The 56,730-nt window shown below is 41.4% G+C and carries 70 protein-coding genes, 2 rRNA genes and 2 other annotated features; of the genes, 68 read left to right on the plus strand and 4 right to left on the minus strand.

The window, feature by feature from the left end; translation table 11 throughout:
* The 68 genes from G6554_RS16135 to rpsI all read left to right on the plus strand — a co-directional run.
* Positions 1 to 128, plus strand: a 23S ribosomal RNA gene (locus G6554_RS16135); the annotation flags it as partial.
* Between the two features lie 71 nt (positions 129 to 199).
* Positions 200 to 316 (plus strand): 5S ribosomal RNA (gene rrf / locus G6554_RS16140).
* A 203-nt stretch (positions 317 to 519) separates the two neighbouring features.
* A complete protein-coding gene (locus tag G6554_RS16145; protein WP_166243692.1) occupies positions 520 to 981 on the plus strand; it encodes a CtsR family transcriptional regulator in 462 nt (153 codons plus the stop codon).
* Positions 982 to 1,006: 25 nt separating this feature from the next.
* Entirely contained in the window at positions 1,007 to 1,555 is a 549-nt protein-coding gene (mcsA, locus tag G6554_RS16150; protein ID WP_166243694.1) for a protein-arginine kinase activator protein McsA, read from the plus strand.
* A 1-nt stretch (position 1,556) separates the two neighbouring features.
* Complete coding sequence (mcsB, locus tag G6554_RS16155; RefSeq protein WP_166243696.1) at positions 1,557 to 2,627, plus strand: protein-arginine kinase McsB; 1,071 nt, start codon at positions 1,557 to 1,559, stop codon at positions 2,625 to 2,627.
* Positions 2,628 to 2,644: 17 nt separating this feature from the next.
* Complete coding sequence (gene clpC, locus G6554_RS16160; RefSeq protein ID WP_166243698.1) at positions 2,645 to 5,086, plus strand: ATP-dependent protease ATP-binding subunit ClpC; 2,442 nt, start codon at positions 2,645 to 2,647, stop codon at positions 5,084 to 5,086.
* A 116-nt stretch (positions 5,087 to 5,202) separates the two neighbouring features.
* On the plus strand, positions 5,203 to 6,582 hold the full coding sequence (gene radA, locus G6554_RS16165) for a DNA repair protein RadA (RefSeq protein WP_166243700.1): 1,380 nt from the start codon (positions 5,203 to 5,205) through the stop codon (positions 6,580 to 6,582).
* Between the two features lie 90 nt (positions 6,583 to 6,672).
* Positions 6,673 to 7,746, plus strand: a complete 1,074-nt coding sequence (gene disA, locus G6554_RS16170; RefSeq protein WP_166243702.1) for a DNA integrity scanning diadenylate cyclase DisA — start codon at positions 6,673 to 6,675, stop codon at positions 7,744 to 7,746.
* A gap of 204 nt (positions 7,747 to 7,950) precedes the next feature.
* The gene (locus G6554_RS16175) at positions 7,951 to 9,042 is read left to right on the plus strand and encodes a PIN/TRAM domain-containing protein (RefSeq protein ID WP_166243704.1); all 1,092 of its coding nucleotides are present in this window, start codon (positions 7,951 to 7,953) and stop codon (positions 9,040 to 9,042) included.
* A gap of 32 nt (positions 9,043 to 9,074) precedes the next feature.
* Positions 9,075 to 9,767, plus strand: a complete 693-nt coding sequence (gene ispD / locus G6554_RS16180; protein ID WP_166243706.1) for a 2-C-methyl-D-erythritol 4-phosphate cytidylyltransferase — start codon at positions 9,075 to 9,077, stop codon at positions 9,765 to 9,767.
* Positions 9,767 to 10,243, plus strand: coding sequence for a 2-C-methyl-D-erythritol 2,4-cyclodiphosphate synthase (ispF, locus tag G6554_RS16185; protein ID WP_166243708.1), 477 nt, complete (start codon positions 9,767 to 9,769; stop codon positions 10,241 to 10,243). The genes ispD and ispF overlap by 1 nt, the downstream gene beginning before the upstream one ends.
* Positions 10,244 to 10,395: 152 nt before the next feature.
* Positions 10,396 to 11,853, plus strand: a complete 1,458-nt coding sequence (gene gltX, locus G6554_RS16190) for a glutamate--tRNA ligase (RefSeq protein WP_166243710.1) — start codon at positions 10,396 to 10,398, stop codon at positions 11,851 to 11,853.
* A gap of 45 nt (positions 11,854 to 11,898) precedes the next feature.
* Positions 11,899 to 12,166: a binding site (T-box leader), on the plus strand.
* A gap of 53 nt (positions 12,167 to 12,219) precedes the next feature.
* Entirely contained in the window at positions 12,220 to 12,888 is a 669-nt protein-coding gene (gene cysE, locus G6554_RS16195) for a serine O-acetyltransferase (protein ID WP_166243712.1), read from the plus strand.
* Entirely contained in the window at positions 12,869 to 14,266 is a 1,398-nt protein-coding gene (gene cysS, locus G6554_RS16200; RefSeq protein ID WP_166243714.1) for a cysteine--tRNA ligase, read from the plus strand. The genes cysE and cysS overlap by 20 nt, the downstream gene beginning before the upstream one ends.
* A 3-nt stretch (positions 14,267 to 14,269) precedes the next feature.
* Entirely contained in the window at positions 14,270 to 14,695 is a 426-nt protein-coding gene (locus tag G6554_RS16205; protein WP_166243716.1) for a Mini-ribonuclease 3, read from the plus strand.
* Positions 14,692 to 15,435, plus strand: coding sequence for a 23S rRNA (guanosine(2251)-2'-O)-methyltransferase RlmB (gene rlmB, locus G6554_RS16210; RefSeq protein ID WP_166243718.1), 744 nt, complete (start codon positions 14,692 to 14,694; stop codon positions 15,433 to 15,435). Before G6554_RS16205 ends, rlmB begins: the two co-directional genes overlap by 4 nt.
* A 5-nt stretch (positions 15,436 to 15,440) precedes the next feature.
* A complete protein-coding gene (locus tag G6554_RS16215; protein WP_166243720.1) occupies positions 15,441 to 15,950 on the plus strand; it encodes an NYN domain-containing protein in 510 nt (169 codons plus the stop codon).
* Between the two features lie 114 nt (positions 15,951 to 16,064).
* A complete protein-coding gene (sigH, locus tag G6554_RS16220) occupies positions 16,065 to 16,670 on the plus strand; it encodes an RNA polymerase sporulation sigma factor SigH (RefSeq protein WP_242692152.1) in 606 nt (201 codons plus the stop codon).
* Positions 16,671 to 16,770: 100 nt separating this feature from the next.
* Positions 16,771 to 16,917, plus strand: a complete 147-nt coding sequence (rpmG, locus tag G6554_RS16225) for a 50S ribosomal protein L33 (protein WP_166243724.1) — start codon at positions 16,771 to 16,773, stop codon at positions 16,915 to 16,917.
* 51 nt (positions 16,918 to 16,968) lie between these two features.
* The gene (gene secE, locus G6554_RS16230; RefSeq protein WP_166243726.1) at positions 16,969 to 17,151 is read left to right on the plus strand and encodes a preprotein translocase subunit SecE; all 183 of its coding nucleotides are present in this window, start codon (positions 16,969 to 16,971) and stop codon (positions 17,149 to 17,151) included.
* A gap of 137 nt (positions 17,152 to 17,288) precedes the next feature.
* Complete coding sequence (nusG, locus tag G6554_RS16235; protein WP_166243728.1) at positions 17,289 to 17,822, plus strand: transcription termination/antitermination protein NusG; 534 nt, start codon at positions 17,289 to 17,291, stop codon at positions 17,820 to 17,822.
* Positions 17,823 to 18,059: 237 nt separating this feature from the next.
* Positions 18,060 to 18,485, plus strand: coding sequence for a 50S ribosomal protein L11 (rplK, locus tag G6554_RS16240; protein ID WP_007085303.1), 426 nt, complete (start codon positions 18,060 to 18,062; stop codon positions 18,483 to 18,485).
* A 100-nt stretch (positions 18,486 to 18,585) separates the two neighbouring features.
* Positions 18,586 to 19,284 (plus strand): 50S ribosomal protein L1, encoded by a 699-nt coding sequence (rplA, locus tag G6554_RS16245; protein ID WP_166243730.1) that lies wholly within the window; start codon positions 18,586 to 18,588, stop codon positions 19,282 to 19,284.
* 53 nt (positions 19,285 to 19,337) lie between these two features.
* Positions 19,338 to 19,482, plus strand: a sequence feature (ribosomal protein L10 leader region).
* Between the two features lie 33 nt (positions 19,483 to 19,515).
* Positions 19,516 to 20,016 (plus strand): 50S ribosomal protein L10, encoded by a 501-nt coding sequence (rplJ, locus tag G6554_RS16250; RefSeq protein ID WP_166243732.1) that lies wholly within the window; start codon positions 19,516 to 19,518, stop codon positions 20,014 to 20,016.
* Positions 20,017 to 20,096: 80 nt separating this feature from the next.
* Complete coding sequence (rplL, locus tag G6554_RS16255) at positions 20,097 to 20,459, plus strand: 50S ribosomal protein L7/L12 (protein ID WP_166243734.1); 363 nt, start codon at positions 20,097 to 20,099, stop codon at positions 20,457 to 20,459.
* Positions 20,460 to 20,568: 109 nt separating this feature from the next.
* Positions 20,569 to 21,168, plus strand: coding sequence for a class I SAM-dependent methyltransferase (locus tag G6554_RS16260; protein ID WP_166243736.1), 600 nt, complete (start codon positions 20,569 to 20,571; stop codon positions 21,166 to 21,168).
* Between the two features lie 256 nt (positions 21,169 to 21,424).
* Positions 21,425 to 24,985: a DNA-directed RNA polymerase subunit beta gene (rpoB, locus tag G6554_RS16265; RefSeq protein WP_166243738.1), complete on the plus strand. Its 3,561-nt coding sequence runs from the start codon at positions 21,425 to 21,427 to the stop codon at positions 24,983 to 24,985.
* Positions 24,986 to 25,082: 97 nt separating this feature from the next.
* Positions 25,083 to 28,682 (plus strand): DNA-directed RNA polymerase subunit beta', encoded by a 3,600-nt coding sequence (gene rpoC / locus G6554_RS16270; RefSeq protein WP_166243740.1) that lies wholly within the window; start codon positions 25,083 to 25,085, stop codon positions 28,680 to 28,682.
* Positions 28,683 to 28,852: 170 nt separating this feature from the next.
* Complete coding sequence (locus tag G6554_RS16275) at positions 28,853 to 29,101, plus strand: 50S ribosomal protein L7ae-like protein (RefSeq protein ID WP_166243742.1); 249 nt, start codon at positions 28,853 to 28,855, stop codon at positions 29,099 to 29,101.
* A 105-nt stretch (positions 29,102 to 29,206) separates the two neighbouring features.
* Complete coding sequence (rpsL, locus tag G6554_RS16280) at positions 29,207 to 29,629, plus strand: 30S ribosomal protein S12 (RefSeq protein ID WP_166243744.1); 423 nt, start codon at positions 29,207 to 29,209, stop codon at positions 29,627 to 29,629.
* 39 nt (positions 29,630 to 29,668) lie between these two features.
* Complete coding sequence (gene rpsG, locus G6554_RS16285; RefSeq protein WP_166243746.1) at positions 29,669 to 30,139, plus strand: 30S ribosomal protein S7; 471 nt, start codon at positions 29,669 to 29,671, stop codon at positions 30,137 to 30,139.
* A 50-nt stretch (positions 30,140 to 30,189) separates the two neighbouring features.
* A complete protein-coding gene (gene fusA, locus G6554_RS16290; protein ID WP_166243748.1) occupies positions 30,190 to 32,271 on the plus strand; it encodes an elongation factor G in 2,082 nt (693 codons plus the stop codon).
* Between the two features lie 128 nt (positions 32,272 to 32,399).
* Positions 32,400 to 33,587, plus strand: a complete 1,188-nt coding sequence (gene tuf / locus G6554_RS16295) for an elongation factor Tu (RefSeq protein ID WP_166243750.1) — start codon at positions 32,400 to 32,402, stop codon at positions 33,585 to 33,587.
* A gap of 371 nt (positions 33,588 to 33,958) precedes the next feature.
* Positions 33,959 to 34,267 carry a 30S ribosomal protein S10 gene (rpsJ, locus tag G6554_RS16300; RefSeq protein WP_007085291.1) on the plus strand — a complete coding sequence of 103 codons (309 nt, stop codon included), beginning with the start codon at positions 33,959 to 33,961 and terminating at the stop codon, positions 34,265 to 34,267.
* Positions 34,268 to 34,306: 39 nt separating this feature from the next.
* Entirely contained in the window at positions 34,307 to 34,933 is a 627-nt protein-coding gene (gene rplC, locus G6554_RS16305) for a 50S ribosomal protein L3 (protein WP_166243752.1), read from the plus strand.
* Between the two features lie 29 nt (positions 34,934 to 34,962).
* Entirely contained in the window at positions 34,963 to 35,586 is a 624-nt protein-coding gene (rplD, locus tag G6554_RS16310; protein ID WP_166243754.1) for a 50S ribosomal protein L4, read from the plus strand.
* On the plus strand, positions 35,583 to 35,870 hold the full coding sequence (gene rplW, locus G6554_RS16315) for a 50S ribosomal protein L23 (protein WP_179301675.1): 288 nt from the start codon (positions 35,583 to 35,585) through the stop codon (positions 35,868 to 35,870). The genes rplD and rplW overlap by 4 nt, the downstream gene beginning before the upstream one ends.
* 29 nt (positions 35,871 to 35,899) lie before the next feature.
* Complete coding sequence (gene rplB, locus G6554_RS16320; RefSeq protein WP_166243756.1) at positions 35,900 to 36,730, plus strand: 50S ribosomal protein L2; 831 nt, start codon at positions 35,900 to 35,902, stop codon at positions 36,728 to 36,730.
* 60 nt (positions 36,731 to 36,790) lie between these two features.
* Positions 36,791 to 37,069 carry a 30S ribosomal protein S19 gene (rpsS, locus tag G6554_RS16325; protein ID WP_026565526.1) on the plus strand — a complete coding sequence of 93 codons (279 nt, stop codon included), beginning with the start codon at positions 36,791 to 36,793 and terminating at the stop codon, positions 37,067 to 37,069.
* Positions 37,070 to 37,086: 17 nt separating this feature from the next.
* Complete coding sequence (rplV, locus tag G6554_RS16330) at positions 37,087 to 37,428, plus strand: 50S ribosomal protein L22 (protein ID WP_166243758.1); 342 nt, start codon at positions 37,087 to 37,089, stop codon at positions 37,426 to 37,428.
* A 3-nt stretch (positions 37,429 to 37,431) separates the two neighbouring features.
* Complete coding sequence (gene rpsC / locus G6554_RS16335; protein WP_166243760.1) at positions 37,432 to 38,088, plus strand: 30S ribosomal protein S3; 657 nt, start codon at positions 37,432 to 37,434, stop codon at positions 38,086 to 38,088.
* 2 nt (positions 38,089 to 38,090) lie between these two features.
* A complete protein-coding gene (gene rplP / locus G6554_RS16340; protein ID WP_166243762.1) occupies positions 38,091 to 38,525 on the plus strand; it encodes a 50S ribosomal protein L16 in 435 nt (144 codons plus the stop codon).
* Positions 38,515 to 38,715, plus strand: coding sequence for a 50S ribosomal protein L29 (rpmC, locus tag G6554_RS16345; protein ID WP_007085282.1), 201 nt, complete (start codon positions 38,515 to 38,517; stop codon positions 38,713 to 38,715). The genes rplP and rpmC overlap by 11 nt, the downstream gene beginning before the upstream one ends.
* A 23-nt stretch (positions 38,716 to 38,738) precedes the next feature.
* Entirely contained in the window at positions 38,739 to 39,002 is a 264-nt protein-coding gene (gene rpsQ, locus G6554_RS16350; protein ID WP_040203248.1) for a 30S ribosomal protein S17, read from the plus strand.
* 41 nt (positions 39,003 to 39,043) lie between these two features.
* Entirely contained in the window at positions 39,044 to 39,412 is a 369-nt protein-coding gene (rplN, locus tag G6554_RS16355; RefSeq protein ID WP_007085280.1) for a 50S ribosomal protein L14, read from the plus strand.
* A gap of 36 nt (positions 39,413 to 39,448) precedes the next feature.
* Positions 39,449 to 39,757 carry a 50S ribosomal protein L24 gene (rplX, locus tag G6554_RS16360; RefSeq protein ID WP_166243764.1) on the plus strand — a complete coding sequence of 103 codons (309 nt, stop codon included), beginning with the start codon at positions 39,449 to 39,451 and terminating at the stop codon, positions 39,755 to 39,757.
* Positions 39,758 to 39,785: 28 nt separating this feature from the next.
* Positions 39,786 to 40,325 (plus strand): 50S ribosomal protein L5, encoded by a 540-nt coding sequence (rplE, locus tag G6554_RS16365; RefSeq protein ID WP_007085278.1) that lies wholly within the window; start codon positions 39,786 to 39,788, stop codon positions 40,323 to 40,325.
* Between the two features lie 24 nt (positions 40,326 to 40,349).
* Entirely contained in the window at positions 40,350 to 40,535 is a 186-nt protein-coding gene (rpsN, locus tag G6554_RS16370) for a 30S ribosomal protein S14 (RefSeq protein WP_007085277.1), read from the plus strand.
* Positions 40,536 to 40,564: 29 nt separating this feature from the next.
* On the plus strand, positions 40,565 to 40,963 hold the full coding sequence (gene rpsH, locus G6554_RS16375) for a 30S ribosomal protein S8 (RefSeq protein WP_007085276.1): 399 nt from the start codon (positions 40,565 to 40,567) through the stop codon (positions 40,961 to 40,963).
* A gap of 31 nt (positions 40,964 to 40,994) precedes the next feature.
* Complete coding sequence (gene rplF / locus G6554_RS16380) at positions 40,995 to 41,531, plus strand: 50S ribosomal protein L6 (protein WP_166243766.1); 537 nt, start codon at positions 40,995 to 40,997, stop codon at positions 41,529 to 41,531.
* 33 nt (positions 41,532 to 41,564) lie between these two features.
* Positions 41,565 to 41,927 carry a 50S ribosomal protein L18 gene (rplR, locus tag G6554_RS16385; RefSeq protein ID WP_166243768.1) on the plus strand — a complete coding sequence of 121 codons (363 nt, stop codon included), beginning with the start codon at positions 41,565 to 41,567 and terminating at the stop codon, positions 41,925 to 41,927.
* A 24-nt stretch (positions 41,928 to 41,951) separates the two neighbouring features.
* Positions 41,952 to 42,452, plus strand: coding sequence for a 30S ribosomal protein S5 (rpsE, locus tag G6554_RS16390; RefSeq protein WP_007085273.1), 501 nt, complete (start codon positions 41,952 to 41,954; stop codon positions 42,450 to 42,452).
* Between the two features lie 13 nt (positions 42,453 to 42,465).
* A complete protein-coding gene (gene rpmD / locus G6554_RS16395) occupies positions 42,466 to 42,645 on the plus strand; it encodes a 50S ribosomal protein L30 (RefSeq protein WP_007085272.1) in 180 nt (59 codons plus the stop codon).
* 32 nt (positions 42,646 to 42,677) lie between these two features.
* Positions 42,678 to 43,118 carry a 50S ribosomal protein L15 gene (rplO, locus tag G6554_RS16400; RefSeq protein ID WP_166243770.1) on the plus strand — a complete coding sequence of 147 codons (441 nt, stop codon included), beginning with the start codon at positions 42,678 to 42,680 and terminating at the stop codon, positions 43,116 to 43,118.
* A complete protein-coding gene (gene secY, locus G6554_RS16405; protein WP_166243772.1) occupies positions 43,118 to 44,413 on the plus strand; it encodes a preprotein translocase subunit SecY in 1,296 nt (431 codons plus the stop codon). Before rplO ends, secY begins: the two co-directional genes overlap by 1 nt.
* Positions 44,414 to 44,475: 62 nt before the next feature.
* The gene (locus G6554_RS16410) at positions 44,476 to 45,126 is read left to right on the plus strand and encodes an adenylate kinase (RefSeq protein ID WP_166243774.1); all 651 of its coding nucleotides are present in this window, start codon (positions 44,476 to 44,478) and stop codon (positions 45,124 to 45,126) included.
* Between the two features lie 289 nt (positions 45,127 to 45,415).
* Positions 45,416 to 45,634, plus strand: coding sequence for a translation initiation factor IF-1 (infA, locus tag G6554_RS16415; RefSeq protein WP_007085268.1), 219 nt, complete (start codon positions 45,416 to 45,418; stop codon positions 45,632 to 45,634).
* Between the two features lie 36 nt (positions 45,635 to 45,670).
* On the plus strand, positions 45,671 to 45,784 hold the full coding sequence (rpmJ, locus tag G6554_RS16420) for a 50S ribosomal protein L36 (RefSeq protein ID WP_000868344.1): 114 nt from the start codon (positions 45,671 to 45,673) through the stop codon (positions 45,782 to 45,784).
* A 23-nt stretch (positions 45,785 to 45,807) separates the two neighbouring features.
* Positions 45,808 to 46,173, plus strand: coding sequence for a 30S ribosomal protein S13 (gene rpsM / locus G6554_RS16425; protein ID WP_166243776.1), 366 nt, complete (start codon positions 45,808 to 45,810; stop codon positions 46,171 to 46,173).
* Positions 46,174 to 46,195: 22 nt separating this feature from the next.
* Positions 46,196 to 46,585, plus strand: coding sequence for a 30S ribosomal protein S11 (gene rpsK / locus G6554_RS16430; RefSeq protein WP_024027886.1), 390 nt, complete (start codon positions 46,196 to 46,198; stop codon positions 46,583 to 46,585).
* Between the two features lie 177 nt (positions 46,586 to 46,762).
* Positions 46,763 to 47,707 carry a DNA-directed RNA polymerase subunit alpha gene (locus tag G6554_RS16435; RefSeq protein ID WP_166243812.1) on the plus strand — a complete coding sequence of 315 codons (945 nt, stop codon included), beginning with the start codon at positions 46,763 to 46,765 and terminating at the stop codon, positions 47,705 to 47,707.
* Positions 47,708 to 47,762: 55 nt separating this feature from the next.
* Positions 47,763 to 48,125, plus strand: coding sequence for a 50S ribosomal protein L17 (rplQ, locus tag G6554_RS16440; protein WP_166243778.1), 363 nt, complete (start codon positions 47,763 to 47,765; stop codon positions 48,123 to 48,125).
* A gap of 429 nt (positions 48,126 to 48,554) precedes the next feature.
* Positions 48,555 to 49,394, plus strand: coding sequence for an energy-coupling factor ABC transporter ATP-binding protein (locus G6554_RS16445; protein ID WP_166243780.1), 840 nt, complete (start codon positions 48,555 to 48,557; stop codon positions 49,392 to 49,394).
* Positions 49,370 to 50,239, plus strand: a complete 870-nt coding sequence (locus tag G6554_RS16450) for an energy-coupling factor ABC transporter ATP-binding protein (RefSeq protein WP_166243782.1) — start codon at positions 49,370 to 49,372, stop codon at positions 50,237 to 50,239. The genes G6554_RS16445 and G6554_RS16450 overlap by 25 nt, the downstream gene beginning before the upstream one ends.
* On the plus strand, positions 50,236 to 51,033 hold the full coding sequence (locus tag G6554_RS16455) for an energy-coupling factor transporter transmembrane component T family protein (RefSeq protein WP_166243784.1): 798 nt from the start codon (positions 50,236 to 50,238) through the stop codon (positions 51,031 to 51,033). The genes G6554_RS16450 and G6554_RS16455 overlap by 4 nt, the downstream gene beginning before the upstream one ends.
* A 14-nt stretch (positions 51,034 to 51,047) precedes the next feature.
* Positions 51,048 to 51,785 (plus strand): tRNA pseudouridine(38-40) synthase TruA, encoded by a 738-nt coding sequence (gene truA / locus G6554_RS16460; protein ID WP_166243786.1) that lies wholly within the window; start codon positions 51,048 to 51,050, stop codon positions 51,783 to 51,785.
* A gap of 275 nt (positions 51,786 to 52,060) precedes the next feature.
* On the plus strand, positions 52,061 to 52,498 hold the full coding sequence (gene rplM / locus G6554_RS16465; RefSeq protein ID WP_166243788.1) for a 50S ribosomal protein L13: 438 nt from the start codon (positions 52,061 to 52,063) through the stop codon (positions 52,496 to 52,498).
* A gap of 20 nt (positions 52,499 to 52,518) precedes the next feature.
* The gene (rpsI, locus tag G6554_RS16470) at positions 52,519 to 52,911 is read left to right on the plus strand and encodes a 30S ribosomal protein S9 (protein WP_007085258.1); all 393 of its coding nucleotides are present in this window, start codon (positions 52,519 to 52,521) and stop codon (positions 52,909 to 52,911) included.
* Between the two features lie 87 nt (positions 52,912 to 52,998).
* Here rpsI and G6554_RS16475 read toward each other — a convergent pair whose 3' ends face one another.
* The 4 genes from G6554_RS16475 to G6554_RS16490 form a co-directional block, all read right to left on the minus strand.
* A complete protein-coding gene (locus G6554_RS16475) occupies positions 52,999 to 53,634 on the minus strand; it encodes a response regulator (protein WP_166243790.1) in 636 nt (211 codons plus the stop codon).
* A gap of 11 nt (positions 53,635 to 53,645) precedes the next feature.
* Entirely contained in the window at positions 53,646 to 54,764 is a 1,119-nt protein-coding gene (locus G6554_RS16480; RefSeq protein ID WP_166243792.1) for a GAF domain-containing sensor histidine kinase, read from the minus strand.
* Between the two features lie 106 nt (positions 54,765 to 54,870).
* A complete protein-coding gene (locus G6554_RS16485) occupies positions 54,871 to 55,902 on the minus strand; it encodes an S-adenosylmethionine:tRNA ribosyltransferase-isomerase (RefSeq protein ID WP_166243794.1) in 1,032 nt (343 codons plus the stop codon).
* 3 nt (positions 55,903 to 55,905) lie between these two features.
* Positions 55,906 to 56,619 (minus strand): SDR family NAD(P)-dependent oxidoreductase, encoded by a 714-nt coding sequence (locus G6554_RS16490; RefSeq protein WP_166243796.1) that lies wholly within the window; start codon positions 56,617 to 56,619, stop codon positions 55,906 to 55,908.
* Positions 56,620 to 56,730: the final 111 nt, after the last annotated feature.

The following is a 56,730-nucleotide window of genomic DNA, read 5'->3' on the forward strand; positions in this document are numbered from 1 at the left end:
CTCAAGATGAGATTTCCCATAGCGCAAGCTAGTAAGAACCCTGAAAGATGATCAGGTTGATAGGTCAGAGGTGGAAGCGTGGCGACATGTGGAGCTGACTGATACTAATCGTTCGAGGACTTAACCAATTGATTATTCGTTTTTACAAACTTCTTCTGCATTATCTAGTTTTGAGGGAATGATTCCTCAGATAATATAGTCTGGTAACAATGGCGAGAAGGTCACACCCGTTCCCATACCGAACACGGAAGTTAAGCTTCTCAGCGCCGATGGTAGTTGGGGCATGCGCCCCTGTGAGAGTAGGACGTTGCCAGGCAAATGAAGGACAATCCAATTGGGTTGTCCTTTTTGACGTTTTATTAGCCCTCATCTTATACAACTTTTGATTTTAAATGAATATAGGTTTCACAACCGTGAAATTTGGAGAAAATCATTAGTAGTGATTCGTTGCATCTACATAAAATTTTCAGTATAATTAAAGTCAAATATAGTCAAAGTCAGATGATGGGAGGTGGGAAGATGAGAAACATCTCCGATATTATTGAAAAATACCTAAAGCAGGTTCTAGAACTAAGTGAGGAGGATCTGGTTGAAATTAAGCGGAGTGAAATCGCAGATAAATTTCAATGTGTGCCTTCACAAATTAATTATGTAATCAATACGCGTTTTACGATTGAAAGAGGATATATAGTTGAGAGTAAACGGGGCGGTGGTGGATATATTCGGATTATAAAGGTTCAATCCCACGATTTGGCCCATTTAATCGATCATTTGATGTCACTCGTTCAAAATCGGATTAGTCAATCAAGTGCCGAGGATGTCATTGTTAGACTTGTTCAAGAAGAGATTATTACAAAGCGTGAGGCGAAGATTATGTTAAGTGTCATTGATCGTTCTGTATTATATATTGATCTTCCATTCCGAGATGAACTAAGAGCAAGAATGCTAAAAGCCATGTTAACTTCTTTAAAATATAAATAATTATCGCAGCCGGAGAGGTGAAAGTATGATTTGCCAAGAATGCAATCAAAGGCCTGCAGCACTTCATTTTACAAAAATCATTAATGGTGAAAAAACAGAAGTGCATCTTTGTGAGAAATGTGCGCAGGAAAAAGGTGAAATGTTTATTTTGAACGGAGAGTCGGGTTTTGCGTTTAATAATTTATTAGCAGGTCTATTGAACATCGACCCCACTTTTCAAAAACCAAGCCAAAGCCCGTTTCATCAGGAGGAAATCCTTCAGTGCACGCAATGTGCTATGACATTTCCACAGTTTTTAGAGGTTGGCCGCTTTGGATGTTCACATTGTTACGAAACCTTTAAGGATCAGTTAAAGCCTGTGTTAAGGCGCCTTCATAGTGGGAACTGGACCCACAATGGGAAAATCCCTAAAAGAATTGGCGGTGGGATTCATCTTCGGAAACAAATTGATGAGCTAAAAGGTGATTTAAAAGAGTCCATCACCCATGAAGAGTTTGAAAAAGCAGCGGAGATACGCGATGAAATACGTACATTAGAGAAAAAATTAGCCGAAAGCGTTGAGGGAGGGGAATAACGTGTCGCTTGAACGTTTTCTAAATCAAGCCGTCAGTTCCTGGATGAGCGAGGAAGGACCTGATTCGGACATTGTCCTTAGTTCCCGCATCCGTTTAGCGCGAAACTTTGAGGACTATAAATTTCCAACTGTTTTTTCACATGAAGAAGCAAAGATGATTATTGTAAATATGGAAGAAATATTAAAAAAAACCCCAGTTCAAAAGTTTGGCCAGATGGAATTGTTAAAAATTGATGAAATGCAGCCTCTTCAGAAAAGGGTATTGGTAGAGAAGCATTTGATTAGCCCAAAGTTGGCTGAGGATTCGCCATACGGTGCCGTTCTATTAACCGAAAACGAAGAAGTTAGTATTATGATTAATGAAGAGGATCATATTCGGATTCAATGCTTATTTCCGGGATTACAATTATCCGAGGCATTGGATGCCGCAAATGTAATCGATGATTGGCTTGAAAGTAATATTCAATTTGCGTTTGATGAAAAGCATGGTTATTTAACAAGTTGTCCGACGAATGTGGGCACAGGTCTTCGTGCATCCGTTATGATGCATTTGCCCGGATTAATCTTAACGCAGAAAATTAATCGAATCATACCTGCTATACACCAATTAGGACTTGTGGTAAGAGGGATTTACGGCGAGGGCAGTGAGGCATTGGGTAATATTTTTCAAATTTCCAATCAAATTACCCTTGGTAAATCAGAAGAGGACATCAGCCGTGATCTGAAGGGTGTCGTCAGCCAGTTAATTTCGCAAGAAAGGTCTGCACGTGAAGCATTACGGAAAACTTCGAACATACAATTAGAAGACAGGGTGTACCGATCATTAGGGGTCTTATCTAATAGCCGGATTATTGAAACAAAAGAAGCGGCAAGATGTTTATCAGATGTAAGGATTGGCATAGATATGGGGTATATAGAAAATATGCCGAAGTCAATTTTAAATGAATTAATGATTTTGACCCAGCCGGGTTTTCTTCAACAATATGCCGGTGGTCCGTTACGGCCATACGAAAGGGATATAAGAAGAGCAACATTAATTAGAGAACGACTAAATATGGAACTTCAAAAATAGGTGAGGAGGAAGAGAATATGATGTTTGGACGTTTTACCGAAAGGGCACAGAAGGTATTGGCATTGGCACAAGAGGAAGCGATTCGACTTGGACATAACAACATTGGGACTGAGCATATTTTGTTAGGGTTAGTTCGCGAGGGTGAAGGAATTGCTGCGAAAGCACTGTATGGGCTTGGATTGGGTTCTGATAAGATCCAAAAAGAAGTAGAAAATTTAATTGGCAAAGGACAAGAAACTTCCCAAACGATTCACTATACTCCTAGAGCGAAAAAGGTTATTGAATTATCAATGGATGAGGCGCGGAAATTAGGCCATTCCTATGTTGGTACGGAGCATATCTTGTTAGGTTTAATCCGTGAAGGTGAAGGGGTTGCCGCCCGGGTACTTAATAATCTTGGTGTCAGCTTGAATAAAGCGCGCCAGCAGGTACTGCAATTATTAGGCAGCAATGAATCCGGTGGTCATCAGGGCGGGGCGTCGGCGAGTGCTAACACACCAACACTTGATGGTCTTGCGAGGGATTTAACGTCTATTGCGCGAGAGGGAAGCTTGGACCCAGTGATCGGACGTAGTAAGGAGATTCAGCGTGTTATTGAGGTGTTAAGCCGTCGAACCAAAAATAATCCTGTATTAATCGGTGAACCGGGGGTAGGGAAAACAGCAATTGCAGAGGGGCTTGCACAGCAAATTGTCAATAATGAAGTCCCGGAGATCCTTCGTGATAAGCGAGTGATGACCCTTGATATGGGAACAGTTGTTGCAGGAACAAAATATCGGGGTGAATTTGAGGATCGCTTGAAAAAGGTCATGGATGAAATCCGCCAAGCGGGAAATATTATTTTATTCATTGATGAGCTGCATACATTAATTGGTGCAGGTGGAGCGGAGGGTGCCATTGATGCCTCCAACATCTTAAAACCGTCCCTTGCCCGCGGTGAGCTGCAATGTATTGGGGCAACAACACTTGATGAATATCGGAAATATATTGAAAAAGACGCCGCGCTAGAACGACGCTTCCAGCCAATTCGCGTCGATGAACCAACAGCTGAGGAATCCATTCAAATTTTAGAAGGCTTGCGTGACCGTTATGAGGCTCACCACCGCGTTTCGATTACCGATGAAGCTATTCAAGCAGCAGTTAAACTTTCAGACCGTTATATTTCCGACAGGTTCCTGCCGGATAAAGCGATTGACTTGATCGATGAAGCGGGATCAAAGGTAAGGCTCCGCTCCTATACAACACCGCCTAATTTAAAGGAATTAGAAGTGAAGCTTGATGAAGTAAGAAAAGAAAAGGATTCAGCTGTTCAAAGTCAGGAGTTTGAAAAAGCAGCTTCATTACGAGATACAGAGCAGCGACTTCGTGAACAACTTGAAGAAACAAAGAAGACATGGAAAGAAAAGCAAGGAAAAGAAAATAATGAGGTAACCGTTGAGGATATTGCAAGTGTAGTATCGAGCTGGACCGGTGTTCCTGTCTCCAAGCTTGCTGAAACGGAAACAGCTAAACTCCTTAATTTAGAAGAGGTACTCCATTCTCGTATTATCGGTCAAGAAGAAGCTGTTATAGCAGTTTCAAAGGCCGTTCGCCGTGCGAGGGCAGGGCTAAAGGATCCAAAACGCCCAATCGGTTCCTTTGTCTTCCTAGGACCTACAGGTGTAGGGAAAACAGAATTGGCACGTGCTTTGGCAGAAGCCATGTTTGGTGATGAGGATGCGATGATTCGGATTGATATGTCTGAATACATGGAGAAGCACTCCACATCTAGACTAGTTGGTTCGCCTCCAGGATATGTTGGTTATGAAGAGGGTGGGCAATTAACGGAAAAAGTCCGCAGAAAACCATACTCTGTCATACTACTGGATGAAATTGAAAAAGCACATCCGGATGTATTTAATATCCTTCTTCAAGTACTTGAGGATGGCCGCCTGACCGATTCAAAAGGCAGAACAGTAGACTTCCGAAATACCGTTCTGATTATGACATCGAATGTTGGTGCAGAACAACTAAAGCGAAATAAATATGTTGGATTTAATATTCAGGATGGTCAACAGGATTACAAGGACATGAAGGGTAAAGTGATGGAAGAGTTGAAGAAGGCCTTCCGTCCGGAATTCTTGAATCGAATTGATGAGATCATTGTCTTCCATGCATTAGAAAGAAAGCACCTAAACGAAATTGTTACTCTGCTTTCTGCACAGTTAATCAACCGCTTGAAAGAGCAAGATATTTCACTTGACTTAACGGATGCAGCAAAAGAGAAGATTTCACAGGAAGGGTATGACCCTGAGTACGGGGCAAGACCACTAAGAAGGGCCATTCAAAAGCATATTGAAGACCGTCTTTCTGAAGAATTATTAAAGGGAACATTATTAACAGGTCAAAATGTTATAATTGATGTGGATCATGGCGAATTTATTGTAAGATTGGCAGAAAAAACAAGCTTAGTAAAATAGCCGAACAAATACCATGAAACAAAGGAAGAGGTACACGTGAATAAAATCAACCCGTGTACCTCTTTTTCCGTTTCTTGAACAACACTAGATATTTTTAATTAGGAAGTGCATAAACAATGGCAAAGAAAAAGACAGTCTATGTTTGTTCCGGATGTGGTCACCATCATGCCAAGTGGCAAGGATTTTGCAATTCCTGTGGTGCGATGAGTACGCTTCAAGAAGAAAATAATGAAAAACAATCGACCGCAACCAAGGTTACAAAGGGGATTGCGTCAGTTAAAAGGTTAACAGATGCTAAATCGCAAAATAGTGATAGAATTATCACCGATATGGGTGAGTTTAATCGGGTAATGGGTGGTGGAATCGTAAGAGATTCTATTACCATTATTACGGCAAAACCGGGTGCGGGAAAGTCTACTCTCCTTTTACAAGTATCCCAAGACCTTGCAGAAAAGGGAAATAAGGTGTTGTATGCTTCGGGAGAAGAGAGTGATAGTCAAATTAAACGCAGGGCCGAACGTATTTTACCAAGGGTGGATCCTAATATCTTTGTACACGCTGATACAAGCTTAAATAATGTGCTGGCATGTATCGAAGAAGTGGACCCCGACTTAATCATTATTGACAGTATTCAAACGTTTGTTCTTGAAGAGTACAATTCAAGACCGGGGTCCCCAACCCAGACAATGGAGTGTGCAAATGAGCTTTTAAAAGTGGCTAAAAGTGCTGCCAGACCACGTGCAGTGATTATGGTTGGCCAAATGACCAAAGATGACGAACTTGCCGGATTAAGAGCATTGGAGCATTTAGTTGATACGGTCTTAATCATTGATGGAGAACAAGGTGAAGAACTAAAGGCCCTTTCAGCAAGTAAAAATCGATACGGCAGCACCGGCGAAATGGGCTTTTTTGCTATGACGGAGTCGGGAATGGTTGGTATAGAGAATCCATCCGAGTTCTTTATGACTCAAAGAGAAGGAGTCGTAAGTGGAAGTGCGTTAACCGTCATTAAAGAAGGTACAAGACCAATAATTGTAGAAATAGAAAGTTTAGTTTCACCAACGTTCACACCTTATCCTTCCCGAATAGGTGAATGTATGCGAAAAGATCAAATTAGCACCTTGACGGCTATTTTGGAACAAAGAGCGAGTCTACAAATGCTCAATCAGAATGTGGTTATTAAGACTACGGGCGGAATTCGCTTGAAAGAGCAATCAAGTAATCTTGCAGCGTTGATGAGTATTGTATCCTCCTATAAAGATAAAGGCATTTCCAATGATACTGTATTTATTGCCGATATTGGTTTAACGGGTGAATTAAAGAAAGTTCCAGCACTTGAGTCTAGAGTAAAGGAATTAGAAAGAATGGGATTTAAGAAAGTGTATGTAGCTAAAAATGCACTAAAAAATCCAAATGGCTTTAAAGAAATCGATGTAATACCTTGTAATACGCTTTCTGAGGTTATTAACAAGGTTTTTAGGGATTACCCCTTCTAAAACGTAAAGGCTGTTTGGTGATAAGTGCGCAGCATATATTGTATAATTGAATTAGCATATATTGTCAGTGAACTTACCGGGGGATTGCAGATGGAAAATAAAAAACTTGGTGAACAATCTATTAGTGATGTATTACAGTTTCTTGCACCTGGTACTCCCTTACGCGAGGGGATTGATAATGTCCTTAGAGCGAACACTGGGGGTCTTATTGTCGTTGGTTATAATGAAAAGGTAAAGAGTATCGTAGATGGCGGCTTTGAAATTAATTGTCCCTTTTCGCCAAGCTTTTTATATGAATTGGCAAAAATGGATGGTGCGATTATCTTAAATGAGTTAGGCAATAAGATCCTTTTTGCGAATGCCCAGCTTGTACCAAACTCAGAAATACCCTCATCCGAAACGGGGATGCGGCACCGCACGGCTGAAAGAGCAGCTAAACAAACAAAAACACTGGTGATTGCCATTTCCCAAAGAAGAAATGTAATTACCTTGTACCAGGGGAATTTTCGCTATGCATTAAGGGACATTGCGGTTATTTTGACAAAGGCCAATCAAGCTATTCAGACTCTTGAAAAATACAAGGCTGTGCTTGAACAAAGTATTACAAATTTAAGTATTTTAGAATTTGAAGAGTCTGTTACCTATAATGACGTTTTACTAGTCCTCCATCGTTTTGAAATGGTCTTAAAGATTAAAAGTGAATTATTGACCTTTCTCCATGAACTGGGGACTGAGGGACGCCTTATTCGCTTGCAAATGAATGAAATCTTAACAGATTTAGAAGAAGAAATGATGCTCATTATGAGAGATTATGCCTTCGAACGGGAGAGTAAGTCTAGGGATGTGCTGCAGAGAATGCAGGCGTTGACATCGAGTGGAACCATCGAGGATGTTGTTTTATTAAAATTATTGGGCTACCTAGGCTATGTCCATCTTGATGAACACAAACCTCCAAGAGGCTACCGAATTTTACATAAGATTCCCAGACTGCCCGCCATTATTATTGAGAATCTTATTAGTTCATTTGGCGAACTGTCAAAGATTATCTCTGCCACAGTAGAGGAACTGGATGATGTCGAAGGTATTGGTGAAGTCCGAGCGAAAAAGATAAAAGAAGGCTTTAAGTTAATTAAAGAGCGGCTATATACAGACCGGCAGCTATAAAAAGTGTTGAAAAAACAAATCTTGTATGCTAAAATGGGAAATTTCAATTTGTTTGACACCAATTTTTACAGATGCTACCCTATGAGGAGTAAGATTTTAACATAACAGATTTATTTCAAACTGTTAACAATTTGGAAAAATAATCACCAATTCAAGGTTTCATTTTTGTGAATATGTTTATAATGTATTAGAGGAGGTGAAGGAATGTTAAAACGAATTGTGCAAGCATGCTTCCTCATTTTGGGAGGAACACTTGGTATATGGTTATTGCCGGAATTGTTCAAATTACTTTCTATGAATAACATTCCGATTATCAATAACTCATATGTTACTGCTATTTTAGGTGCTATTATTTTTTATCTTATTACCTTTTGGGCGGTAGATTATGTCTTCAATTTCATTAAGTGGACCGAAGATTCCTTAGTGAAAATTCCTGTAACAGATGTGCTGTTTGGCAGTGTTGGGTTAATTTTTGGCTTAATCGTGGCCTTTTTAATTGGCTTTGCCCTTAATGCGGTTCAAGTGCCCATTTTAAATGCCGTGGCTCCGATTCTTTTGACACTTTTGTTTGGCTATATGGGCTTTCAAGTAGGCTTTAAAAAGAGGGATGAACTACTAGGTCTTTTTGGTAATCGCGGGAACAAGAAAAAGTCAGGGGATGAGGAAGCGGAAAAGGCAGAAGCCGGTAAAGCTTTGAAGATCTTGGATACGAGCGTAATTATTGACGGGCGCGTCGCAGATATTTGTCAGACAGGCTTTTTGGAAGGAATAATTGTGATTCCACGGTTTGTTCTTGAAGAGCTGCAGCATATCGCAGATTCTTCCGATGTACTGAAACGTAACCGCGGCCGCAGAGGATTAGATATCCTTAATCGGATTCAAAAGGAACTTGCCATCAAGGTAGAAATATATGAGGGCGACTTTGAAGAAATTAGTGAAGTAGATTCGAAGCTTGTGAAGCTGGCCAAGTTAACAAATGGCATTCTTGTAACCAATGATTTTAACTTAAATAAAGTGTGTGAGCTGCAGAATGTTACGGTGTTAAACATCAATGATCTGGCAAATGCCGTGAAGCCGGTTGTCCTTCCAGGTGAAGAATTAACCGTTCAAGTGATCAAAGACGGGAAAGAGTATCATCAGGGCGTTGCCTATTTAGATGACGGAACCATGATCGTTGTCGAGGAAGGCAGGGAATATATGGGCAAGCGGATTGAAGTACTAGTGACAAGTGTGCTTCAGACATCTGCCGGCCGAATGATTTTTGCCAAACCAAAGCTGTTAGAAAAAGCATTATAGATGGATATAGATAGAGAGATTGGGGTTTTACTATGACTTACCAGGTCATTCTCCCGGCGGCGGGGCAGGGAAAAAGAATGGGAGCAGGAAGAAATAAGCTTTTGTTAGAGCTGAATGGTGTACCAGTACTCATCCATACCTTACGGGTGTTCGACGAGGATGAGGAATGCAGTGGCATCATTTTAGCGATTCATCCTCAAGATGAAAGAGAGTTTAAGGCATTGCTTAAAAAGTATCATATCAAGAAGGTAATGAAATTAGTGCCAGGTGGGAAAGAACGGCAGTATAGCATTTTTAATGCCCTTAAAACAGTCAATACCAATGGAATAATCCTTGTTCATGATGCGGCTCGCCCCTTTATTCGCAAGGAACAAATTCACAGACTAACAGATACAACAGAAGAAGCCGGTGCAGCCATTATTGGGGTGCCAGCAAAAGATACGATGAAAAAGGTACAAGAAGGTCTGATTGTGGAAACGGTCGAACGTTCAAGCTTGTGGGCTGTTCAAACCCCGCAAGCTTTTCGTATTTCTTTACTTCAGGAAGCCTATGAGAAAGCGGAAAAGGACCACTTCCTCGGGACGGATGATGCCAGTTTAGTGGAGCGGCTCAATGTTCCTGTTGCTATGGTAGAGGGCGATTATGACAATATCAAACTGACAACACCTGAAGATTTATATTTTGCGGAAGCGATACTGAAAAAGAGAGAAATGGGGTTTTGCTGATGTTTCGAATTGGACAGGGTTTTGATGTTCACCAATTAACAGAAGGGCGTCCGCTAATTATTGGCGGCATTACCATCCCTTATGAAAAAGGTCTTCTAGGCCATTCCGATGCCGATGTATTATTACATACCGTTTCAGATGCCTGTCTTGGGGCAATTGGGGAGGGAGATATCGGCAAGCATTTCCCCGATACTGATCCGAATTTTAAAAATGCTGATTCTGCAAAACTGATGGAGCATGTATGGATGCTCGTTAAAGAGAAGGGGTATGAACTGGTTAATGCTGATTGCACTATTATCGCGCAAAAGCCGAAGATGGCTCCTTATATAGAGCAAATGCGTACCCGAATTGCGGAACTACTCGAGGCGGAACCGGAACAAATTAACGTAAAAGCAACAACGACAGAGAAACTTGGTTTTACCGGTAGAGGAGAGGGCATTGCCTCCCAAGTAGTAGTTTTATTAAAAAAGAAATGATAAAATAATCAAAGAAAAAATTTAACTAAGAAAAGTGTCCAGCTGCAGCGCCTAGGGGCTCGGGGTCATAAGTCAATCCGTCTCGCCGGCTTGTCTAGACTCACGCCCCTGAGCAAGGCGCTTCCGCTTTTCTAACTGGAGGCATTATTACTATGTCAAACGAAGTTCGTGTAAGATATGCGCCAAGTCCAACGGGGCATTTACATATCGGAAACGCCCGTACGGCGCTATTCAATTATTTATTTGCTCGCAGCCAAGGCGGGAAGTTTATTATTCGGATTGAAGATACTGATAAGAAACGGAATATTGCTGGCGGTGAGCAAAGCCAGTTAAAGTATTTAAAATGGCTTGGCATGGATTGGGATGAAAGTGTGGATGTCGGCGGGGAATACGGCCCATACCGTCAATCAGAGCGGAATGACCTATATGAAACCTACTATAATCAATTGTTAGCAGATGGTCATGCCTATAAATGCTATTGTAACGAAGCAGAGCTTGAAGCAGAACGTGAAGCGCAAATGGAACGCGGCGAAACTCCTCACTATTCTGGTAAATGCCGTCATTTAACGGAGGAAGAGCGTCATCAACTTGAACAAGAAGGCCGTGAGCCAAGCATTCGAATGGTTGTACCGGAAGGGAAGACCTATACGTTTGATGATATGGTTAAGGGTCCTGTTTCCTTTGAATCAGAAGGAATGGGTGATTGGGTCATTATTAAAAAGGATGGGACGCCAACCTATAATTTTGCGGTAACGGTTGATGATTATTTAATGAAGATTTCCCATGTGCTTCGCGGTGATGACCATATTTCTAACACACCAAAGCAACTGATGGTTTATGAAGCATTAGGCTGGGAGCCACCGGTCTTTGGGCACATGACGTTGATTGTGAATGAAAGCCGTAAAAAATTAAGTAAGCGGGATGAATCCATTATTCAGTTCATCGAGCAATACGAAGAACTTGGGTACTTACCTGAAGCGTTATTTAACTTTATTACCTTACTAGGCTGGTCACCGGCGGGTGAAGAAGAGCTTTATTCTAAAAATGAGTTTATTGAACTATTCGATGCCAGCCGTCTATCAAAATCGCCGGCATTATTTGATAAACAAAAACTGACGTGGATGAATAACCAATACATGAAAAAGATAGAGGTTGACCGGGTGCTTGAACTTGCACTCCCACACTTAATCAAGGCAGGTCGTGTAAGTGCCAGTCTAACCGACGAAGAGCATCAATGGACTCGCCAATTAGTTGCGCTTTTACAAGAAAAAATGAGCTTCGGTGCAGAAATCATTGGACTATCAGACATGTTCTTTAAAGAGGATGCGGAGTACGAAGAAGACGCAAAGGAAATCTTAGCAGGGGAAACCGTTCCTGAAGTTTTAAAGGCATTTTCTCTTGAACTTGATCAGCTAGAAAGCTTTCAAGCGGATGGCATTAAAGCGGCGATGAAGGCAGTTCAAAAATCCACTGGCCAAAAGGGGAAAAATCTGTTCATGCCGATTCGTGCGGCAGTAACAGGGCAAACGCATGGCCCGGATCTGCCGGAGACGATTGAGCTTTTAGGCAAAAATAAAGTTCAAAATAGAATTCATAAAATTATTAGTTAACATTGAAGACAAAATGTAATATAGTATAAGAAAGTAAATTCATAATCTAAAGCGTAGAAGAGGAAAAGTAGAAAAAGGATGCTTGGAAGAGAGAACCATCACCGGCTGAAAGTGGTTTAAGCCTCTCCTAATTTGAAATGCCCCTCTGAGCCCCATTTCGAAAAGGATCAACACCTGAGTAGATATGGGCGGAACCATCCGTTAACAGTTAGAGTGAGACTTTTTTAGCTAGGGAGCCCTGCTTTCATTAGGAATGCATGGAACAAGCTAATGGGTCTAATCAGAGTGGAACCACGCAGCATGCGTCTCTGTCGATACGACAGGGGCGCTTTTTATTTTATAAAAAAACAAAGGGGGGGAATGGCGATGTTCAAAAAGTTTAAGGAGGACGTCGAGGTTGTTTTTGAACAAGATCCTGCGGCAAGGAGTTATCTAGAAGTTATCTTAACGTATTCAGGCTTACACGCGATTTGGTCACATCGAATTGCACACGCCTTCTTTAATCGTAAATTATTCTTTCTGGCACGAGTCATTTCTCAAGTAAACCGATTTTTTACGGGAATTGAAATCCATCCAGGGGCAAAAATAGGCAGGAGATTTTTTATTGACCACGGTATGGGCGTTGTGATTGGGGAAACGTGTGAAATTGGGGATAATGTAACTATATACCAAGGAGTGACGCTCGGTGGTACGGGGAAAGAAAAAGGGAAACGGCATCCGACGATTAAAGACAATGTCCTAATTGCCACTGGGGCAAAGGTGCTGGGGTCGATTACCATTGGTGAAAATTCAAAAATAGGCGGCGGGTCAGTGGTCTTAAAGGAGGTCCCTCCAAATTCGACGGTAGTGGGCATTCCAGGCAGGGTCGTGATTCAGGACGGAAAACGAATTAATAAAGATTTAAACCATTGCGACCTGCCGGATCCGGTAGCTGATCGCTTAAAAGAAATCCAGGCAGAGCTAAACCTGCTACGAGAAGAACTGTTTGAATTAAAAGAGGAAGGAATTAAAGTTAATGGCCATTCAAATTTATAATACACTTACAAGAAAAAAGGAAACCTTCATCCCGTTAGAAGAAGGAAAGGTAAAAATGTATGTCTGCGGGCCGACTGTCTATAATTATATTCATATCGGTAATGCCCGTCCGGCGATTACTTTTGATACGGTTCGCCGCTACTTGGAGTACCGCGGCTTTGATGTCCAATATGTCTCGAACTTTACGGATGTTGATGATAAATTGATCCGTGCCGCCCAGCAGTTAGGGGTAGATGTCCCAACGATTGCTGACCGCTTCATCAATGCCTACTTTGAAGATGTTTCCGCTTTAGGCTGTGAAAAAGCGGATGTTCATCCACGGGTAATGGAAAACATGGATATCATTATCGATTTCATTCAGCAATTAGTTGAAAAAGGCTATGCTTATGAATCAGAAGGTGATGTTTACTATCGGACACGAAGCTTTGAAGGATACGGTAAGCTTTCCCATCAATCGATTGATGATCTGCAAGTTGGAGCAAGGATTGAAGTCGGTGACAGGAAACAGGATGATTTGGACTTTGCCTTATGGAAAGCGGCGAAAGAAGGGGAAATCTTCTGGGATAGCCCTTGGGGGCCTGGACGGCCTGGTTGGCATATCGAGTGCTCAGCAATGGCAAAAAAGTATCTGGGGGAAACGATTGATATCCATGCGGGCGGTCAAGATTTAACTTTCCCGCACCACGAAAACGAAATTGCCCAATCAGAAGCCCTATCCGGAAAATTATTTTCCCGTTATTGGATGCATAACGGCTATATCAATATTGATAATGAAAAGATGTCAAAATCACTGGGTAATTTCGTGTTAGTGCATGATATTATTAAACGGCATAACCCGCAAGTATTGCGCTTCTTTATCCTATCCGTTCATTATCGTAATCCGATTAATTATAGTGAGGAATTATTGGAGAACACAAAGGCGGCCTATGAACGTTTAACTACTTCATACCAAAATTTAAAACACCGGAAAGAAGCCAGCACAGATTTAACCAGTAATAATCAAGAGTGGCTGGATAAAATCGCTGCCTTACAGGAATCATTTATTGAGGCAATGGATGACGACTTTAATACTGCCTTAGCTATTTCGGTATTATTTGAGCTTTCAAAGCAGGCCAATTATTATCTATTAGAAAAAAATACAGCGGTGGAGGTCATTGATGCCTTTACAAATCAATTTGAAGAGCTTTTCCGTGTGCTCGGGCTAACCATTGGCAGTGAAGAAATGGTGGACGATGAAATTGACGCATTGATTGAAAAGCGGAATCAAGCACGAAAGGATCGAAATTTCCAGCTGTCTGATCAAATCAGGGATCAGCTGAAGGAAATGAATATTATATTAGAAGACACCGCGCAAGGCACAAGGTGGAAAAGAGGCTAATTCATGCTGAATTATGAAAACAACATCAATGCCAAACAATTGAATAGTCTCGCCTTGGCCTACATGGGCGATGCGGTCTTTGAGTCATATGTGAGGCGGCACCTTCTCTATAACGGTAAGGTAAGACCAAATCAATTGCACCGTTTAGCGACAACGTATGTCTCCGCGAAGGCCCAGTGCCAAGTTCTTTTTAAACTGATGGATCACCAGGTTTTAAACGAAGAGGAATTAGCAGTGGTGATGCGTGGCAGAAATGCAAAGTCAGGCACGGTTCCGAAAAATACCGATGTTCAGACGTATCGTTACAGCACAGCTTTTGAGGCATTAATGGGCTATTTATTTTTGGAAGAGAAGAAAGAGCGCTTAGAAGAGCTCGTGGAGAAGGCGTTTTTATATGTTGAGGAACAGAAAGGAGGAACAGTACTGTGAATGAGGACTATATCGTTGGAAAAAATCCCGTTATTGAGGCGCTTAAATCAGAGCGGGATATTAATAAAATTTTAATTGCAGAAGGTTCACAGCGTGGTCAAATGCAACAGATTACGCAATTGGCAAAAGAAGCCCATGTCATTGTCCAATATGTCCCAAAGAAAAAGATTGATCAAATCAGTGATCAAAATCATCAAGGCGTCTTAGCCTATGTTGCTGCCTATCAATATGCAGAAATGGATGATTTATTCGCGGCAGCCGAAAAGAAGAATGAAGCACCTTTCTTTTTGTTGCTGGATGAAATTGAGGATCCGCATAACCTTGGATCGATTATGCGGACAGCAGACGCTGTCGGAGCACACGGCATCATTATTCCAAAGAGAAGGGCTGTTGGTTTAACGGCAACAGTTGCGAAGGCCTCAACAGGTGCGATTGAGTATATACCAGTTGTCCGGGTAACAAATATGGCGCGGACGATCGATGAGTTAAAAGAACGAGGCGTTTGGATTGCTGGTACTGATGCAAAAGGAAAGGAAGATTACCGGCAGCTGGATGGAACACTTCCACTTGGTTTAGTGATCGGCAGTGAGGGAAAAGGAATGGGTCGGCTAATTCGTGATAAATGTGATTTTCTGATTCAAATGCCGATGGTCGGGAAAGTGACCTCGTTAAATGCTTCAGTTGCTGCATCCTTACTCATGTATGAGGTTTATCGAAAACGGCACCCGCTTGCGAGGTAGTATATATGGATATCCTCCTTGTTGACGGGTATAACATTATTGGTGCCTGGCCGGAGCTAAGGGCATTAAAGGAGCGGGATTTACCTGCCGCAAGGGATCGGTTAGTGGAAAGAATGGCCGAATATCAAGCCTTTTCTGGTTACCGTGTCATTGTTGTATTTGATGCTTACTTTGTGCAAGGAACAGAGCAAAAATATAAAAATCATAAAGTTGAGGTCATCTTTACGAAAGAAAATGAAACAGCAGATGAGCGGATTGAAAAAATGGCTATTAGTCTAAACAATCGAAGGACACAAATCCATGTGGCTACATCCGATTTTACAGAGCAATGGGCCATTTTTGGACAAGGGGCCCTACGCAAATCCGCTCGTGAACTGCTTCTGGAAATGTCATCGATCGAAAAAGGAATTGAAAAGAAAGTAAAAAAGATCCAGGAGAAGAAACCCGTTTCCAAAATCCCGATTAGCGATGAAATGGCAGAAATTTTTGAAAAATGGCGCAGAGGGCAGAAATAGGCATCGACTTCAATATATATCTACTGTATACTAGTAATATCTATGCATGTTCGGTGGAGGGGATCTACTTTGAGTACAGACTTCGGGACTAGGATCAACGAACACTTTTTCGTAATGGAAGATGAAGAAATTGTCGATTTGGTGCACCAAGGTGATAGTGAAGCGCTTGATTATTTAATCCATAAGTATCGTAATTTTGTGCGTGCGAAAGCAAGATCCTATTTTTTAATTGGGGCAGATAAAGAGGATATCGTCCAGGAAGGGATGATTGGTCTTTACAAGGCGATCCGTGACTTTCGTGAGGACAAGCTTACCTCATTCAAGGCATTTGCTGAACTATGCATCACAAGGCAAATTATCACGGCAATTAAGACGGCAACACGGCAAAAGCATATTCCGCTGAATTCCTATGTATCCTTGGACAAGCCTATTTATGACGAGGAGTCTGACCGAACGTTGATGGATGTATTGTCGGGCACTAAAGTTCTGGATCCGGAAGAGCTAATTATCAATCAAGAGGAATTTGACCATATAGAAGTCAAGATGACTGAATTACTAAGTGATTTAGAACGGAAAGTATTGGCGCTCTATTTAGATGGCCAATCCTATCAGGAGATTTCTGAAGAGCTTAATCGTCATGTGAAATCCATTGATAATGCCTTGCAACGAGTAAAAAGAAAGCTAGAACGCTACCTGGAAATTCGAGAATTCTCATTCTGATTTTTAACGAGATATATGTCATAAGTATGAATCCGCTCTCAGTGGATATTGACAATAATTAGGTGTCGTGTTACATTTTTAGGGATTGAAGGTGTCGAATATGAGCAAAAAAATTATCCTGGCCTGCGTTGATTGCGGCTCGCGAAATTATTCGACCGTAGGCAAGCAGGAGCAGACAGAAAGATTGGAAATAAAGAAATTCTGCAAAACTTGCGCAACCCACACCATCCACCGGGAAACAAAATAATGATAATTGGTACTAGCAAAAGCGACTTAAGATAGTTGGGGGTTACGACGAATGAAACGCATAAAGAAGTTCTTCAGTGATATTATCCGTGAAATGAGAAAGGTAAGTTGGCCAAAACGCGGTGAACTAACTCGCTCTACCGTTACTGTTTTATCAACAGTTGTTTTTTTTGGAGTGTTCTTTGCTGTTCTCGATTTAGGGATTTCAAAATTGATTCGCTTAATTCTTGAATAATTCGTTATCATTCATGGTATAATGGTAATCAATAAAGGAAATTTCAGCTAAAAGCCCGTTTTGACGGGTTTTTTATTTTTGAATATATTAGATTTCCGATTAAAATACAGGGAGGGACGGACATTTAGTCCTCTTATATGGAAAAAAATTGGTATGTAGTCCATACGTACTCAGGTTATGAAAATAAAGTGAAGGCAAATTTAGAAAAACGGGTAGAATCAATGGGCATGGCGGATAAAATCTTCCGTGTTGTTGTACCAGAGGAAGAAGAAACTGAAATCAAAAATGGCAAGAAAAAGGTTGTAAAACGAAAAGTTTTCCCTGGTTATGTGTTAGTGGAAATTGTCATGACAGATGATTCCTGGTATGTCGTACGAAATACACCTGGTGTAACGGGATTCGTTGGCTCATCAGGTTCTGGTTCTAAGCCGACGCCGTTGCTTCCAGAAGAAGTGACTCATTTACTGAAGCGCATGGGCGTAGAAGAGAAACGAATCGATATCGACTATGAAATTGGTGAAACAGTCCGCGTAAAAGAAGGTCCGTTTGCGAACTTTACTGGGTCTGTTGAAGAGATGGACAAGGATAAAGCTAAGCTTAAAGTTTTAGTCAATATGTTTGGCCGTGATACACCGGTAGAACTCGAATTTACACAAATTGAGAAACTTTAAATAGAAAAGCAGAAGCGCCTTGATCAGGGACGATTTCAAAGAAAAAATATCTTATATTGTAAAAAAACTTGAAATCATTTTTAAATAATGTTACTATTTCATAGGTCAGTATGTCTCCAATGAGAGACTAGACTAATGTTTAAGTTCTTTATGATTAGTATATAAAGACAGATGCCTGAGTGGGAGGGTTCCTAAGGATCCAATTACCACATCACGGACTTTAAGGAGGTGTGTCTCGTGGCTAAAAAAGTAATTAAAGTCGTTAAATTACAAATTCCTGCTGGTAAAGCAAACCCAGCGCCGCCAGTTGGTCCTGCATTAGGTCAAGCCGGTGTTAACATCATGGGATTCTGTAAAGAATTTAACGCTCGTACAGCAGATCAAGCTGGATTGATCATTCCTGTTGAAATCACGGTTTTTGAAGACCGTTCATTTACATTTATTACGAAAACTCCTCCTGCTGCCGTTTTATTGAAAGTAGCAGCTGGAATTCAGTCAGGTTCTGGTGAACCTAACCGTAATAAAGTAGCAACAGTAAAACGTGATACAGTACGCGAGATTGCGGAACAAAAAATGCCTGACCTAAACGCAGCAAGCGTTGAAGCAGCAATGCGCATGGTTGAAGGTACTGCACGCAGCATGGGTATTGTTATCGAAGACTAATCCGTGTAACTGTTTGTAATGAGTGAGGTTGCGTGATTGCGCAACCTTTATTCGTGGGAGGTAACATTCCGCTAAAACCACAATCTAGGAGGAAATAAACATGGCTAAAAAAGGTAAAAAGTATTTAGAAGCTTCTAAGCTTGTAGATCGTTTAAAAGCATACCCTATTGCAGAAGCAATTGATCTTGCTAAGAAAACAAACTACACAAAATTTGATGCAACTCTTGAAGTAGCTTTCCGTTTAGGCGTTGACCCTAAGAAAGCTGACCAACAAATCCGTGGTGCAGTTGTACTTCCAAACGGAACTGGTAAAACTCAACGCGTTTTAGTATTCGCGAAGGGTGAGAAAGTGAAAGAAGCAGAAGCAGCTGGCGCTGATTATGTAGGAGATTCTGAATACATTAACAAAATCCAACAAGGTTGGTTTGACTTTGATGTAATCGTCGCAACTCCTGATATGATGGGTGAAGTTGGTAAACTTGGTCGTGTGTTAGGCCCTAAAGGCTTAATGCCAAACCCTAAAACAGGTACAGTTACATTTGATGTAACTCGTGCTATTAACGAAATCAAAGCAGGTAAAGTTGAATACCGTGTTGACAAGTCAGGTAACATCCACGTGCCAATCGGTAAAGCATCTTTCGAAAACGAAAAGCTTGTTGAAAACTTCAACACTATTTTTGAAACGATGGTAAAAGTGAAACCTTCAGCTGCAAAAGGTACCTACATGAAGAACGTTACTGTTGCTTCAACAATGGGACCTGGTGTGAAGGTAGATCCTTCATCTGTTACAGTTAAATAAATTTTTCCAATTGACAAAACAAAGTAGATTTACTATAATCAATTTTGTTGTTTAAATAAAAAACATTTGTACTGTAGACAGCAGGTGCCAAAAGGCTTAATGTCCTGCCGAGGTGTAGCGAATAGAATCAGCTGAGTAAATTAGCTGTTGTATCCTGCCTCCATGTCTAGAACGATGTGGAGGCATTTACATGCCTGGTATAAATGTAGATAATCTACAGGAGGTGTAAAGATGAGCAGTGCAATCGAAGTAAAAAAACAGATCGTTGACGAAATCACTGGTAAGTTAAAGAATAGTGTATCAACTATTGTTGTTGATTACCGTGGCCTTTCAGTTGCTGAAGTAACTGAACTACGTAAACAACTTCGCGAAGCAGGCGTTGAATTTAAAGTTTATAAAAACTCAATGGCACGCCGTGCCGCTGAAGCAGCTGAACTTTCTGGTTTAAACGAGGCTTTAACAGGTCCGAACGCCATTGCGTTCAGTACTGAAGATGTAGTAGCACCAGCTAAAATCTTAAATGACTTTGCGAAAAAACACGAAGCACTTGAACTTAAAGCAGGTGTAATCGAAGGAAATGTCGCAACAGTAGAAGAGATTAAAGCTCTTGCAGACCTACCATCACGCGAAGGCTTGCTTTCTATGCTACTCAGCGTACTACAAGCTCCAATTCGCAATCTTGCTCTTGCTGCAAAAGCAGTGGCAGATCAAAAAGAAGAACAAGGCGCGTAAGTTAACAGAAAAGCTGAAGCTGGACTACACTTACATCCTAACAAAATAAATGGAACCAAAAATAAGGAGGAAACTTAATCATGACTAAAGAACAAATCATTGAAGCAGTTAAATCTATGACTGTTTTAGAACTTAACGATCTTGTAAAAGCAATCGAAGAAGAATTCGGCGTAACTGCTGCTGCTCCTGTAGCAATGGTAGGCGGAGCTGGTGCTGCTGCTGTTGAAGAGCAAACTGAATTTGATGTAATCCTAGCTAGCGCTGGCGATCAAAAAATCAAAGTTATCAAAGTGGTTCGTGAAATCACTGGTCTTGGCCTTAAAGAAGCAAAAGAACTTGTTGACAATACTCCAAAAGCTGTTAAAGAAGGCGTTTCTAAAGAAGATGCTGAAGCAATCAAAGCTAAGCTTGATGAAGTTGGAGCTAACGTTGAAGTTAAGTAATTAATAATAGAAAAGCTCGCTGAATAAGCGAGCTTTTTTTGGATTTAATTATGAAAGTTGAAAATCCTCAGGTTATCTTCAATTATTTTCTCCTCAGGAGGTGAGTCAGATGACTGAACACTACTATTCTCGAACACAGAAGGTTGAAAGTAATCCGATACTTTGGGATTACACCTTAAAAAGCCATCTATTTCGCTTTAAAACCGATAACGGTGTTTTTTCAAAAAGAGAAGTAGATTTTGGCTCACGTTTACTTATAGAGTCTTTTGTGATGCCGGATGCGGAAGGATTTGTGCTTGATGTAGGCTGCGGCTATGGCCCGATTGGTTTATCGATTGCAAAAGACAATCCAAGGTGTACGGTGCATATGGTTGATGTAAATGAACGAGCCATCCAATTAGCAAGTGAAAATGCATCGCTAAATCGAATTGAAAATGTTGAAATCTATGAAAGTGATCGGTTGTTATCTGTTAAAGGAAATAACTTCGCTGCCATAGTAACAAATCCACCGATTAGGGCAGGAAAAAAGACGGTTCATGATATTTTTGAACAAAGCTACGAACATCTTGTTCCATCAGGCGCTCTTTGGGTTGTTATTCAAAAAAAACAAGGCGCACCATCTACACTGGAAAAATTAAGATCACTATTCTCTGAAGTTGAGACTATTAACAAATCGAAGGGCTATTTTATTATAAAGGCAATAAAGTAGTTGACTCGAAATGTCCGTTGTGGTAGCATTATAAAATGCCATCATAATAATTTCCGTATTATTCCTAAAAATACTTATTTTTAAGTATAAAAATGGAATTTGAAGGAAATGATGACAAAATAATAGTCGAAATGTGAAAATGTGGTTTTTGGGTAAAAAACCCTTTTTCTTTTTGTCTAATAGGATGGACCTAAAGGTTCTCCTGATAGACGTTAATAGATTTATTAAATAACGCTTGATTTGAGGGGTGAATCAGTTGACAGGTCAACTAGTTCAGTATGGACGACACCGCCAACGAAGAAGTTACGCACGAATCAGTGAAGTTTTAGAATTACCAAATCTTATTGAAATCCAAACCTCTTCATATCAATGGTTTCTGGATGAGGGATTACGTGAAATGTTCCAGGATATTTCACCAATTGAAGACTTTACTGGTAACCTATCACTAGAATTTATTGATTACAGTCTTGGCGATCCAAAATATTCTGTTGAAGAAACAAAAGAACGGGACGTTACATATTCAGCTCCACTACGTGTAAAAGTACGTCTTGTAAACAAAGAAACAGGCGAAGTAAAAGATCAAGATGTGTTTATGGGTGATTTTCCGCTTATGACGGAAACAGGTACGTTTGTCATCAATGGGGCAGAACGTGTCATCGTTTCTCAATTAGTGCGTTCACCGAGCGTTTACTTCAGTGGAAAACTTGATAAAAATGGCAAGAAGGGCTTCACGGCTACTGTCATTCCGAACCGCGGCGCTTGGCTTGAATACGAAACAGATGCCAAAGATGTCGTATATGTGAGAATAGATCGTACTCGGAAACTGCCCGTTACGGTTCTTTTGCGTGCACTTGGTTTCGGTTCTGATCAAGAAATCATTGATTTGATTGGGGATAACGAGTATATCCGTAATACACTTGAGAAGGACAACACAGAAGGTGTCGACAAAGCGCTTTTGGAAATTTATGAGCGACTTCGTCCGGGCGAACCGCCAACCGTTGATAATGCAAAGAGCTTATTAGTATCTCGTTTCTTTGATCCTAAACGTTATGATCTAGCAAATGTAGGACGCTATAAAATTAATAAAAAGCTTCATATTAAGAATCGCTTATTTAATCAGCGCTTAGCGGAGTCACTTGCAGACCCTGAAACGGGTGAAATTATTGCTGAAAAAGGGACACTCCTTGATAGAAGAAACCTCGACAGAATTTTGCCGGCACTTGAAAAGAATATCAATTTCAAAGGCTTTAATCCTGTTGGTGGAGTTGTAGAGGATGAAGTAATCCTTCAAACTATAAAAATCTATGCTCCTGGCGATGAAAATGAAAAGGTCATTAATGTATTGGGTAATGCTTATGTGGAAGAACCGATTAAAAATATTACTTCGGCAGATATCATTGCATCAATCAGCTACTTTTTCAACTTGTTACATGGAGTAGGCGATACCGATGATATCGATCACTTAGGTAACAGACGTCTTCGCTCTGTAGGTGAATTGCTGCAGAATCAATTCCGTATTGGGTTATCCCGGATGGAACGTGTGGTTCGTGAAAGAATGTCGATTCAAGACACAGCTACCATTACACCACAGCAATTGATTAATATTCGTCCGGTTATCGCTTCCATCAAAGAATTCTTTGGAAGCTCTCAATTATCACAGTTCATGGATCAAACCAACCCGCTTGCTGAATTAACACACAAGCGCCGTCTTTCTGCACTTGGACCTGGTGGTTTAACACGTGAACGTGCCGGGATGGAAGTACGTGACGTTCACTATTCCCACTATGGCCGTATGTGTCCGATTGAAACACCGGAAGGTCCAAACATTGGCTTAATTAACTCATTATCATCTTACGCAAAAGTAAACCGATTTGGTTTTATTGAAACTCCATATCGCCGGGTAGATCCGGATACTGGTAGAGTAACGAGCCGAATTGACTACTTAACAGCTGATGAAGAAGATAACTATGTGGTAGCGCAGGCGAACTCTCGTCTGGGTGACGATGGTACCTTCTTGGATGATGAAGTTGTTGCACGTTTTCGTGGTGAAAACACGGTTGTAAACCGTGACAGGATTGACTACATGGATGTATCGCCGAAGCAGGTTGTTTCTGCAGCGACAGCATGTATTCCGTTCCTAGAAAATGATGACTCTAACCGTGCCTTGATGGGTGCGAACATGCAGCGTCAGGCAGTACCGTTAATGCAGCCAGAAGCACCAAGAGTTGGAACTGGTATGGAATATGTATCAGGTAAAGACTCGGGAGCAGCGGTTATTTGTAAACATGATGGTATTGTCGAACATGTAGAGGCCCGCGAAGTATGGGTTCGTGAAATGAAAGAAGTGGATGGCCAAGAGGTTAAGGGCAATCTTAAAAAATATCGATTGTTAAAGTTTATCCGTTCCAACCAAGGTACCTGCTATAATCAACGTCCAATCGTTGCCGTTGGGAATCGGGTGAAAAAGGGCGAGATTCTTGCTGATGGTCCATCAATGGAGCTAGGTGAATTAGCCCTTGGACGTAACGTTCTTGTTGCCTTTATGACATGGGACGGCTATAACTATGAAGATGCCATCATTATGAGTGAACGTCTTGTTAAAGACGATGTTTATACATCCATTCATATTGAGGAATATGAATCAGAATCTCGTGATACAAAACTAGGACCTGAGGAAATTACCCGTGATATTCCAAACGTCGGTGAAGATGCCCTTCGTAATTTGGATGAGCGTGGGATTATCCGCACTGGTGCTGAAGTAAAAGACGGTGACCTTCTTGTTGGTAAAGTAACGCCTAAGGGTGTAACGGAATTAACGGCTGAAGAACGTCTCCTCCATGCGATTTTTGGAGAAAAGGCTCGTGAAGTCCGTGATACATCACTGCGCGTTCCACACGGCGGTGGCGGGATCATTCATGATGTTAAAGTCTTTAATCGTGAAGATGGTGACGAACTTCCGCCAGGAGTAAACCAACTTGTTCGTGTCTATATCGTTCAAAAACGTAAGATTCATCAAGGGGATAAGATGGCAGGACGCCACGGTAACAAAGGGGTTATCTCCCGCATTTTGCCTGAGGAAGATATGCCGTATTTACCAGATGGTACACCTGTTGATATCATGTTAAATCCTTTAGGGGTTCCATCACGGATGAACATCGGTCAGGTTCTTGAGCTCCATTTAGGTATGGCTGCAAGATATCTTGGTATTCATGTTGCTACACCGGTATTTGACGGTGCGCGTGAGGAAGATGTTTGGGGAACGATTGAAGAAGCAGGTATGGCACGCGATGCAAAAACCGTGCTTTATGATGGACGTTCCGGAGAACCATTTGATAACCGTGTTTCTGTTGGGGTTATGTACATGATCAAACTTGCTCACATGGTTGATGATAAATTGCATGCCCGTTCAACTGGACCTTATTCACTTGTTACGCAGCAGCCACTTGGCGGTAAAGCTCAATTTGGCGGACAGCGTTTTGGTGAGATGGAAGTTTGGGCCTTGGAGGCATACGGTGCAGCATACACACTACAAGAAATTCTAACCGTGAAATCGGATGACGTAGTTGGCCGTGTGAAAACATATGAAGCCATTGTCAAAGGTGAAAATGTCCCTGAACCAGGTGTTCCTGAGTCATTCAAAGTGTTAATTAAAGAACTTCAAAGTCTTGGAATGGATGTAAAAATTCTTTCCGGTGACGAGGAAGAAATTGAAATGCGCGATATGGAAGATGAGGATGACTTACAGCAAGTCGACACATTAAATATCGCCCCTGAGACACAAAACCTTGAATCTGAAAAAGTTGGTTCGAAAGAGTAAATATTCATCTTTTCCTAAGCGTACGCTGGGCCGTACGCTTGGGGATTAAAGAACGCAATAAGGGTAAAACCTGGAGATCAAAAGGGAGGTAGGCCCCTTGCTGGACGTTAATAATTTTGAGTATATGAAAATTGGCCTTGCTTCACCGGATAAAATCCGTTCATGGTCATTCGGAGAAGTGAAAAAGCCAGAAACCATTAACTATCGTACATTAAAACCTGAAAAAGACGGCTTATTCTGTGAGCGAATTTTCGGTCCGACTAAGGATTGGGAATGTCATTGTGGAAAGTACAAACGCGTCCGTTATAAAGGTGTTGTTTGTGACCGCTGTGGTGTTGAAGTAACACGTGCAAAGGTTCGCCGTGAACGTATGGGTCATATCGAACTTGCTGCACCTGTTTCACATATTTGGTATTTTAAAGGGATTCCAAGCCGGATGGGTCTTGTTTTAGACATGTCCCCACGTGCATTGGAGGAAGTTATTTATTTTGCTTCCTATGTTGTCACGGAGTCAGGTGATACTGCTCTTGATAGGAAACAACTTTTATCCGAGAAAGAATATCGTGCCTATCGTGAAAAGTACGGAAATAAATTCCAAGCTGCCATGGGTGCTGAAGCCATTAAAAAGCTTCTTTCCGATATCGATTTAAACAAAGAAGTCGACGGTTTAAAAGAGGAATTAAAAACAGCCCAAGGTCAGCGTCGTACTCGTGCGATTAAACGCCTTGAAGTGCTAGAGGCATTCCGTAATTCAGGAAACGAGCCATCATGGATGATTCTTGATGTACTGCCTGTCATCCCTCCGGAACTTCGTCCAATGGTTCAATTGGATGGAGGAAGATTTGCGACATCCGACCTAAACGATCTTTATCGCCGTGTGATCAACCGGAACAACCGCTTAAAGCGTTTGTTAGACCTTGGTGCACCAAGTATTATCGTACAAAATGAAAAACGGATGCTTCAAGAAGCAGTAGATGCCTTGATTGATAATGGCCGCCGTGGCCGTCCTGTTACAGGTCCTGGTAACCGTCCGCTAAAATCACTTTCACATATGTTAAAAGGAAAACAAGGGCGTTTCCGTCAAAACTTACTAGGGAAGCGGGTTGACTATTCCGGCCGTTCCGTTATTGTAGTAGGTCCGAATTTAAAAATGTACCAATGTGGCCTTCCAAAAGAAATGGCGTTGGAATTATTCAAGCCATTTGTTATGAAAGAGCTTGTTGAAAAAGGATTAGCGCACAACATTAAATCTGCAAAACGCAAGATTGAACGGGTATCTCCAGATGTTTGGGACGTACTTGAAGATGTAATCAGAGAGCATCCGGTTTTACTAAACCGTGCCCCTACATTGCATAGATTAGGGATTCAGGCATTTGAACCAACACTTGTTGAAGGTCGGGCAATCCGACTCCACCCTCTTGTATGTACAGCATACAACGCGGACTTCGACGGTGACCAAATGGCCGTTCACGTGCCGTTATCATCAGAAGCACAAGCGGAAGCTCGTCTTTTGATGCTTGCAGCACAAAATATTTTGAATCCTAAAGATGGAAAGCCGGTTGTTACTCCATCTCAGGATATGGTACTAGGTAACTATTACTTGACCTTAGAGCGTGAAGGCACTGTCGGTGAAGGGATGATTTTTAAAGATACAAGTGAAGCCATCCTTGCCTATCAAAATGGATACGTACATTATCATACACGTGTCGCTGTTCATGCCGGTTCATTAGGAAATGAAACTTTTACTGAAGAACAAAATAATAAGCTATTAATCACAACGGTTGGAAAGCTTATTTTTAATGAAATTCTTCCAAAGTCATTCCCATATATCAATGAACCAACAAGACATAATCTAGAAGTCGAAACACCTGAAAAGTATTTCGTTGAAAAAGGCGAAGACATTAAGGCGAAGATTAAAGAAATGCCATTGATCGATCCGTTTAAAAAGAAAATCCTTGGAAATATCATTGCAGAGGTATTTAAACGTTTCAAAATTACCGAAACGTCTAAAATGCTTGACCGGATGAAGGACTTAGGATTTAAGCATTCTACAAAGGCTGGTATTACCGTTGGTGTAGCTGACATCGTCGTACTAGGAGAAAAGCAGCAAATTCTCCATGATGCCCAAGGTAAAGTAGATAATGTAATGAAGCAATTCAGACGTGGTTTGATTACCGAGGATGAGCGTTACGATCGCGTTATTGCCATCTGGAGTGCGGCTAAAGACACCATTCAAGGAAAACTAATGAAGTCCTTGAACAAAACAAATCCAATCTTTATGATGAGTGATTCCGGTGCTCGTGGTAACGCCTCTAACTTTACGCAGCTTGCAGGTATGCGTGGTTTGATGGCCAACCCGGCTGGACGGATCATTGAATTACCGATCAAATCAAGTTTCCGTGAAGGTTTAACCGTATTAGAGTACTTTATCTCGACACACGGTGCTCGTAAAGGTCTTGCCGATACTGCACTTAAAACAGCCGATTCCGGATACTTGACCCGTCGTCTTGTTGACGTGGCTCAAGATGTTATTGTTCGTGAAGACGACTGTGGTACCGATCGAGGTTTCCTCATCAGTGCTTTAAAAGACGGTACAGAAATTATCGAAGGATTGGATGAACGCTTAATTGGCCGTTATGCACGTAAAGCGATCAAGCATCCTGAAACAAACGAAGTACTCGTTCCTGAAAATGGACTAATTACGGAAGACTTAGCAGAAATAATCGTTGGAGCAGGTATTGAAGAAGTAAAAATCCGCTCTGCGTTTACATGTAATACTCGCCACGGCGTATGTAAAAAATGTTATGGCCGTAACTTGGCAACAGGCCAAGAGGTTGAGGTCGGTGAAGCGGTTGGTATTATCGCTGCCCAATCAATCGGTGAGCCAGGTACACAGTTAACCATGCGTACGTTCCATACCGGCGGTGTTGCGGGAGACGATATTACTCAAGGTTTACCGCGTATCCAGGAGATTTTTGAAGCACGTAACCCTAAAGGTCAAGCTGTTATTTCTGAAATTGAAGGTGTCGTAGTTGGCATTAATGAAGGAAAAGACCGCCAGCATGAAATCGTGGTTCAAGGTGAAGTTGAATCTCGTACCTACAATGCACCATATACTGCACGCGTGAAAGTGGCAATCAATGACCATGTTGAACGCGGTCAAGAACTAACAGAAGGTTCGATTGATCCGAAGGAATTAATTAAAGTAAAAGACGTAACATCAGTCCAAGAGTATCTATTGCGTGAAGTACAGAAAGTTTACCGCATGCAAGGGGTAGAAATTGGCGATAAACACGTCGAAGTAATGGTTCGACAAATGCTTCGCAAAATTCGTGTCAGTGATGCAGGTGAGACGGATGTGCTTCCAGGTACACTCCTTGATATTCACCAGTTCACCGATGCAAATGAAAAAGCATTGCTTGCAGGTAAATTGCCTGCAACAGGACGTCCAGTATTACTTGGTATTACAAAAGCATCGCTTGAAACAGATTCATTCTTATCCGCAGCATCGTTCCAGGAAACAACAAGAGTTCTTACCGATGCGGCGATCAAAGGCAAGCGCGATGAATTGCTTGGCTTGAAGGAAAATGTTATCATCGGTAAACTCGTTCCTGCTGGAACAGGAATGCAGCGCTACCGTAAAGCGGAGCCGGTATTACGTGATACCACATCCGAGGAAACAGTGGCAATTGATTAATTAATTATTACGGTACCTGCGGAACAATTGCAGGTACCGTATTTAAAGAAATAAAGTATTTTTGTCAGTCTCTGTATAAAAAAGTAAAATCATTGGTTGACATCTAATTATATAGATGTTACTATATCAAAGGTGCTCCTATTCACCTGATACTTTGGAGGATATGATCAATGTCTTATGAAAAAGTATTACAGGCACAGAAGGTCATTATAGGAACAAAACAAACAGTCAAAGCACTTAAGGAAGGTCTTGTACTTGAATTAGTGGTGGCAAGTGATGCTGAACCTAAGGTTACAGCAAAGGTCGTTGCTGAAGCTAACTCGTTCGACGTTCCGGTTCTATTTGTGGATTCGATGAAAAAACTCGGAAAAGCATGTGGAATTGAAGTGGGTGCGGCAGCTGTTGCAATTATCCGTTAAAAACTGTTTTTGTAGATAGAGAAGTCTGCAAGAACTTTGTTTTTTGCAAAAAAATGAACCACCTGGATGTGTGGACTTACAAATAATGAAGGGAGGAAACAAATCATGCCTACTATTAACCAACTAGTGCGCAAGCCACGTCAATCAGCGGCAGAGAAGTCAAAATCTCCAGCGCTTAATAAAGGTTATAATAGCTTTAAGAAATCACAAACTAATGTATCTTCACCACAAAAACGCGGAGTATGTACTCGTGTTGGTACAATGACTCCGAAGAAACCGAACTCAGCGTTACGTAAATATGCTCGTGTACGTTTGACAAACGGTATCGAGGTGACTGCATACATTCCTGGTATTGGCCACAACCTTCAAGAGCACAGTGTTGTTCTTATTCGTGGAGGACGTGTAAAAGACTTACCGGGGGTACGTTATCACATCGTACGTGGTGCACTTGATACGGCTGGTGTAAACAACCGTATGCAAGGTCGTTCGAAATATGGTACTAAGAGACCAAAAGCAGCGAAGAAATAATCATACAAAATAGAAGCTTCTTTGAAAGGAGGAAAATACATGCCACGTAAAGGTCCTGTAGCAAAAAGAGACGTTTTACCTGATCCGCTATACAATTCAAAATTAGTTACTCGTCTAATCAACAAAATGATGGTTGACGGTAAAAGAGGTAAGTCACAAGAAATTCTTTACTCTGCGTTTAACACTATTCGTGAACGTTCTGGCAAAGAGCCAATGGAAGTATTCGATGCAGCGATGAAAAACATCATGCCGGTACTTGAAGTTAAAGCTCGCCGTGTCGGTGGTGCTAACTACCAAGTTCCAGTTGAGGTGCGTCCTGATCGCCGTACAACTCTTGGTCTTCGTTGGTTAGTGAACTATTCACGTAATCGCGGAGAAAAAACGATGGAAGAGCGTTTAGCTAACGAAATCATGGATGCAGCTAACAACACTGGTGCATCTGTGAAGAAGCGTGAAGATACACACAAAATGGCAGAAGCAAACAAAGCGTTTGCTCACTATCGTTGGTAATTTAACCTTCAATATAAAAACACTTTCATACTAGGAAGGAGAAAGACCCAATGGCAAGAGAGTTCTCCTTAGAAAATACACGTAATATCGGTATCATGGCACACATCGATGCCGGTAAAACGACCACCACTGAGCGTGTCCTTTATTACACCGGTAAGATTCATAAAATCGGTGAAACACACGAAGGTGCTTCTCAGATGGACTGGATGGAGCAGGAACAAGAGCGCGGAATCACAATCACTTCCGCAGCAACAACTGCATCATGGAAGGGCCACCGCGTAAATATCATCGACACTCCAGGACACGTAGACTTCACAGTTGAAGTTGAACGTTCCCTACGTGTTCTTGATGGTGCGGTAGCTGTACTAGATGCGCAATCAGGTGTTGAACCTCAAACTGAAACAGTTTGGCGTCAAGCAACAACCTACGGAGTACCACGTGTTGTATTCGTAAATAAAATGGACAAAATTGGAGCTGACTTCTTATATTCTGTAGGAACACTTCATGACCGCCTGCAAGCGAATGCACATCCAATTCAGTTACCAATCGGTGCTGAAGACCAATTCTCAGCAATCATTGACCTTGTGGAAATGAACGCAGTATTCTACGGTAACGATTTAGGTACTGATATTGAAGTACGTGAAATTCCGGATGAACACCGCGAACTTGCTGAAGAATACCATGAGAAATTAGTTGAAGCAGTAGCAGAACTTGATGAAGAATTAATGGAGAAATACCTAAGTGGTGAAGAGATTACGAAGGAAGAGCTTAAAGCTGGAATTCGTAAAGGTACCGTTAATGTTGAATTCTATCCTGTTATCTGTGGATCAGCTTTCAAAAACAAAGGTGTTCAATTAATGTTGGATGCTGTCATCGATTACCTTCCATCACCATTAGATGTACCTGCGATTAAAGGACATTCTGTGGATGATGAAGAAGAAATTGTTGAACGTCATTCAAATGACGATGAGCCATTCTCAGCTCTAGCATTCAAAGTTATGACAGACCCTTATGTTGGTAAATTAACGTTCTTCCGTGTTTACTCTGGTACTTTAGAGTCTGGATCATATGTCCAGAACTCAACTAAAGGCAAGCGTGAACGTATCGGACGTATTCTGCAAATGCACGCAAACAGCCGTCAAGAAATCACAAAGGTTTTTGCTGGTGACATTGCTGCTGCTGTAGGTTTGAAAGATACAACTACTGGAGACACACTTTGTGATGACAAGAGTCAGGTAATTCTTGAGTCAATGCAATTCCCTGAGCCAGTAATTGAACTTTCAGTTGAACCAAAATCAAAAGCAGACCAAGACAAAATGACGACTGCATTACAAAAACTTCAAGAAGAAGATCCGACATTCCGTGCACATACTGACCAGGAGACTGGACAGGTTATTATTGCCGGTATGGGTGAGCTTCACCTTGATATCATTGTTGACCGTATGCGTCGTGAATTTAAGGTTGAAGCTAACGTAGGTGCTCCACAGGTTGCTTACCGTGAGACTTTCAAAGGTTCAGCGCAAGTTGAAGGAAAGTTCGCACGTCAATCCGGTGGACGCGGACAATACGGACACGTTTGGATTGAATTCTCTCCAAATGAAGCTGGTAAAGGCTTCGAATTCGAAAACGGTATTGTCGGTGGTGTCGTTCCACGTGAATACATCCCTGCAGTCCAAGCTGGTCTTGAAGATGCTTTAGACCGTGGTGTGCTTGCTGGCTATCCGTTAGTGGATATTAAAGCTAGATTGTTCGACGGATCTTACCATGATGTTGACTCCTCTGAAATGGCGTTTAAGATTGCTGCATCAATGGCTCTTAAGAATGCTGCTTCAAAATGTCAACCATGTATCCTTGAACCAGTCATGAGAGTGGAAGTTGTTATCCCAGAAGATTACCTAGGTGATATCATGGGACAAATTACTGCACGCCGTGGCCGTGTTGAAGGTATGGAAGCACGCGGTAACGCACAAGTTGTCCGTTCAATGGTTCCACTTTCAGAAATGTTTGGTTATGCAACAGCACTTCGTTCAAGTACACAAGGTCGTGGAGTATTCTCTATGCACTTTGATCACTATGAAGAAGTACCAAAATCAATTTCTGAAGAAATCATCAAAAAAAATAAAGGTGAATAATTGATTTTCGCCTTTCTTTAAAGTATAACTACTTATGTACCTATAGAAACTGTGAATAATGGACAACCATTTTCGCAGTTTCTATAAAATATACTTAAACTTTTATAATCCAAAGGAGGATTTTCCAAATGGCAAAAGCTAAATTCGACCGTTCAAAGCCACACGTTAACATTGGTACTATCGGACACGTTGACCATGGTAAAACTACTTTAACAGCTGCAATCACTTCTGTACTTGCAAAAACAGGTAAAGCAGAAGCTCGTGCATATGATCAAATCGATGGTGCACCAGAAGAAAAAGAACGTGGAATCACAATCTCTACAGCTCACGTTGAATATGAAACTGATAACCGTCACTATGCACACGTTGACTGCCCAGGACACGCTGACTATGTTAAAAACATGATCACTGGTGCTGCTCAAATGGACGGCGGTATCTTAGTAGTATCTGCTACTGATGGCCCAATGCCACAAACTCGTGAGCACATCCTTCTTTCTCGTCAAGTAGGTGTTCCTTACCTAGTTGTATTCATGAACAAATGTGATATGGTTGATGACGAAGAACTTCTTGAATTAGTAGAAATGGAAATTCGTGATCTATTAACTGAATACGATTTCCCTGGCGATGACACTCCTGTTATCAAAGGTTCTGCTCTTAAAGCATTAGAAGGCGAAGCTGCTTGGGAAGAAAAAGTTCTTGAGCTTATGGCTGCTGTTGATGAATTCATCCCAACTCCAACTCGTGACACTGACAAACCTTTCATGATGCCAGTTGAGGACGTTTTCTCAATCACTGGTCGTGGTACAGTTGCTACAGGACGTGTTGAGCGTGGTGTAGTTAAAGTTGGTGACGTAGTTGAAATCGTAGGTTTCACTGAAGAACCAAAATCTACTACTGTAACAGGTGTAGAAATGTTCCGTAAGCTTCTTGACTTTGCTGAAGCTGGTGACAACATTGGTGCCCTTCTTCGTGGTGTTGCTCGTGAAGAAATCGAGCGTGGACAAGTTTTGGCAAAGCCAAAATCCATCACTCCACACACAAAGTTCAAAGCACAAGTTTACGTTTTATCTAAAGAAGAAGGTGGACGTCATACTCCATTCTTCTCAAACTATCGTCCACAATTCTATTTCCGTACTTCTGATATTACTGGTATTTGTAATCTTCCAGAAGGCGTAGAAATGGTTATGCCTGGCGATCACATTGAAATGACTGTTGAACTAATCGCTCCAGTTGCTATCGAAGAAGGAACTAAGTTCTCAATTCGTGAAGGCGGACGTACAGTTGGTTCAGGTTCAATCACAACAATCCAAGAGTAATTAATTTATAGAAAAAGCAGATGGGTGACGATCCATCTGCTTTTTTTTGTCCAAAATAACGTGTTTCTTCTATATAATATATATCGATACAAAGTCGGAATTAGGAGATTTTTGGAGATTAATAAATGGTATTGTAATTGTCTTTCCCAGCCTTTATAATAGGAAAAGTGTTAAACACATGGACGTAAAAAAATAATCGTAATAAATGTTGCGTTTACTTTATGTTTTATGTATAATAGACAATGTTGGTCTTTGACTGCGATGATGTGGAAGGTTGCTGACACACCCGGCCGCTTTGCCATGGCGAGTGTGTGGGAAATTTCCACTGAGAATGTCTATTTTGAAAATAGGCGAATAAAGGAGGGAAAATAATGGCAAAACAAAAAATTCGTATCCGTCTAAAAGCATATGATCACAGAATCCTTGATCAATCTGCAGAAAAAATCGTTGAAACAGCAAAACGTTCTGGTGCGGCTGTCTCTGGTCCAATTCCGTTGCCAACTGAAAAGTCTGTTTACACGATTCTTCGTGCGGTTCATAAGTACAAAGATTCTCGTGAACAATTTGAAATGCGGACACATAAGCGTCTAATCGACATCGTTAACCCAACTCCACAAACAGTTGATGCGTTAATGCGTTTAGATTTACCATCAGGTGTTGATATCGAAATCAAACTATAATCAAGATAAATAATAAATTATTCAGGAGGTGTGACTTACATGACCAAAGGAATCTTAGGAAGAAAGATTGGTATGACTCAAGTATTTGCAGAAAACGGCAACTTAATCCCTGTAACTGTGGTTGAGGTAGCTCCAAACGTAGTTCTTCAAAAGAAATCAGTTGATAGCGACGGATATGTATCTGTTCAAGTTGGATTTGAAGATAAACGTGAAAAATTATCTAACAAACCTGAAAAGGGCCACGTTGCAAAAGCAAATACTGCTCCTAAGCGCTTCATTCGCGAATTCCGCGGAGACGACTTAGCAGCATATGAAGTTGGTCAAGAAGTCAAAGTTGATATTTTCGCTGCAGGCGATATCGTAGATGTAACAGGAATCTCAAAGGGTAAAGGTTTCCAAGGTGTTATCAAACGCCACGGACAATCTCGCGGCCCAATGGCTCACGGTTCACGTTATCATCGTCGCCCTGGTTCAATGGGACCTGTTGCTCCAAACCGTGTATTCAAAGGTAAATTATTACCAGGCCGCATGGGTGGAGATCAAGTTACTGTTCAAAACCTTGAAATTATTAAGGTTGATACAGAACGCAACTTGCTTTTAATCAAAGGTAACGTACCAGGTGCAAGAAAAGCATTATTAAAAATCAAAGGTGCGGTTAAAGCATAATTACCTTTTAAGAAAGGAGGAACACAAGAATGCCTAAAGTAGCATTATTAAACCAAAACGGTTCACAAGTTGGTGAACTTGAACTTAATGAAGCGGTTTTTGGTATTGAGCCTAATCAACACGTATTATTCGAAGCGATTATTATGCAACGAGCTTCTTTACGTCAAGGAACTCATAAAACAAAAATTCGTTCTGAAGTACGCGGCGGTGGTCGTAAACCATGGCGTCAAAAAGGAACTGGCCGTGCACGTCAAGGGTCAATCCGTTCTCCACAATGGCGCGGAGGTGGTACTGTTTTCGGACCTACACCACGCAGCTATAGCTACAAATTACCGAAGAAAGTACGCCGTTTAGCTATTAAATCGGCACTATCTTCTAAAGTATTAGAAGAAAATATTCTAGTATTAGAAAGCCTTGCTTTCGATGCTCCAAAAACAAAAGAATTCAAATCAGTATTAGGTGGCCTTTCTGTTGAGAAAAAAGCACTAATCGTTACTGCTGACCTTGATGAGAACGTGGCATTATCTGCTCGTAACATTCCTGGAGTAACAGTTGTAACAGCTGATGGAATCAACGTTTTAGACGTTGTTAATCATGACCAATTAATCATGACTAAAGCAGCGGTTGAAAAAGTAGAGGAGGTGCTTGCATAATGGATGCACGCGATATCATTAAGCGCCCCGTTATCACTGAGCGTTCTACTGACCTAATGGCTGAAAAGAAATATACGTTCGAAGTTGATGTTAGAGCTAATAAAACTCAAGTCAAAGATGCTGTTAAAGAGATCTTCGGCGTTGAAGTTGAAAAAGTAAACATCATGAACTATAAAGGTAAATTCAAACGTATGGGTAAATTCGGCGGATACACAAACAAACGTCGTAAAGCAATTGTAAAATTAACTGCTGACAGCAAAGAAATCGAATTCTTTGAAGCATAAGAACCTAACAAGAAGAGGAGGGAATTAACATGGCGATTAAAAAGTACAAACCTACCTCCAATGGTCGTCGCGGAATGACTACTTCTGATTTCGCTGAAATCACAACTAGCACTCCAGAAAAATCTCTTTTAGCTCCGCTAACGAGAAAAGGCGGCCGTAATAACCAAGGTAAGTTAACTGTTCGTCATCAAGGTGGCGGCCATAAGCGTCAATATCGTTTAATTGATTTTAAACGTAACAAAGATGGCATTCCAGGACGCGTTGCTACAATTGAGTATGATCCAAACCGTTCTGCCAATATTGCATTAATCAATTACGTGGATGGAGAAAAACGTTATATTTTAGCTCCTAAAAACCTAGTAGTTGGCATGGAAGTTATGTCAGGCCCTGAGGCTGATATTAAAGTAGGTAACACACTTCCATTAGCAAATATTCCTGTTGGTACTGTAGTACACAACATCGAATTAAAACCAGGAAAAGGCGGCCAGTTGGTTCGTTCTGCTGGAACTAGCGCACAAGTACTTGGTAAAGAAGGAAAATACGTATTAGTACGTTTAAACTCTGGTGAAGTTCGAATGATCCTTGCTGAGTGCCGTGCAACTGTCGGTCAAGTAGGAAACGAACAACACGAACTTATTAAAATTGGTAAAGCAGGTCGTTCTCGTTGGTTAGGCAAACGTCCAACTGTTCGTGGATCTGTAATGAACCCTAATGATCACCCACACGGTGGTGGTGAAGGACGTTCACCAATCGGTCGTAAATCACCAATGTCTCCATGGGGTAAACCAACTCTTGGATACAAAACACGTAAGAAGAAAAATAAATCAGATAAGTTTATTGTACGTCGTCGTAAAAAATAACGGGACTAACCTACGGTTCATAGATAGGACCGTAGAACAGTCACGAAGGGAGGTTCCTTCATGGGTCGCAGCTTAAAAAAAGGACCATTTGTTGATGATCATTTAATGGTTAAGGTCGAAAAGTTAAATGAAACTGAGAGTAAGCAAGTTATTAAAACTTGGTCTCGACGTTCTACGATCTTCCCACAATTTATCGGCCACACAATCGCTGTTTATGATGGTCGCAAACATGTACCTGTATATGTTACTGAAGACATGGTAGGACACAAGCTTGGAGAATTCGCTCCAACACGTGCTTACAAAGGACATGGCAATGATGACAAGAAAACAAGACGTTAAGAGAGGAGGGCATCCAAATGCAAGCTAAAGCTGTTGCAAGAACAGTTCGTATTGCTCCTCGTAAAGCACGTTTAGTCGTTGATTTAATCCGAGGAAAGCAAGTTGGTGAAGCGGTGGCGATTTTAAATCTCACTCCTAGGGCTGCTTCTCCAATCGTGGAAAAAGTATTAAAGTCAGCTATGGCAAATGCTGAACACAACTATGAAATGGACGTTAATAATTTAGTTGTTGAACAAGCATTCGTTGACGAAGGACCAACGTTGAAACGTTTCCGTCCGCGCGCTATGGGCCGTGCTAGCCAAATTAACAAACGCACAAGCCACATTACAATCGTATTAACAGAAAAGAAGGAGGGATAATCTGTGGGTCAAAAAGTAAATCCAGTCGGTTTGCGTATCGGAATCATTAAAGATTGGGAATCTAAGTGGTACGCAGGTAAAGACTTCGCTACTCTTTTACACGAAGACCTTAAAGTTCGTGAGTATATCACGAAACGTTTAAAAGATGCTTCTGTTTCTAAAGTTGAAATCGAACGTGCTGCTAACCGTGTGAACGTTACTGTTCATACAGCTAAGCCTGGTATGGTAATCGGTAAAGGCGGTACTGAAGTTGAAGCACTTCGTAAAGCATTAAACCAATTAACTGGCAAACGTGTTCACATTAACATTCTTGAAATTAAGAGAGCGGATCTTGATGCGAAACTAGTTGCTGAAAATATTGCTCGCCAATTAGAAAACCGTGTATCTTTCCGTCGTGCACAAAAGCAAGCTATTCAACGTGCTATGCGTGCTGGTGCGAAAGGTATCAAAACACAAGTGTCTGGTCGTTTAGGCGGAGCAGATATCGCTCGTGCTGAACATTACAGCGAAGGAACTGTTCCACTTCATACACTTCGCGCGGATATCGACTATGCTACGGCTGAAGGCGATACCACTTATGGTAAGCTAGGCGTAAAAGTGTGGATCTATAAGGGAGAAGTCCTTCCTACTAAGAAGAAAAATGCGGAAGGAGGCAAATAAACATGTTATTGCCAAAACGCGTAAAATATCGCCGTCAACACCGTGGTAAAATGCGTGGTAACGCTAAAGGCGGCACTGAAGTAACTTTCGGTGAATTCGGTCTACAAGCTACTGAAGCTTCTTGGATTACGAACCGTCAAATTGAAGCAGCACGTATTGCCATGACACGTTACATGAAACGTGGCGGTAAAGTTTGGATTAAAATTTTCCCACATAAGCCATATACTGCTAAACCACTAGAAGTTCGGATGGGTTCTGGTAAAGGGGCTCCTGAAGGCTGGGTAGCAGTTGTTAAACCTGGGAAAATTATGTTTGAAATTGCCGGTGTTTCTGAAGAAGTTGCACGTGAAGCACTTCGACTTGCAATGCACAAACTACCTGTAAAGTGTAAGTTTGTAAAACGAGAAGAAATTGGTGGTGAATCAAGTGAAAGCTAATGAACTACGTGACCTTACCACTGCTGAAATTGAACAAAAAGTAAAATCTCTAAAAGAAGAGCTTTTCAACCTTCGCTTTCAATTGGCGACAGGACAACTTGAAAACACAGCTCGTATTCGTGAAGTACGTAAAGCTATTGCTCGCATGAAGACTGTTGTTCGTGAAAGAGAAATCAGCGTTAATAAGTAATTACCCGAGAGGAGGTTCACACAATGAGTGAACGCAACCAACGCAAAGTTTACACTGGACGCGTTGTTTCTGACAAAATGGATAAAACCGTTACTGTTCTTGTCGAAACACATAAAAAGCATCCGTTATACGGTAAACGCGTTAAGTACTCTAAAAAGTTTAAAGCTCATGATGAGCAAAACACAGCAAAAATCGGCGATGTTGTACGTATCATGGAAACTCGCCCACTTTCAGCTACTAAACGCTTCCGTTTAGTTGAAGTAGTAGAAAAAGCAGTTATTATTTAATTGTTCGGATAACGCAACATTTCCGAAGGGAGGTTACACACATGATTCAACAAGAATCACGTTTAAAAGTTGCTGACAACTCTGGTGCTCGTGAAGTACTTACGATTAAAGTTCTTGGTGGTTCTGGTCGCAAAACCGCTAATATCGGTGATGTGATCGTTTGTACCGTAAAACAAGCAACACCTGGTGGCGTTGTTAAAAAAGGTGACGTTGTCAAGGCAGTTATTGTTCGTACAAAGACAGGCGCACGTCGTCCTGATGGTTCTTACATTCGTTTTGATGAAAACGCATGTGTTATCATCAAAGATGACAAGAGCCCACGTGGAACTCGTATCTTTGGACCAGTTGCCCGCGAACTTCGCGATAACAACTTTATGAAAATCGTATCTTTAGCTCCAGAAGTATTATAATTTTAAAATCAATTGCCTTTAAGGAGGTGCTTACTGATGCATGTAAAAAAAGGTGATAAAGTCAGAGTTATGTCTGGCAAGGATAAAGGCAAAACAGGCGTGATCCTCGCAGCTTATCCTAAAGAAAGCCGTGTACTAGTGGAAGGCGTAAACATCGTGAAAAAACACTCTAAACCTTCACAAGTGAACCCACAAGGCGGAATTATCAGTTTTGAGGCTCCAATTCATGTATCAAACGTTATGCCTATCGACCCTAAATCAGGTAACCCGACTCGCGTAGGTTACAAAACGGTTGATGGCAAAAAAGTACGCGTAGCAAAATCCGGTGAAGTTTTAGATAAATAGTTAAAATTTTAGAAGGGAGGTACCATAAGTGAACCGCCTAAAAGAAAAATTCGTTAAAGAAGTAACTCCAGCTCTTATGAGCAAATTCAATTATGAATCAGTTATGCAAGTTCCTAAACTTGATAAAATTGTTATAAACATGGGTGTTGGTGACGCTGTTGCAAATGCTAAGGCACTTGACAATGCAGTAGAAGAACTTGCTACTATTACTGGTCAAAAACCAGTCGTAACTCGTGCGAAAAAATCTATCGCTGGCTTCCGTCTTCGTGAAGGTATGCCAATCGGTGCAAAGGTTACCCTTCGCGGTGAGCGCATGTACCAATTCTTGGATAAATTAGTTTCCGTTTCTTTACCACGTGTACGTGACTTCCGTGGGGTTTCTAAAAAAGCTTTCGATGGTCGCGGTAACTATACATTGGGTATTAAAGAACAATTAATCTTCCCTGAAATTGATTACGATAAAGTAAGCAAAGTTCGTGGTATGGATATCGTTATCGTAACGACTGCAAACACTGATGAAGAATCACGTGAACTTTTAACTCAATTTGGAATGCCATTCCAAAAGTAATCGTTAAATAAGGGAGGCGAAAACGTGGCTAAAAAGTCAATGATTGCGAAACAACAACGCACGCCTAAATTCAAAGTACAAGAGTATACACGCTGCGAACGTTGCGGACGTCCACACTCTGTATACCGTAAATTTAAGCTTTGCCGTATTTGTTTCCGTGAATTAGCATACAAAGGACAAATTCCTGGTGTTAAAAAAGCTAGCTGGTAAAACTAGAAGTTGGGAAGGAGGTAAAAATAATGGTCATGACAGATCCAATTGCTGATATGCTTACTCGCATTCGTAATGCGAACATGGTGCGTCACGAAAAATTAGAAGTGCCTGCTTCTAATTTGAAAAAAGAAATTGCTGAAATCCTAAAGCGCGAAGGTTTCGTACGTGATGTCGAATTTATCGAAGACAACAAACAAGGGATCATCCGTATCTTCTTAAAGTACGGTGCTAATAACGAACGCGTTATTACTGGTCTAAAGCGCATAAGCAAGCCTGGACTTCGAGTTTACGCTAAATCAAATGAGGTACCACGCGTACTTAACGGTCTTGGTATCGCATTAGTTTCAACATCAACAGGTGTTATTACAGATAAAGAAGCTCGTGCAAAACAAGTCGGCGGAGAAGTATTAGCTTACGTTTGGTAAAAGAGTTTCTGAATGAATGGAGGTGCACTAAATGTCTCGCATAGGAAAAAAACCAATCGAAATTCCAGCAGGAGTTACGGTTACATTAAACAACAATACTGTTACGGTTAAAGGACCTAAAGGCGAACTTAGTCGTTCTTTTAATCCTGATATCGCAATTAACATTGAAGAAAACGTAATAACAATCACACGCCCATCTGACCAAAAAGAGCACCGCGCATTGCACGGTACTACTCGCGCGGTGATCGCGAACATGGTTGAAGGTGTTTCTAATGGCTTTGCAAAGGGCTTAGAATTAATCGGGGTTGGTTACCGTGTACAAAAGCAAGGTAACAAACTTGTATTAAGTGTTGGTTACTCACATCCAGTTGAAATTGAACCTGAAGCTGGTCTTGAAGTAGAAGTACCTAGCAATACAAAAATTATTGTTAAAGGTACTGATAAAGAACGTGTTGGTGCATTAGCAGCCAATATTCGTCAAGTACGCCCGCCTGAGCCTTATAAAGGTAAAGGAATTCGCTACGAAGGTGAATTCGTTCGTCGTAAAGAGGGTAAAACAGGTAAGTAATCGCCTTATGGGTAAACGAAAGGAGTGACGTAAATGATTACGAAGCTTGATAAAAACGCTACTCGCAAGAAGAGACACGCTCGTGTCCGTGCGAAACTTAGCGGAACTTCAGCTCGTCCACGTCTAAATGTGTTTCGTTCAAACAAACATATTTATGCTCAATTAATCGATGACATGAATGGAGTAACTTTAGCGAGTGCTTCTACAATAGAAAAAGATTTCGGTCTTGAGTCTACAAGCAACCTTGAAGCTGCACAAAAGGTTGGAGAATTAGTCGCTAAACGTGCGGTAGAAAAAGGTATCTCTGCTGTTGTCTTTGATCGTGGAGGATACCTATACCACGGACGTGTGCAAGCATTAGCAGATGCTGCACGCGAAAACGGCTTACAATTTTAATAGACAAAGGAGGGACACATAAAGATGCGTCGTATTGATCCAAACAAACTTGAACTTGAAGAACGCGTAGTTACAGTTAACCGTGTTGCGAAAGTTGTTAAAGGTGGACGTCGTTTCCGCTTCACTGCCCTTGTAGTAGTCGGCGATAAAAACGGTCATGTTGGATTCGGTACTGGTAAAGCTCAAGAAGTACCAGATGCCATCCGCAAAGCCATCGAAGATGCAAAGAAAAACTTAGTCGAAGTTGCAATGGTTGGAACAACCATTCCTCACCAAGTAATCGGACGTTTTGGTGCTGGTGAAATCCTTCTAAAGCCTGCTTCTGAAGGTACAGGAGTAATCGCTGGCGGACCAGTTCGTGCTGTTCTAGAATTAGGCGGGGTAGCTGATATCCTTTCTAAATCATTAGGAACAAACACACCAATCAACATGGTTCGTGCCACTATTGATGGTATTACACAACTAAAACGTGCTGAAGACGTAGCGAAACTACGTGGTAAATCAGTAGAAGAACTGTTAGGATAAGGGGGGAAATCAAATGGCGAAACTATTAATTACCCTCAACCGCAGCGTAATTGGTCGCCCTGAGGACCAACGTGCAACAGTTACTGCATTAGGATTACGTAAATTAAATCAAACAGTTGAGCATCAAGATAACGCGGCGATTCGCGGTATGATTACTAAAGTTGCTCACCTTGTAACAGTTAAAGAACAATAATTGATTCTTTTCTTTCATAAGGAGGTGCCAATATGAAACTTCATGAATTAAAACCTGCAGAAGGTTCTCGTCAAGAGCGCAAACGTTTAGGTCGCGGAATCGGTTCTGGTCAAGGGAAAACAGCAGGTAAAGGTCATAAAGGTCAAAATGCTCGTTCCGGTGGTGGTGTCCGCCTTGGATTCGAGGGTGGTCAAACACCTTTATACCGTCGTTTACCAAAACGTGGTTTTACTAACATTAGCCGTAAAGAGTTCGCTATCGTTAATCTTGATGCATTAAATCGCTTTGAAGAAGGTACAGAAGTTACTCCAGAACTTCTTATCGAAATCGGAGTGGTAAGTAACGAGAAAGCAGGAATTAAAGTTCTTGCTAAAGGGAACGTAGAGAAAAAGTTGACTGTTAAAGCTCACAAATTCTCCTCTGCTGCTAAGGAAGCGATCGAAGCTGCTGGTGGAACTACTGAGGTGATCTAATGTTCCAGACAATCTCCAATTTTATGCGCGTGGGTGATATAAGACGTAAGATCATATTCACCCTTTTAATGTTAGTCGTTTTTCGACTAGGTACCTTTATTCCGGTACCGAATGTAAATGCTGATGTCCTTGCTAATCAAGATAAGCTAAGTGTTTTTGGTATACTGAATACCTTCGGCGGTGGAGCATTAAAACAATTCTCCATCTTTGCAATGGGTATTATGCCATATATCACGGCTTCGATTATTATTCAGCTTTTACAAATGGATGTTGTTCCGAAATTCACGGAATGGTCCAAACAAGGGGAATCAGGGCGACGTAAGATTGCTCAATTCACCCGGTACTTTACCGTAGTGCTTGGATTTATCCAAGCATTAGGAATGTCTTATGGCTTTAACAACTTAGCCAGTGGGCAATTGATTGAAAACCCTGGTATTGGTACGTATCTCCTAATTGCAGTTACTTTAACTGCTGGAACATCCTTTTTGATGTGGCTAGGCGAGCAGATCACTGAAAAAGGTGTGGGAAATGGAATTTCCATTATCATCTTTGCAGGGATCGTTGCTGGTATGCCTTCTGTCATTAATCAAATTTATGTACAGCAATTTGAAAATGCGGGAGATGCTTTATTTTTACGTATTGTCACAGTTGTTTTAATTGCTCTTGCAGTCATTGCCATTGTGGTGGGTGTTGTATTCATCCAACAAGCAAATCGTAAAATACCAATTCAGTATGCAAAACGTGTTGTCGCAGGTCGTAACCCGGTTGGTGGTCAATCCACTCATATGCCGTTAAAGGTGAATGCCGCTGGTGTAATTCCTGTAATCTTTGCGGTTTCATTTATTGTAACGCCAAGAACGGTTGCTTCGTTCTTCGGAACAAATGATGTAACGCTTTGGATTAATAAGAATTTAGACTATTCTCATCCAATTGGGATGACGTTATATGCAGCACTCATTATCGCGTTTACTTATTTTTATGCTTTTATCCAAGTGAACCCTGAACAAGCAGCGGAAAACTTACAGAAGCAAAGCGGCTATATCCCGGGTATCCGCCCAGGTAAGAGTACGCAGGAATACTTAACACGCGTCTTATATCGTTTAACCTTTGTAGGTGCCATCTTCCTAACCATTATTTCGGTTCTTCCTATGCTTTTTATTAAAATAGCGAATTTACCGCAATCGGCTCAAATTGGAGGTACAAGTTTGTTGATCGTTGTCGGTGTTGCACTTGATACGTACAAACAGCTTGAAGCACAGTTGGTTAAACGTCATTATAAAGGCTTTATTAAGTAGTATAAGGTTTTTGGGGCCCCATGGACCCCAAGACCTAAATTAAGCACGAGGGGGGAACACGTGTGAATTTAGTATTAATGGGGCTTCCAGGTGCCGGTAAAGGTACGCAAGCAGAGAGAATCGTCGAGCAATACGGCATCCCTCATATCTCTACTGGAGATATGTTCCGTGCAGCGATGAAAGAAGGAACGGAACTAGGATTACAAGCGAAATCATTCATGGATAAAGGCGAACTTGTTCCTGATGAAGTGACAATTGGCATTGTTCGTGAGCGATTAAGCAAAAGTGATTGTCAAAAAGGTTTCTTATTAGATGGCTTCCCTAGAACTGTACCTCAAGCAGATGCTTTGGAAAATCTATTGGTTGATTTAAATAAAAAAATTGACTTTGTCATTAACATAACTGTGGATAAGAGTATTTTAATGGATCGTTTGACAGGACGTCGGATTTGTAAAGAATGTGGATCGACTTATCATTTAGTCTTTAATCCTCCTGCAAAAGAGGGTGTATGCGATCGCTGCGGCGGTGAGCTTTATCAAAGGGCTGATGATAATGCCGAAACTGTTCAAAATCGTTTAGATGTTAATATTAAACAACAAGAGCCATTACTTACTTTTTATGAAACGAAAGGTTATCTCCGCACAATTGATGGTCAGCAGGATATTAAAAAAGTATTTGCTGATATCGAACAATTACTTGGGAGCTTAGCTTAGTGGTGAATCACAAAGTGAAACAATCTGCCATTCGACTCTCGAATTTCTCCAATATGATTCAAAAGTATGTGAAAGCTAATAGACTTTCTATTATGCTTTAGTATGCAGGACCGAGAGTTGGGCAAGAATGACATGAGGACCTTACTATTCCTCATTTTGATAAAATTCCTTGCGGACAAAGTGCAGTATAATATGTTATTATTATAAGGTTGCATACTGTCGAACGAACAAAGAGACTCGCTTGCATTTTATTGAACGCTATTTTTGAAAAAGAAGGGAGACGAGACTTGTGGCCAAAGATGATGTAATTGAAATTGAAGGTAAAGTCATTGAAACTTTGCCAAATGCGATGTTTAAGGTAGAATTAGAAAATGGTCATACTGTGCTAGCTCATGTTTCTGGTAAAATCCGAATGCACTTTATTCGCATTCTTCCAGGTGATAAGGTTACTGTTGAGCTTTCTCCATATGACTTAACGCGCGGAAGAATTACGTACCGCTTTAAATAATCAGCACTCCGTACTACTAAGGAGGTTAGGATACTAATGAAAGTAAGACCATCTGTTAAACCGATCTGCGAAAAGTGTAAAGTTATCCGTAGACGCGGAAAAGTTATGGTTATCTGTGAAAACCCTAAACATAAACAAAAACAAGGTTAATTTTGAAGGAGGTGCGCTAAAATATGGCACGTATTGCTGGTGTAGATATTCCACGTGAAAAGCGTGTAGTTATCTCTTTAACTTACATTTATGGTATTGGTAAAAATACAGCACAAAAAGTACTAGCAGAAGCTGGTGTTTCTGAAAATACTCGTGTGCGTGATTTAACAGAAGACGAATTAAACAAAATCCGTGACATCATCGACAAGTTAAAAGTTGAAGGTGATCTTCGCCGTGAAATTTCTCTTAACATTAAGCGTTTAATGGAAATCGGCTGCTACCGCGGATTACGTCATCGTCGTGGTTTACCGGTTCGTGGACAAAATACGAAAAACAACGCTCGTACACGCAAAGGTCCTCGTAAGACTGTAGCGAACAAGAAGAAGTAATCGGCAAAGGAGGTTAATTTAAATGGCACGTAAAACTAATACACGTAAACGTCGTGTTAAAAAGAATATTGAATCAGGTATCGCTCATATCCGTTCAACATTTAACAATACGATTGTAACTATCACTGATGTTCATGGTAATGCAATTTCTTGGTCAAGTGCTGGTGCGCTTGGATTTAGAGGTTCTCGTAAATCTACTCCATTCGCAGCACAAATGGCAGCTGAAACTGCAGCAAAAACATCCATCGAACACGGTATGAAAACTTTAGAAGTTACTGTAAAAGGTCCTGGTGCAGGCCGTGAAGCAGCCATTCGTGCTCTTCAAGCTGCTGGTCTTGAAGTAACTGCGATTAAAGACGTTACACCTGTTCCTCATAATGGATGCCGTCCACCAAAACGCCGTCGTGTTTAATTTTTCTGTATAGAACTTGTATCATGCGTCTATAATGGATATGATACTAAATTTTACAACTTATACAGGGAATTTATTCCAGTTGTTGTGCACAAAACGGGAACGTATACATGGGGAAATTTCAATTAGCATATTTCGTCTAGTTGGGGTTTCGACGTTTTGAAGGAGGGTTATTTGATGATCGAAATAGAAAAACCAAAAATCGAAACGGTTGAGATCAACGATGATGCCAAGTACGGTAAGTTCGTCGTAGAGCCACTTGAGCGTGGATATGGTACCACTTTGGGTAACTCCTTACGTCGTATCCTATTATCTTCACTCCCAGGTGCCGCTGTTACATCGATTCAGGTCGATGGGGTACTTCATGAGTTCTCAACAATTGAAGGCGTCGTAGAGGATGTAACATCCATCATTTTAAACATTAAAAAATTAGCGTTAAAAATCTACTCTGATGAAGAAAAAACACTTGAGATTGATGTGCAGGGTGAAGGACCTGTCAAGGCAATGAATATTACCCATGACAGTGATGTTGAGATTTTAAATCCAGACATTCATATTGCAACATTGGCATCAAATGGACATCTTCGCATGCGCTTAACGGCTAGACGTGGTCGTGGATATACACCGGCTGATCAGAACAAGAGAGAAGATCAACCAATTGGTGTGATTCCAATTGACGCCATTTATACGCCGGTTTCACGTGTGTCCTATCAAGTAGAAAATACCCGCGTTGGTCAAATGACGAATTTTGATAAGCTTACGCTTGATGTTTGGACAGATGGAAGCACTGGGCCAAAAGAAGCGATTGCTCTTGGTTCGAAAATTTTGACTGAGCATTTAAATATCTTCGTTGGATTAACTGATGAAGCACAAAATGCTGAAATTATGATCGAAAAAGAAGAAGATCAAAAAGAAAAAGTTCTAGAAATGACTATAGAAGAACTCGATCTTTCTGTTCGTTCTTATAACTGTTTAAAACGTGCTGGAATCAACACTGTTCAGGAATTAGCTAATAAGACTGAAGAAGATATGATGAAGGTTCGTAATTTAGGACGCAAATCACTCGAAGAAGTGAAGGCAAAACTAGAAGAGCTTGGGTTAGGCTTGCGTAAAGACGACTAGTCTTTAGACTTGTTATTAATCCGCTTTATGACTTCAACAAAGGAGGGAACCCTTCATGGCATACAGAAAGTTAGGACGCACAAGTGCACAGCGTAAAGCTATGCTACGTGATTTAACTACAGACTTAATTATCAACGAGCGCATCGAAACAACAGAAACCCGCGCGAAAGAAATTCGTGTGACTGTTGAAAAAATGATTACGCTAGGTAAACGCGGCGATTTACATGCTCGTCGTCAAGCTTCTTCATATGTTCGTCACGAAGTTGCTAATGCCGAAAACGGTCAAGATGCAGTTCAAAAACTTTTCGCTGATATCGCTCCACGTTATCAAGAGCGTCAAGGTGGATACACTCGTATTATGAAACTTGGACCTCGCCGCGGTGACGGTGCGCCAATGGTTATTATCGAGTTAGTTTAATACCTTTTTACACACAACAAGGGCGCTGGACAGTTTACAAACAAACTTGTTCTTTGCCCTTTTTTTGTAATAAATATCTTTTATAATTGTTCGACCCAAGCCAAAACGAGTGTTATGATGAGCGTGACTCCATCAATGGAGCGAGAATCTTATTATGTTGAAGGTTTCTTCGATTCTCTTCACGCCCCGTCTAGCTCATGCACCTCCTCCCATTTCTATTTAAGAAATTCCTTTTTCGCAGTAGGATCTTTGCTGCCTGGGGACGAGGTGCGGGCTTTTTTTGTTATAGGAAAAGGGGAGGAGTGTCGCAAATGCGAAGCTGCTTTTTAAATAGTTGATGTTTAGCTTGCTCACACCACCTTTAATGTTTTTTATTTGTAATGTTTTTTGATGGGAAATAGTTGAGATGAGACGAGGGGAGGAATATCTATGAAAGAATCAATTGTTTCGCTTAAAGGAGTTTCCTTTCAATACGATGAACAGGAACGGTATGCTCTTAGTAATGTGAGTTTTGACATCTACGATGGGGAATGGCTGGCGATTGTCGGACATAATGGCTCTGGTAAGTCGACGATGGCAAAACTGCTAAACGGTCTTCAATTTCCGCAACAAGGGGAGATTATGGTTGGGGATATGAAGCTCACCGAGGAGTCGATTTGGGATATTCGTAAGAAAATCGGGATGGTTTTTCAAAATCCTGATAATCAATTTGTGGGAACGACTGTACAGGATGATGTGGCTTTTGGTTTAGAAAACAATGGGATTCCTAGAGATGAAATGGTACAGCGGGTTGAAGATTCATTAAGAAAGGTGAAAATGGATCAATTTCTATATCAAGAGCCCCACCATCTATCGGGTGGACAGAAACAGCGGGTAGCGATTGCCGGCGTTTTAGCTTTAAGACCTTCCATTATTATTCTCGATGAAGCAACCTCAATGCTAGACCCAAGAGGGCGTGAAGAGGTTTTAGAGACGGTAAGATTATTAAAAGAAGAAAAGGCCTTAACCGTAATCTCCATTACTCACGACCTGGAGGAAGCCGCAAAGGCAGACCGAATCATCGTGATGAACAAAGGGGAAGTGTTCCGTGAGGGAACCCCAGAGGAGATTTTCTCAATGGATGAGCAATTGATTCAATTAGGATTAGATATTCCTTTCTCTGTTAAAATGAGCAAAGCGTTTAGGAAAAATGGGATAGAGTTATCGAAGCATTATTTATCGGAAGAAGAGTTGGTGACAGAGCTATGGACATCTCACTTCAGCAAATAGAATACCGCTACCAAGCAAACACCCCTTTTGAACGTCTGGCCATTGAGGACGTATCGATCGATATTCCTTCTGGAACCTATATGGCGATTATTGGCCACACTGGTTCTGGTAAGTCTACGGTTTTACAGCATCTAAATGCGCTGCTGCAGCCTACAAAAGGAACTGTGAAGATTGGTGCGCATGAAATTAAAGCACAGCAGAAAAATAAAAACTTAAAGCAAGTTCGGCAAAAAGTAGGGATTGTATTTCAATTTCCCGAGCATCAATTGTTTGAAGAAACAGTTGAAAAGGATATTATCTTTGGTCCGATGAATTTTGGGGTTTCGGAAGAAGAGGCAAAAAAGAGGGCACGACTTGCATTAGTACAAGTAGGTCTAGCTGAGGAGATTTTAGAAAAATCACCGTTTGACCTGTCAGGCGGACAAATGCGTCGCGTCGCGATTGCCGGTGTGCTGGCAATGGAGCCGGATGTGATTGTCCTGGATGAGCCTACCGCTGGACTGGACCCCCGTGGCCGGAAAGAAATAATGGATATGTTTTATGCACTCCATAAGGAAAGGAACCTTTCTACCATACTTGTCACGCACAGTATGGAGGATGCCGCAAGATATGCTGATCAAATAGTGATTATGCAGCAAGGGAAGGTTGTTAAACAAGGAACACCGGGAGAAATCTTTTCATCACCAGTTGAATTGGTGCAAATGGGTCTGGATGTCCCTGAGGTGGTACGATTCCAACTAAAACTTGAAGAGAAAACAGGGCTGAAGTTAGATAAAATCTACCTTTCCCTTGAAGAATTATCTACTGCTGTGACAGAATCTTTTAGCAGAGGTGTTCGCTCATGATGGAGAAAATGATTTTCGGTCGGTATGTTCCTGCGGATTCAATGGTCCACAAGATGGATCCTCGTTCAAAACTAATGATCATTTTTCTATTTGTTTGCATTATTTTTCTAGCTAATAATTGGATCACCTATGCACTTATTGGAGTTTATACCTTTTATATGCTTGGCATGTCCCGGATACCTGTTCGTTTCTTATATGGCGGACTAAAGCCAGTTCTATGGCTCGTTTTATTTACCTTTGTGTTGCAGCTGTTTTTTACAAAAGAAGGGGCGTTACTCTACGAATTAGGACCGATAAAAATTTATGAAGCGGGCCTAAGAATGGGGATATTTATTTCCTTACGATTCTTCTTCTTGATCTTAATGACGTCTTTACTGACCCTAACTACCACTCCGATTGAGATTACAGATGGACTAGAGACACTCTTAAATCCTTTAAAAAAGGTCCGTTTTCCCGTTCATGAAATGGCGCTGATGATGTCGATTTCGCTGCGGTTTATTCCTACCTTGATGCAGGAAACAGATAAAATTATGAAGGCGCAGATTGCCCGAGGAGTGGAGTTTGCGAGCGGTCCATTTAAGGAGCGAATAAAGGCTGTTATTCCACTTCTTATTCCCTTGTTTGTCAGTTCCTTTAAACGAGCGGAAGAACTGGCAATCGCAATGGAAGCTAGGGGCTACCGTGGTGGTGAAGGAAGGACGAAATACCGGCAATTGAGCTGGAGAGCAGCGGATTCGGTGCAGATGTTTGTTTTAGCAATTATAACGATTCTTTTAATTTTACTACGTTCATAATGGAGCAGCGAATCATGCAAAGGTATAAATGTATCATCTCTTATGATGGCTCGGGATTTTCTGGGTATCAGGTTCAACCGAATAAACGTACAGTGCAATCGGTGCTGGAAGCTGTTTTAGCAAAGATGCATAAGGGGAATCCTATTAAGGTATCGGGATCGGGACGAACGGATGCTGGTGTCCATGCAAAAGGGCAGGTTATTCATTTCGATTCTCCGCTACTACTACCGGAAGAGAGATGGGGAGCTGCCTTGAATTCTATGCTCCCTGAGGATATTTCGGTTCAATCGGTGATGAAGGTTGATGCCTCCTTTCATGCACGTTTTGATGCGATTGGAAAAGAATATCGCTATGTGCTTTATTTAGCGTCGATACGGGACCCCTTTCAGCGGAATTATGCCTGTCGATACCCATATCCCTTAAATTTTGAGGCTATGCAAGCGGCAAGTAAATATTTCCTCGGTACCCATGACTTTACTAGCTTTTGCTCGGCAAGGACAGATGTGGTGGATAAAATCCGATCGATAGAGGCGATAGATTTTTTCATCGATGGAGATTTCCTTACATTACGGTTTGTCGGGAATGGCTTTTTGTATAATATGGTACGAATTCTTGTTGGAACATTATTAGCAGTAGGATCAGGAGACCTTTTACCAGAGGAAATGCCTGTTATCTTGGAAAAAAAGGATCGGCGGTCTGCCGGGAAGACGGCTCCAGCCAATGGGTTATATCTTTGGGAAGTTTTTTATTAATGCTGTGCAAGGCGTATCCGCTTTTCTGAAAGCAACCCAACCTGGTGTAACATTTTCTTGACAATTTACCTGTAAGTATTTATTATATTATATGTGTGTGTTTTTAATCCCACGATAAAGCCCCGGAAAGTCTTCATCGTGATTGAAAATATATGAATTGAAACTTAAGCGCACAGGGCATTAGACGTTCGTTCCCGGAACAGAATGGATGGCTGGTTGCTTTATAAAAGTGCGAAAATCATAATCTTTAATGGATTTAATTAGGAGGGAAACTCATGCGTACAACGTTTATGGCAAATGCCAACAATATCGAGCGTAAATGGTACGTGATTGATGCTGAGGGCAAAACTCTTGGACGTCTTGCATCTGAAGTTGCATCAATCTTACGTGGTAAAAACAAACCAACTTTTACACCACATGTTGACACTGGTGATAATGTAATCATTCTTAACGCATCAAAAGTAGAACTAACTGGTAAGAAATTAACTGACAAGATCTACTACCGTCACACCATGCACCCAGGTGGTTTAAAAACTAGAACTGCCCTTGAAATGCGTACAAACTACGCTGAGAAAATGATTGAGCTTGCTGTTAAAGGCATGCTTCCAAAGAATTCTCTTGGTCGTCAAATGTTTAAAAAATTACATGTATACGCTGGCGCAGAACATCCGCACCAAGCACAACAACCTGAAGTTTACGAACTTCGCGGTTAATAAAGAGGGAGGGAATTTACTTGGCACAAGTTGAATATATTGGTACTGGTCGTCGTAAGAGCTCTGTTGCACGTGTGCGCATAGTTCCAGGTACAGGTAAAATTACAATTAACGGACGTGACATCGAAGATTATATCCCATTTGAAGCTTTACGTATGGTGGTAAACCAACCATTAGTAGCTACTGAAACAAAAGGCAGCTATGATGTTCTTGTAAACGTAAGCGGCGGTGGATACACTGGTCAAGCTGGCGCAATCCGCCACGGTATTGCTCGTGCATTACTGAAAGCTGATCCAGAATATCGTCCAACATTAAAGCGTGCAGGACTATTAACACGTGACCCACGTATGAAAGAGCGTAAGAAATACGGTCTTAAAGGTGCGCGTCGTGCTCCTCAGTTCTCAAAACGTTAATCTTTACGTTTCAAAGGCTCTCAAACCTATTGGTTTGGGGGTCTTTTTTTTACTCAAAAACGGATGTAAGTTGTGCTTACCATCCGCTTAGTTAACGAGTTGATTTTTTACTGCATAAAGTGCTGCCTGTGTCCGGTCGGCTAGCTCAAGTTTACCTAACAGGTTAGATACATGTGTTTTAACCGTCTTTTCCGTGATAAAAAGAGATGCAGCAATTTCCTTGTTGCTTTTCCCTTTAGCGATTTCCTTTAACACATCTAATTCTCTTTTCGTTAGTTCCTCCAGTTTTTTAGGTTTTCCTTTATTGGACAAATTGGCAAGAAGATGCGAGGTTGCCGTCGGATGAAGCTGATTTTCGCCGTTCATGATTTTCTTAATGGATGCAACTAAATCGTCGGGCTGGATGTCTTTTAGCTGGAATCCGGAAGCACCCGCTTCAAGGGCAGGGATCACATGATCTTGATCTGAAAAGCTGGTTAACATCATAATTTTGATTGTGGGCTGCTCTTTTTTTATGAGTCTAGTTGCCTGGATTCCATCCATTTCAGGCATGACCAAATCCATGAGAATAAGATCTGGCTTTAATGATTTTGCTAATTCAACAGCCTCCATGCCGTTTGCGGCTTCTCCGACAATTTCAAGTTCCTTTTGTGTCCGGAGAAAAAAAACCAAGCCTCTTCTGACCACATGATGATCGTCTGCAATTAATATGCGTGTACGCATTAAAATTCCCCCTAGAACGGAATGGTGATCTCTATTTCAGTCCCATTTCCTGCTTTGCTGGTTAAATGAAAATGGCCATTTAATGCTTCTGTTCGTGCTTTCATATTTTTCAGTCCCAATGAAGGGATTTTAAGACTTTTATCATAATGGAAGCCGCAGCCCTTATCCTTTATGGTCATCTTTACCCCTTTATGGGAAGCTTGAAAAATTAAAACCGCTGCTGTGGACTGGGAATGCTTTTTACAATTGGCCAGTGCCTCTTGCCCAATGCGCCACAGAGTTTCCTCTACTTTACCGGGAATGCTTGCGGCTCCTGTTATCTCTGTTTCTATGGAGAGGCCGAGCATATCGGCATAGCTTCTCAGTGCGCTTACCAATCCATGTTCCAATCCTTGTGGCCGCAGCTGCCAGATTAATGCCCTCATTTCACCAAGAGCTTCTTGGGCTAAATCCTGAATATAACTAAATGTTTGTCTGACCTCTGGTATTTCAGTCATTTCTACCCCAGCCCTGGCGGTAAGGCTTAGCGAGAATAAAAGCTGGTTAACGGAATCGTGAAGATCCCTTGCGAGCCGATTTCGCTCGGTGACGAGCGCTGTTTCTTGCTCCCACTGGGTCAGTTTGATTCTCTTCAATGCCGTTCCGATTTGATAAGCAACCGCTTCAAGTAAAGCAAGTTCATTTTTCTCAAAGTGTGTTTTGTTTGGCGATCCTACATTTAGGATCCCGAAGCGTTCTTGTCCGGCGCGGAGCGGGACGGTGGCATGATGGGTGAGACCGCGCGTTTCTCCGGCATTCTCTTTTATGGCATCTTCAATTCGTTTACATTCTATAATATTCGAAGCTTTATGCAGTTCCTGGTTGTTGTATTTATTGACGCACCAGCATTTACCTTGGCACATCCGTTGATTCTGATTATTTGCCAAAGCTGGGGGTAGAGCTTCATCCGCCACAAGCTGATGCGCACCACTTTCATCGATCAAAAAGATCCAGCCTGTTTGAAGTCCAGTCACATGGAGGAGTTTTTTCAAAACCCCAGACAACACGGCCTTTGTATCTGTTCCTTCATTTAAAAGCTCCGCAATTTCCTTTAAAATGCTAATCTCTTCGTATCCAGCCTCTACAGACATTCCTATTCCCCTCTGTTGTGAAGTAACTACTTATCATTATAGCCTATTTACAATTTTCAGACTCCTTGATATTTTTCACTTGCAGGGCATAATGATGTGCCTCCTATTATAGAATGAGATTCATATCCCCAAATTCGTGCCATAGATAGCCGGATTCGATCGCTTGGTCATAGGCCTTAAGTAAATACTTTTCGGATATAAAGGCGGAAAGCATATCAAGGTGGCTGGCTTTCGGTTCATGCAGACCGGTGATGATCCCATTAACTATTTTTAGAGAAAATTTTTGATTAATATAGAGCTTCGTCATTCCCGATAGTGCCCCGATCTTAGCCGCGGTCTCAAGAGCTCTGACCACAGTCGTGCCTATTGCAATGACCCTTTTTCCCCTTGCTTTTGTTTCGTGAATCCGCTCCATTGTGCGTTCAGAGATATGGTATTCCTCTTCATTCTCTTCAGGTGTCTGTGGCCATTGATCGTCGAGGAAATAGCTTAAACCCGTATGCAGTTGGATAAAATCAACCTGTATGTTTTTACGCTTCAATTTAAACAGTAGCTCCCAGCTAAAGGCCCTGCCGGCAGAAGGCATTTCCACTGAGCCGGGATGGCTGGCAAAAACCGTTTGATAGGAATCCAAGTCCCATGGCTGTTCAATATACTCATAACGTACCGGTTCACCTAGTGCATAGATGATATTAACTAAATCCGTTCCTTTTTTTGAAAACTGAATGATTTTTAGAGGGGAATTTTCTCTCTCGCCAATCACAGTGGCAGCCAATTCAGATGAAAATTGCAAAATGTCGCCCATTTTAACAGGGGCCGCCACAATCAGTGCCTCCCAAATATCCACATCCCGGCGCCTTGCAAGCCGGACTTCGGCCGCAGGTATTCGTTTAAACGTGCCTCTCCGCCATTCAGCTTGTAAAACCGCTGGGATGGTGCGGCTATTATTTAAAATAACTAAATCCCCAGGCTGGAGATAATCCGCCAAGTGGAAGAAATGGTCATGCTTGATTTCTCCTGTTATGCGGTTTAAAGTCAACATCCGGACATGATCCCGCCGTAAGCCTCGTTTTTCAGGAGGAAGGGAAGCGTTCAGTTCAGTAGGCAAATAAAAATCCAACGCATTAGTCTCCACCATTCCTTACACCTCCTTAGACTGGGCTGCAAATCGCTCACCGTTGATTCCGACAGCCTTCTCCGATGCTAAGAATAAAAATATGTCAACCATATCCTCAGGTTTAGCCAATGGGTAATCGCAATCAGGTACGGCCAGATCATGCATGTCTGTATCCATTTCTCCCGGATCAACCATGTTGACCCGAACATTCGTCTCACTTAATTCATCTGCCCATGTTTGGGTAAGACCTTCAACGGCAAATTTTGAAACTCCATATGCGCCCCAACCGGCGAATCCCGTATGACCAGCTTCGGAAGTCACATTGATAATAGAACCCTCATTGCGCTCAAGCATTCCTGGAATAACTCTTCTCGTGAGGAGAAATGGAGAAACTGCATTTACCCGGAGCACTTCAGCAAAATCCTCCTCAGGGTAATCAAGAAGCAATGGCATGGGGCTTGGGCCTAACATAGAGGCATTATTAATCAGAACATCGATAGGGCCAAATGCTTCCTCCGCCATTGCGACGAAACGTTCCACATCTCTGGATTTTGAAATGTCAGCAGTTACCGCCAGCACTTCAGCGCCTAAACCAGCAGCTTCCTTTTTTACCTCAAGTATTCCTTCCGTTGACCTGGCACAAATAGCCAACCTTGCCCCTTCTTTTGCAAAGGCCAACGTTAACGCCCTGCCTAAACCTTTAGAGGCTCCAGTAATCATGATCACTTTATTTTTCATATATTGATCTTCCCTTCATTACTTGATGTCTTAAGCATACGGGTTCTTACCGATTCCTCCCTCAGAAAAAAGCTTGAACTTTATCTACAACTTTTGACTGAAAAATGAAAA

Origin of the sequence: Bacillus sp. MM2020_4, from assembly GCF_011250555.1 — a bacterium.
Lineage (GTDB): Bacteria > Bacillota > Bacilli > Bacillales > Cytobacillaceae > Neobacillus.

Coding starts and splice junctions, on each gene's coding strand:
- G6554_RS16145 (WP_166243692.1), top strand. CDS start 520: ATGAGAAACATCTCCGATATTATTGAAAAATACCTAAAGCAGGTTCTA.
- mcsA (WP_166243694.1), top strand. CDS start 1,007: ATGATTTGCCAAGAATGCAATCAAAGGCCTGCAGCACTTCATTTTACA.
- clpC (WP_166243698.1), top strand. CDS start 2,645: ATGATGTTTGGACGTTTTACCGAAAGGGCACAGAAGGTATTGGCATTG.
- radA (WP_166243700.1), top strand. CDS start 5,203: ATGGCAAAGAAAAAGACAGTCTATGTTTGTTCCGGATGTGGTCACCAT.
- disA (WP_166243702.1), top strand. CDS start 6,673: ATGGAAAATAAAAAACTTGGTGAACAATCTATTAGTGATGTATTACAG.
- G6554_RS16175 (WP_166243704.1), top strand. CDS start 7,951: ATGTTAAAACGAATTGTGCAAGCATGCTTCCTCATTTTGGGAGGAACA.
- ispD (WP_166243706.1), top strand. CDS start 9,075: ATGACTTACCAGGTCATTCTCCCGGCGGCGGGGCAGGGAAAAAGAATG.
- ispF (WP_166243708.1), top strand. CDS start 9,767: ATGTTTCGAATTGGACAGGGTTTTGATGTTCACCAATTAACAGAAGGG.
- gltX (WP_166243710.1), top strand. CDS start 10,396: ATGTCAAACGAAGTTCGTGTAAGATATGCGCCAAGTCCAACGGGGCAT.
- cysE (WP_166243712.1), top strand. CDS start 12,220: ATGTTCAAAAAGTTTAAGGAGGACGTCGAGGTTGTTTTTGAACAAGAT.
- cysS (WP_166243714.1), top strand. CDS start 12,869: ATGGCCATTCAAATTTATAATACACTTACAAGAAAAAAGGAAACCTTC.
- G6554_RS16205 (WP_166243716.1), top strand. CDS start 14,270: ATGCTGAATTATGAAAACAACATCAATGCCAAACAATTGAATAGTCTC.
- G6554_RS16215 (WP_166243720.1), top strand. CDS start 15,441: ATGGATATCCTCCTTGTTGACGGGTATAACATTATTGGTGCCTGGCCG.
- sigH (WP_242692152.1), top strand. CDS start 16,065: ATGGAAGATGAAGAAATTGTCGATTTGGTGCACCAAGGTGATAGTGAA.
- rpmG (WP_166243724.1), top strand. CDS start 16,771: ATGAGCAAAAAAATTATCCTGGCCTGCGTTGATTGCGGCTCGCGAAAT.
- secE (WP_166243726.1), top strand. CDS start 16,969: ATGAAACGCATAAAGAAGTTCTTCAGTGATATTATCCGTGAAATGAGA.
- nusG (WP_166243728.1), top strand. CDS start 17,289: ATGGAAAAAAATTGGTATGTAGTCCATACGTACTCAGGTTATGAAAAT.
- rplA (WP_166243730.1), top strand. CDS start 18,586: ATGGCTAAAAAAGGTAAAAAGTATTTAGAAGCTTCTAAGCTTGTAGAT.
- rplJ (WP_166243732.1), top strand. CDS start 19,516: ATGAGCAGTGCAATCGAAGTAAAAAAACAGATCGTTGACGAAATCACT.
- rplL (WP_166243734.1), top strand. CDS start 20,097: ATGACTAAAGAACAAATCATTGAAGCAGTTAAATCTATGACTGTTTTA.
- G6554_RS16260 (WP_166243736.1), top strand. CDS start 20,569: ATGACTGAACACTACTATTCTCGAACACAGAAGGTTGAAAGTAATCCG.
- G6554_RS16275 (WP_166243742.1), top strand. CDS start 28,853: ATGTCTTATGAAAAAGTATTACAGGCACAGAAGGTCATTATAGGAACA.
- rpsL (WP_166243744.1), top strand. CDS start 29,207: ATGCCTACTATTAACCAACTAGTGCGCAAGCCACGTCAATCAGCGGCA.
- rpsG (WP_166243746.1), top strand. CDS start 29,669: ATGCCACGTAAAGGTCCTGTAGCAAAAAGAGACGTTTTACCTGATCCG.
- fusA (WP_166243748.1), top strand. CDS start 30,190: ATGGCAAGAGAGTTCTCCTTAGAAAATACACGTAATATCGGTATCATG.
- tuf (WP_166243750.1), top strand. CDS start 32,400: ATGGCAAAAGCTAAATTCGACCGTTCAAAGCCACACGTTAACATTGGT.
- rpsJ (WP_007085291.1), top strand. CDS start 33,959: ATGGCAAAACAAAAAATTCGTATCCGTCTAAAAGCATATGATCACAGA.
- rplC (WP_166243752.1), top strand. CDS start 34,307: ATGACCAAAGGAATCTTAGGAAGAAAGATTGGTATGACTCAAGTATTT.
- rplD (WP_166243754.1), top strand. CDS start 34,963: ATGCCTAAAGTAGCATTATTAAACCAAAACGGTTCACAAGTTGGTGAA.
- rplB (WP_166243756.1), top strand. CDS start 35,900: ATGGCGATTAAAAAGTACAAACCTACCTCCAATGGTCGTCGCGGAATG.
- rpsS (WP_026565526.1), top strand. CDS start 36,791: ATGGGTCGCAGCTTAAAAAAAGGACCATTTGTTGATGATCATTTAATG.
- rplV (WP_166243758.1), top strand. CDS start 37,087: ATGCAAGCTAAAGCTGTTGCAAGAACAGTTCGTATTGCTCCTCGTAAA.
- rplP (WP_166243762.1), top strand. CDS start 38,091: ATGTTATTGCCAAAACGCGTAAAATATCGCCGTCAACACCGTGGTAAA.
- rpsQ (WP_040203248.1), top strand. CDS start 38,739: ATGAGTGAACGCAACCAACGCAAAGTTTACACTGGACGCGTTGTTTCT.
- rplN (WP_007085280.1), top strand. CDS start 39,044: ATGATTCAACAAGAATCACGTTTAAAAGTTGCTGACAACTCTGGTGCT.
- rplX (WP_166243764.1), top strand. CDS start 39,449: ATGCATGTAAAAAAAGGTGATAAAGTCAGAGTTATGTCTGGCAAGGAT.
- rpsH (WP_007085276.1), top strand. CDS start 40,565: ATGGTCATGACAGATCCAATTGCTGATATGCTTACTCGCATTCGTAAT.
- rplF (WP_166243766.1), top strand. CDS start 40,995: ATGTCTCGCATAGGAAAAAAACCAATCGAAATTCCAGCAGGAGTTACG.
- rplR (WP_166243768.1), top strand. CDS start 41,565: ATGATTACGAAGCTTGATAAAAACGCTACTCGCAAGAAGAGACACGCT.
- rpsE (WP_007085273.1), top strand. CDS start 41,952: ATGCGTCGTATTGATCCAAACAAACTTGAACTTGAAGAACGCGTAGTT.
- rpmD (WP_007085272.1), top strand. CDS start 42,466: ATGGCGAAACTATTAATTACCCTCAACCGCAGCGTAATTGGTCGCCCT.
- rplO (WP_166243770.1), top strand. CDS start 42,678: ATGAAACTTCATGAATTAAAACCTGCAGAAGGTTCTCGTCAAGAGCGC.
- secY (WP_166243772.1), top strand. CDS start 43,118: ATGTTCCAGACAATCTCCAATTTTATGCGCGTGGGTGATATAAGACGT.
- rpmJ (WP_000868344.1), top strand. CDS start 45,671: ATGAAAGTAAGACCATCTGTTAAACCGATCTGCGAAAAGTGTAAAGTT.
- rpsM (WP_166243776.1), top strand. CDS start 45,808: ATGGCACGTATTGCTGGTGTAGATATTCCACGTGAAAAGCGTGTAGTT.
- rpsK (WP_024027886.1), top strand. CDS start 46,196: ATGGCACGTAAAACTAATACACGTAAACGTCGTGTTAAAAAGAATATT.
- G6554_RS16435 (WP_166243812.1), top strand. CDS start 46,763: ATGATCGAAATAGAAAAACCAAAAATCGAAACGGTTGAGATCAACGAT.
- rplQ (WP_166243778.1), top strand. CDS start 47,763: ATGGCATACAGAAAGTTAGGACGCACAAGTGCACAGCGTAAAGCTATG.
- G6554_RS16445 (WP_166243780.1), top strand. CDS start 48,555: ATGAAAGAATCAATTGTTTCGCTTAAAGGAGTTTCCTTTCAATACGAT.
- G6554_RS16450 (WP_166243782.1), top strand. CDS start 49,370: ATGGACATCTCACTTCAGCAAATAGAATACCGCTACCAAGCAAACACC.
- G6554_RS16455 (WP_166243784.1), top strand. CDS start 50,236: ATGATGGAGAAAATGATTTTCGGTCGGTATGTTCCTGCGGATTCAATG.
- truA (WP_166243786.1), top strand. CDS start 51,048: ATGCAAAGGTATAAATGTATCATCTCTTATGATGGCTCGGGATTTTCT.
- rplM (WP_166243788.1), top strand. CDS start 52,061: ATGCGTACAACGTTTATGGCAAATGCCAACAATATCGAGCGTAAATGG.
- G6554_RS16475 (WP_166243790.1), bottom strand. CDS start 53,634: ATGCGTACACGCATATTAATTGCAGACGATCATCATGTGGTCAGAAGA.
- G6554_RS16480 (WP_166243792.1), bottom strand. CDS start 54,764: ATGTCTGTAGAGGCTGGATACGAAGAGATTAGCATTTTAAAGGAAATT.
- G6554_RS16485 (WP_166243794.1), bottom strand. CDS start 55,902: ATGGTGGAGACTAATGCGTTGGATTTTTATTTGCCTACTGAACTGAAC.
- G6554_RS16490 (WP_166243796.1), bottom strand. CDS start 56,619: ATGAAAAATAAAGTGATCATGATTACTGGAGCCTCTAAAGGTTTAGGC.